This window comes from Kitasatospora sp. NPDC058032, from assembly GCF_042885845.1.
GTDB lineage: Bacteria > Actinomycetota > Actinomycetes > Streptomycetales > Streptomycetaceae > Kitasatospora.
Window position 1 is genome coordinate 1 of record NZ_JBHVRK010000027.1, and the last position, 56,826, is coordinate 56,826.

Genomic DNA, 56,826 nt, shown 5'->3' on the forward strand with positions numbered 1-56,826 from the left:
TGGCACGCTGTTGAGTTCTCAAGGAACGGACGCTTCCTTCGAGCCGCCTTCCAGCGGGCCCTCCGGGCGCTTCGTTCTTTCGTGTTTCCAGCTTACCAGATGTTTTCCGTGCCGTTCCCGGCGCTTCCTTCATCCAATTCGCTGGCGTCTTCCGCAGCTTGACGCCCCGTCCGACGTTTCAAACTCTAGCCGATCACCGCTCCGAAAAGCGAATCCGGCCGCAATTCCCGAAAATGCACACGCCGAATAGACCCCATGCCGGGGAGGCGTAGACATTTCCAAAGGATTGGCTGCTCCGGGACCGTCCGCGCCGATGCGTGTCCGGTGCTCCTTGCCGAGCGACTAGGGAACACTACGCCGGTTCTCGTCCGAAGGCAAACGCCAGGGAAACTCCCGGGCATGCCGCAGGCCGGCCCGCGCACCCACGGACCGGCCTGCGTCGCCCCCGACTCAGCTGTTGGTCGGGAAGCCGAGGTTGATACCGCCGTGCGACGGGTCCAGCCAGCGCTGGGTGACCGCCTTGCCGCGGGTGAAGAACTGCACGCCGTCCTGGCCGTACGCGTGAGTGTCGCCGAACAGCGAGGCCTTCCAGCCTCCGAAGGAGTAGTAGGCGACCGGGACCGGGATCGGCACGTTGATGCCGACCATGCCGACCTCCACCTCGTACTGGAAGCGCCGGGCCGCACCGCCGTCGTTGGTGAAGATGGCGGTGCCGTTGCCGTACGGGTTGGCGTTGATGAGGGCGAGGCCCTCGTCGTAGGAGGCGACCCGCACCACGGAGAGGACCGGACCGAAGATCTCGTCGGTGTAGACGGACATGCCGGGCTTCACGTGGTCGAACAGCGTGGGGCCGAGCCAGAAGCCGTCCGCGGTCGGCGTGCCGTCGCGGTCCTCGGCGGTGACCGGGTGCTTGCGGCCGTCGACGGCCAGCTCGGCGCCGTCGGCGAGGCCGGACTCCACGTAGGAGGTGACCTTGTCCCGGTGCTGGCCGGTGACCAGCGGGCCCATCTCCGACTCGCCGTTGCAGCCGGGGCCGACGGTGAGGGTGGCCATCCGCTGCTTGATCTTCTCCACCAGCTCGTCGCCGATCGGGTCGACGGCGACCAGGACCGAGACGGCCATGCAGCGCTCGCCGGCCGCGCCGAAGCCGGCGTTGACGGCGGCGTCGGCGCTGAGGTCGAGGTCGGCGTCAGGCAGGACCAGCATGTGGTTCTTGGCGCCGCCGAGGGCCTGCACGCGCTTGCCGTAGCGGGTGCCGGTCTCGTAGACGTAGCGGGCGATCGGGGTGGAGCCGACGAAGCTGACCGACTTGATGTCGGGGTGCTCCAGCAGGCGGTCGACCGCGACCTTGTCACCGTGCACGACGTTGAAGACGCCGTCGGGCAGACCGGCCTCCTTCCACAGCTCGGCAAGGAAGTTGGCGGCGGACGGGTCCTTCTCGGAGGGCTTGACGACCACGGTGTTGCCGGCCGCGATGGCGATCGGGAAGAACCACATCGGCACCATGGCCGGGAAGTTGAAGGGCGAGATGATCGCGACCGGGCCGAGCGGCTGGCGGATCGAGTAGACGTCGACGCCGGTCGAGGCCTGCTCGGTGTAGCCGCCCTTGAGCAGCTGCGGGATGCCGCAGGCGTACTCGACGACCTCCAGGCCGCGGGCGATCTCGCCGAGCGCGTCCGAGTGCACCTTGCCGTGCTCGGCGACGATGATCGAGGCGAGCTCGTCCTTGCGGGCGTTGAGCAGCTCGCGGAAGGAGAAGAGCACCGTGGCGCGCTTGGCGACCGAGGTGGTGCGCCACTCGGTGAAGGCCGAGGCGGCGGCGGCGACCGCCTGGTCGACCTCCACGACCTCCGCGAAGTCGACCTGGCCCGTGACCCGGCCGGTGGCCGGGTCGAAGATGTCACCGCGGCGGGGCGCGGCACCGGCGGTGGCGACCGGCCGGCCGCCGATCCAGTGGGTGATGTGCTTGCTCAAGGTCCGTCTGCCTCCGAAGTCGGGGCGGCCTGACGCCACCGGTCCCTGGTGTGGCGCCACCCGTCCGAGAACGGGCGGCGGGGTCACGGGGGCTACCGCGCTCACGTTCCAGTCTGCTGGCCGCTCCGGGCGGTCTCAACGAACAGGCTGACGGGGATCGAGGATTCAGCCTTACAGGTCGTCGGACAGAGCCGCCTTCCGGGTGACGGACGTCCGAGTTGGCCGAGTGGACGCTCAGGCCTCCTCCTGGTCCTCCAGGTAGGGATCGTGCAGGCCGTCCGCCGCCTCCTGCGTCTCCAGCAGGTCCAGCCGGAGGTCCTGCGCCCAGGCCAGTGCCCACCGCTTCAGTTCGTCGACCTCCCCGGCGGGCAGACCGCGTGCCCGGAACCGGCCGTCGGCGGCCTCGGCCAGCGTCTCCAGCCGCTCGGCGAGCGCGGTGGGCTGGAACTCGGTGTCCAGCCCGGTGGCCATGGCGAGCAGTTCGCCCTCGCGGTAGCAGGCGGTGAGCGCGTGCACGTCGATCAGGTCGCGGGGCAGGGCGCGGTCGACGAGCAGCGCGGTGGTGAGGGCGGCGGCGTCCTCCAGGGCGATGACGGTCACCGTCGGCGGGGTGTCGGACGGCCCGCCGAGGCCGATCCGGACCGGACGGTGGCCCAACGGCTCCTTGCGCAGCTCGACGGTGTGCGCCCGTCCGCCCAGGACGAGCCGCACCGAGAGCTGCTCCAGCCGGGGCGTGCCGGGACGCTCCGCGACCCCGCCGCCCGCCGCGCGGTAGGCGGCGGCCAGGTCGGCGGCGGTCTGCGGCAGATCGGTGGCACCGGCGGCCACCAGGGTGAGTCCGTCCTGGTCGCAGGCCAGGACGCCGTGGGCGCGCAGCGCGTGGCCGCCGGCCAGGGCGAGCCCGTGCCGGTCGCACACCGGCCGGGCCAGCTCGGCGAGGCGCAGCTGGGCCGGGCCCGGGTGGAGGGACGCGCCGACGGCGTCCGGGGCGGTGGTCACCCCTCCAGTCTGGCGCGCCGCGCGCGGCGGCGCGGCCGGACGGTCACCGGTCGCCGAGTGCGGCGGCGGCCTCGTGCAGGGCGAGTTCCAGGAGGACCGGGTCGCTGAGCCGTCCGGTGCCGTCGGGCGGGACGAGCCAGCGCACGCCCCCGCCGCGGCGGTAGGGGTGGGGGACGACGACCCAGGTGCCCTCCCCCGCGCAGCGCACGCCGGTGCCGATCCACCGGGCGGCGGTGCCGACGGGCACCAGGAAGCCGATGTGCTCGTCGCCGAAGTCGGCGAGGACCGGCCCGCAGGCGCCGGCGCCGAGGAGGTCGGCGGCCGGCCGGCCGAGTCGGGCGGGGACGGAGAGGACGTCCCAGTGCCGCCCGGCCGGGAGCAGCACCAGCCCGAGGCCGGTGCGCTCCCACTGCTCCCGGAAGGCCGCCGGGTCGGGTGCGGCCTGGGCCAGCCAGTCCAGTCCGGTGATCTCCATGTGCTGTCCCCGCTCTGCGCGTCGGTGCGTTCGGTGGCGGCGGAACGCGTGGAGACCCGCCGTCACCAACGAGAGGGGGACGGCGGGTCTCTCTTACACGCTTCGCGCCGCCGTCGACCCGTTCGGGGCAGCGGCCCGGGAAGTGGCGGGAATCAGCTGTCGAAGCCGAGCCCCATCCGGTCCAGGGTGCGCAGCCAGAGGTTGCGCCGCCCGCCGGTTCGGTCGGAGTGTTCCAGCGAGCGGGTGGTGATCCCGATGCCGGCCCAGCGGACCGGCTCGGGCGGGAACGGCAGCGGCTTGCGGCGGACCATCTCCAGTTCGGTGCGCTCGGTGCGCTCCCCCGCGAGCAGGTCGAGCATGACCTCGGCACCGAACCGGGTGGCGCCGACGCCGAGGCCGGTGAAGCCGGCGGCGTAGGCGACCTTGCCGCGGTGGGCGGTGTCGAAGAAGGCGGAGAACCTGCTGCAGGTGTCGATCGCGCCGCCCCAGGCGTTGGTGAAGCGCAGGCCCTCCAGCTGCGGGAAGCAGTGGAAGAAGTTCCGTGCCAGGGTGCGGAAGGTCTCCGGCCGCAGGTCGTACTCGTGCCGGAGGTGTCCGCCGAAGTGGTAGACGGCGTCGTAGCCGCCCCAGAGGATCCGGTTGTCGGCGGAGAGCCGGAAGTAGTGGAACTTGTTGGCGCTGTCGCTGAGTCCCTGGCGGCCCTGCCAGCCGATGGCCGCGAGCTGCTCGGCGGTGAGCGGCTCGGTCATCAGCGCGTAGTCGTACACCGGGACGATGTACGGGCGGACGCGCTTGAGCAGGGACGGGAAGGCGTTGGTGCCGAGCGCCACCTTGCCGGCCAGGACCCGGCCGTAGGGGGTGCGCACGGCCATGCCGGCGCCGTGCTCGCGCAGGGCGGTGGCCGGGGTGTGCTCGAAGATCCGCACGCCCTGGGCCAGGCAGGCCTGCTTGAGGCCCCAGGCGAGCTTGGCGGGGTGGACCATGGCCACGCCGTCCTTGTCCCAGATCCCGCCGAGGAAGGTCGGCGAGTCGACCTGGGCGCGCAGTTCGTCGCGGTCGAGCACGGTGATGTCGAGGCCGTAGCGGGCGACGGCCTCGGCCACCTCGTGCAGTTCGTCGAGCTGGTGCGGTTGGGTGGCGATGTCGATCTCGCCGGTGCGCTCCCACTCGGCGTCGATGCCGTGGCGCTCCAGGGTGCTCTCGATGCCGTCCAGGTTGGCGGCGCCGAGGCGTTCCAGCTGTCCGAGTTCGGAGGGCCAGCGCTGCAGGCCGTTGCCGAAGCCGTGGGTCAGGCTGGCCGCGCAGAATCCGCCGTTGCGCCCCGACGCGGCCCACCCCGCCTCCTTGCCCTCGACCAGGACGACGTCCAGTGCGGGGTCGCGCTCCTTGGCGATGAGCGCGGTCCAGAGGCCGGAGTAGCCACCGCCGACGACCAGCAGGTCGCAGGTGGTGTCGCCGACCAGGGCGGGCAGTGCCGCCGGCCGGCCCGGGTCCTCCAGCCAGAAGGGGGTGGGCCTGGCGTCACTGAGTGCGCGGGCGGAATCCATGCATTATCAGCCACTCTCTACACATTGGTGATGGTGATCGACCGCCTCCCGACGGTACGCCGGGCGGGCGGCCGGGCGGGTCAGGCGGTGGCCTTGCGGCGGTTCCCGAGCCACTGGCCGCCGACGGTGAGCGCGACGGCGGCGATGAACATCGCGGTGCCGATGACGTTGACCTGGACCGGGATGCCGCGCTGCGAGGCGCCCCAGACGAACATCGGGAAGGTGACCGTGGTCGGGCCCGAGTTGAACTGGGTGATGATGAAGTCGTCGAAGGAGAGCGCGAAGCTGAGCAGCGCGCCGGCCGCGATGCCGGGGGCGGCGAGCGGCAGGGTGACCCGCAGGAAGGTCTGCACGGGGGTGGCGTAGAGGTCCTGGGCGGCCTGTTCGAGCCTCGGGTCCATGCTCATCACGCGGGCCTTGACCGCCGTCACCACGAAGCTGAGGCAGAACATGATGTGCGCGATGAGGATGGTGGTGAAGCCGAACGGGATGCGCATGTTGAGGAAGAGGGTGCCCAGCGAGGCGGCCATCACGACCTCGGGCATCGCCATCGGCAGGAAGATCATCGCACTGGTGGCGGCCTTGCCGCGGAAGCGGTAGCGGGCCAGGGCGAAGGCGACCATGGTGCCGAGCACGGTGGCGCCGATGGTGGCGGAGACCGCGATCCGCAGGCTGAGCGAGAGCGACTGGCACATGTCGGCCACGCCGCAGGGATCGGTCCAGGCGTCGGTGGAGAACTCGTTCCACTCGTAGTTGAACTTGCCGACCGGCTTGTTGAACGAGAAGGCCAGCACGACGAGGTTGGGCAGCACCAGGTAGGCGAGGGCCAGCAGGCCGGCCAGTACCACCAGGTTGCGGCGGATCCAGGCGATCACTCGGGACATCAGACCAGTTCCTCCGTCCCGGCCTTGCGCATGTAGACCGTCACGATGCCCAGGATCAGGGCCATCAGGATGAAGCTCAGCGCGGCCGCGGTGGGGTAGTCGAGCACGTTCAGGAACTGCTTCTGGATGCCGTTGCCGACCATCTGCTCGCTCGGCGAGCCCAGCAGCTGGGCGTTGATGTAGTCGCCGGAGGCGGGGATGAAGGTGAGCAGGGTGCCGGCGACCACGCCGGGCAGCGAGATCGGAAAGGTCACCTTGCGGAAGGTGGTGAACGGGCGGGCGTAGAGGTCGCCGGCGGCCTCGTGCAGGCGCGGGTCGATCCGCTCCAGCGAGGTGTACAGCGGCAGGATCATGAACGGCAGGAAGTTGTAGGTGAGGCCGCAGACCACGGCGAGCGGGGTGGCGAGCACCCGGTCCCCCTCGGTGAGACCGAGGGCGGAGGTGACGTCGAGGACGTGCAGGGCGTCGAGCGCGCCGACCACCGGGCCGCCGTCCGAGAGGATGGTCTTCCAGGCGAGGGTGCGGATCAGGAAGCTGGTGAAGAACGGCGCGATGACCAGGATCAGCATGACATTGCGCCAGCGCCGGCTCACCTTGAAGGCGATGGTGTAGGCGAGCGGGTAGCCGATGGCGAGGCAGAGCACGGTGGCGGTGGCGGCGTAGCCGAACGAGCGCACGAAGTGCCACTTGTACTCGACCAGGGCGTCCCAGTAGGTGGCGAGGTGCCAGGTGACGCGGAAGCCGTCCTCCAGCGAGCCGGTCTGCAGCGAGGTGGAGCCCTGGTAGACCAGCGGCACCGCGAAGAAGACGACCAGCCAGGCTATGCCGGGCAGCAGCAGCCAGTACGGGGTGAGCCGGCGCCGGGGCTTGGGCTCCGCCGCGGGGAGGGGGACGACCTGGGGTGGCGCGGCCGGGGTGGTGGCGGTCATGCGGCGGCCTCCCCGGTGCCCGCGTCGATCGCCTGGGCGGCGTCCAGGGCGAAGGAGTGGGCCGGGTTCCAGTGCAGCACGACGGGGGCGCCGGGGACGATCCGGGCGTCGCGCTCCATGTTCTGCTCGAAGACGGTGACCTCCTGGCCGCCGTCGGTGCGCACCAGGTACTGGGTGGAGACGCCGATGAAGCTGGAGTCGACGACGGTGCCGGCGAGCCGGTTGCGGCCGTCGGCGACCTCGGTGGAGCCGTGCTCGATGGTGATCTTCTCCGGCCGCACGCCGAGGTGGACCCGGGTGGCGCCGGTGGCGCAGCGGGCCCTGGGGACGGTGAGCCGGGCGCCGGCGGCGGTGAGCAGCAGGTCCTCGCCGGCGCCGCCGGTGACCTCGGCGGCCAGCAGGTTGGACTGGCCGAGGAAGTTGGCCACGAAGGTGGTGGCGGGGTTCTCGTAGAGCTCGGCGGGGGCGCCCAGCTGCTCGACCCGGCCGCCGTTCATCACCGCGATGGTGTCGGCCATGGTCATGGCCTCCTCCTGGTCGTGGGTGACGTGCACGAAGGTGATGCCGACCTCGGTCTGGATCCGCTTGAGCTCCAGCTGCATCTGGCGGCGGAGCTTGAGGTCGAGGGCGCCGAGCGGCTCGTCGAGGAGCAGCACCTGGGGGTGGTTGATGAGCGCGCGGGCGACGGCGACGCGCTGCTGCTGGCCGCCGGAGAGCTGGTGCGGCTTGCGCCGGGCGTACTGGCCGAGCTCGACCAGTTCGAGCATCTCGTCGACCTGCTTCTTGACGTCCTTCTTGCCGCGGCGGCGCAGGCCGAAGGCGACGTTCTCGAAGATGTCGAGGTGCGGGAAGAGCGCGTAGCTCTGGAAGACGGTGTTCACCGGCCGCTTGTACGGGGGGAGCGCGGTGACGTCCTGGCCGCCGATCAGGACGGTGCCGCTGGTGGGCTCCTCCAGGCCGGCGATCATCCGCAGGGTGGTGGTCTTGCCGCAGCCGGAGGCGCCGAGCAGGGCGAAGAAGGAGCCCTGCGGGACGGTCAGGTCCAGCGGGTGGACGGCGGTGAAGGAGCCGTAGGTCTTGCCGATGCCGGTGAGGCGGACGTCGCCGCCGGCGGCCGCGGAGCTCTGCTGCTCTGTCATGGGTGGTGTCTCTCTGGTTTTCTCTGCCGTCAGTGGGGGTCAGGCGCCGATGAGCTTGGAGAACTTCTCCTCGAAGTCGCTCTCCTCGGTCTCGGTGAGGGTCCGGAAGACGTGCGCCTTGGCCGCCATCTCGGGGGTGGGGACGACCAGCGGGTTGGCCGCGCTGTCCGGGGCGATGGCGGCCAGCTCCTCCTTCATGCCGGCGACGGCGGAGACGAAGCCGATGCCCGCGGTCAGCCGGGCCGCGATCTTCGGCTGGTAGTAGAAGTCGATCAGCTTCTCGGCGTTCGTCTTGTGCTGGGCCTTGGCCGGGACCAACAGGTTGTCGGTGCTGCTCACGAAGCCCTTCTCGGGGATGGCGAACTCGATGTCGGGGTTGTCGGCCCGCAGCTGGATCAGGTCGCCGCCCCAGGCGACGCAGGCCGCGATGTCGCCGGAGGAGAGCTCCTGGCCGTAGTCGTTGCCGGTGAAGCGGCGGATCTGCTTGTTGTCGACGGCCTTCTGCAGCCGGGCGACGGCGGCCCCGTAGTCGTCGGCGGTGAACTTCGCCGGGTCCTTGCCCATGTCCAGCAGGGTGATGCCGATGCTGTCGCGCATCTCGGAGAGGAAGGTCACCCGGCCCTTGAGGTCGGGGTCCTCCAGCAACTGGGCGACGCTGGTGACCTCCTTCCCCTTGGTGGCCCGCTTGTTGTAGGCGACGACCACCTGGATGCCGGCCCACGGGTAGCTGTAGAGCCGGCCCGGGTCCCAGTCCGGGGCGCGGAAGCGGGAGTCGACGGTGGTGATCGCGGTGGTGACGTTGGCCGGGTTGAGCTTCTGCGCCCAGCCGAGGCGGATCATCCGAGCGGCCATCCAGTCGGTGAGCACCATCAGGTCGCGGCCGGTGTCCTGGCCGGCCGCGAGCTGCGGCTTGACCTTGCCGAAGAACTCGACGTTGTCGTTGACGTCCTCGGTGTACTTGACCTTGATCCCGGTGGCGGCCGTGAAGGCCTCCAGGGTGCCGTGCTTCTCCTTGTCGTTCTCGTCGGCGTCGATGTAGAGCGGCCAGTTGGAGAAGTTCACCTCCCGCTCGCTCTCCGAGAGGTCCTTGGCGGCGTTCGCGGTGGAGTCGCCGGTCCCGTTGACGGTCCTGGCCGGCGGGATGCCGCAGGCGGCCAGTGAGCCCGCGCCGGCGGTGAGGGCGGCGGCGCGCAGCACGGTACGCCTGCTGAGGGCGGCCCGGCCACTGGTCAGACTGCGTTCCCAGGCCTTGCGGACCGGTTCCGACAGTCCGTCGGTGAGCTCGTTGAACGCCATGGGACGGGCCTCCTGGGGGGCGAAGGGGGTGTGGGGGACCACCCGGTCCGGTTATCTGTCTCCGAAGACGGTGCGGTGCCAGTCCTTGCGGGCGACCGCGGTGGTGTCGAACATGACGTGCTTGACCTGGGTGTACTCGTCCAGCGAGTACTGCGACATGTCCTTTCCGTAGCCGGAGGACTTGTAGCCGCCGTGCGGCATCTCGCTGATGATCGGGATGTGGTCGTTGACCCAGACGCAGCCGGCCGCGATCTCGCGGGTGGCGCGCAGCGAGCGGTGCACATTGCCGGTCCAGGCCGAGGCGGCCAGGCCGTAGGGGGTGTCGTTGGCCAGCCGCAGGCCCTCGTCGTCGCTGTCGAAGGGCAGCACGACCAGGACCGGCCCGAAGATCTCGCCCTGGACGACCTCGCTGTCCTGGGCGGCGCCGGTGATCAGGGTGGGGCGGTAGTAGGCGCCGCGGGTGAGGTCGCTGCCGTCGTGGCCCTTCGCGGGGGCGGCGCCGCCGGTGACCACGGTCGCGTAGCCGCGGGCGCGCTCGACGAAGCCGGCCACCCGGTCGCGGTGGGTGAAGGAGACCAGCGGGCCGAGGTCGGTCCGCGGGTCGAGCGGGTCGCCCAGCCGGATCGCGCCGTACAGCTCGGCCACTCCGGCCACGAAGGCGTCGTAGAGCGGCCGCTGGACGTAGGCGCGGGTGGCCGCGGTGCAGTCCTGACCGCCGTTGATCAGCGAGGCGGCGACCGCGCCGTGCACGGCGGCGTCCAGGTCGGCGTCGTCGAAGACCACGAACGGGGCCTTGCCGCCGAGCTCCAGGTGGGTGCGCTTGACGGTCGCGGTGGCGAGTTCGGCGACCCGCTTGCCCACCGCGGTGGAGCCGGTGAAGGAGACCATGGCGACGTCCGGGTGCGCGACCAGGTGCTCCCCCGCGACCCGCCCCGCGCCGGTGACGACGTTGACCACGCCGTCCGGGATGCCGGCCAGGGTGCAGGCCCGGGCGAACATCAGCGAGGTCAGCGGGGTCAGCTCGGCCGGCTTGAGGACGATGGTGTTGCCCGCCGCGATGGCCGGCAGGACCTTCCAGGCGGCCATCTGCAGCGGGTAGTTCCAGGGCGAGATCGAGCCGACCACGCCGATCGCCTCGCGCCGCACATACGAGGTGTGGTCGCCGGAGTACTCGCCCGCGGCCTTGCCCTCCAGGTTGCGGGCGGCCCCGGCGAAGAAGGCGGTGTTGTCGATGGTGCCGGGCACGTCGAACTCGGTGGAGAGCTTGATCGGCTTGCCGGTCTGCGCGGTCTCGACCCGGGCCAGGTCCCCGGCCGCGTCGGTGAGGATCGCGGCCAGCCGGGTCAGGGCCTCGGAGCGGGCGCCGGGGGTGGCACCGGCCCACCCGGGCAGGGCGGCCCGGGCGGCGGCCACGGCCTCGTCGACCTGCTCGGTGGAGGCCAGGGCGACCTCCTCGACGACGCTGCCGTCGGCCGGGTTGACGACCTGGAAGGGAGCACCGCTCCCCCGGCTCCGCCGGCCCGCGATGTACTGCGCGCCCGCGCCGAAGTCGGTCAGGTCCATAACTTCCTCCAAGTCCCGGTGGTTCGTGTGCCGCACGGACGGCCGTGCCGGCCCCGCCGTGCCGCACTCGTCGGCGGGCCGAGGGCCGCACCGGCGCCCTCCGACCGAACGGGCCGGGTGCGGGGGCGCGGGGTGCGGGGATCCGGTGCGGGGCATCAAACCGGCTGATCACCGGTGCTGTCCAGGTCTCACCATTGCCGACTCGCTGACCATGCCCGCTGCCGCGGGGGCGTGACAAGGGTCACTGCGACAACCTCGACGCGAAGCGCCTTACAAGGTGCAAGGCTTCGGGCAGGGCAACAGATCGTCGCCGCGATGGATGATTGCCTGACACTCTGAACCCTGGAGGCCGCGTTGCTCCCCACCGTCGCCCATGTGCTCGACCTGGAGGTGATGCGCCGCGGCCTGCCCCAGGTGGTGGCCGGCGCCGACCACCTGGAACGTCCGGTCCGCTGGGTGCACGTCAGCGAGCTGCCCGACGTCGCGGGCATGCTGCAGGGCGGCGAGCTGGTGCTGAGTACCGGCATCGCCCTGCCCGAGGACCGCGAGGGGCTGGCCCGGTACGTGCGCGAGCTCGCCGACATCGGCGCCGCCGGGCTGGTCATCGAGTACGGCCGGCGCTACTTCGACACCCTGCCGCGGGCCCTGGTGCACGCCGCCGAGCAGCGCGGACTGCCGCTGATCGCGCTCCGCCGCGAGCTGCGCTTCGTCGCCGTCACCGAGGCGGTGCACGCCCTGGTGGTCAACGCCCAGCTGGAGCAGCTGCGCACCTCGGAGGCGATCCACCAGGTCTTCAACGAGCTGGTCGTGGAGGGCGCCGAACCGTCCGAGGTGGTCCGGCAGGTGGCCCGGATCGCGGGCTCGCCGGTCGTCCTGGAGAACCTCGCCCACCAGGTGCTCACCCACGACCCCGCCGGGCGGCCCGAGGCCGAGCTGCTGGAGGACTGGGAGCGCCGCTCGCGGGGCGTGCGGCCGACCGGGCGCACCGGCCACGACCCCCGCAGCGGCTGGCTGGTCACCACCGTCGGCGCCCGCGGCCAGGACTGGGGGCGGCTGGTGCTGGTGCAGGAGCCGGGACCGCTGCCGGAGGGCGGCCCGCACCCGTACACCATGCTGCTGGAGCGCGGCGCCTCCGCGCTGGCGCTCAACCGGCTGGTGGTCCGCGACCGGGAGAGCCTGGAGCGGCAGACCCACCGCACCCTGCTCTCCGGCATCCTCACGCATGCGCTGACCGTCTCCGACGTGGCGCTGCGCGCCCAGGCGCTCGGCGTCCCGCTGGAGGGACGGCGGCTGGTCGGCGCGGTGCTGCGCCAGCGACGCGGCCCGATCCCCGCCGCGCTGGAGGCACAGGCCCGGCTGCGCGACTTCACCGAACTCGCGGCGAGCGCCGTCCGCACCTGCCGGCTCTCCGCGCTGGTCGGCGCGCTGGACGACGAGGGCGTCGGCGTGCTGATCGCGCTCGGCCCGCAGCAGGACGAGCACGCCGCGCTGGACGCCTTCGCCGCGGCGCTGCGCCGGCTGGCCGCCGAGGCGGCCCGGGACCCGGCCGCGCCGGCGCCGGTGGTCGCGGTCGGCTCCTCGGTCGGCTCGGTCCGCGACGCCCGGCGCACCCTGCTGGAGGCCACCCAGGTCGCCGACGCCGCGCTGCACGACGGGCCCGGCGGCCGGGCGGCGTCGTACTACCGGCTGCCCGACGTACGGCTGCGCGGCCTGCTGCACCTGCTGCGCGACGACGCCCGGCTGCAGACCTACGTGGAACGGGAGCTGGGCCCGCTGCTCGCCTTCGACGCCGAGCACAACGGCCAGCTGGTGCAGATGCTGCGGATCTACCTGGAGCAGGGCCGGAACAAGTCCGCGGCCGCCGACGCCGCGCACCTGTCCCGGCCGTCCTTCTACGACCGGCTGCACAAGGTCGAGCGGATCCTGGGCGTCGACCTCGACCAGGTCGAGTCCTGCCTCTCCCTGCACGTCGCCCTGCTCGCGCTGGACGCCGTGCGCCGGTGACCGTGCGCCGCGACGGCGGACGCCTAGCTAGACGCCGGTGATCCGGGTCCACACCTTGTGCAGGGCGGGCCGCTCGGCGGAGGTGACGTCGCGCATGGTGTGCAGCCGGGCGCGCATCTCCTCGGTCGGGAAGACCAGCGGGTGCTCCGCCAGCTCCGCCTTCTCCCGGTCCCCGCTGGCCGCCAGCACCTCGCGGGCGGCCGGCACCGGGCAGATGTACTGCACGGCGGCGGCCAGCTCGGCGGCCACCTCGGGCCGGTAGTAGTGGTCGATCAGCAGCTCGGCGTTGCGCTTGTGCACGGCCCGGTTGGGGATCAGCAGGCTCTCCGCCCACAGCTCGCCGCCCTCCTCCGGGACCACGAAGGCGATGTCCGGGTTCTCGGCGGTGAGCTGGACGGCGTCACCCGAGTACGCCTGGCAGGCCAGCGCGGCGCCGGAGGCCAGGTCGCTGGTGTAGTCGTTGCCGGTGAAGCGGCGCACGTGCCGGCTGTCGACCATCCGCTGCACCAGGTCCATCGCCCGGTTGGCGTCGTCCTCGGTGAAGGCCGTGATGTCGGCGCCGTGCGAGAGCATCAGCAGGCCGAGCGCCTCGTCCAGCCCGGCGAACAGGGTGACCCGGCCCTTCAGGTCGGGCGCCCACAGGTCGGAGACGGACTTCAGCTCGCGGCCCAGCTCCTTGCGGTTGTAGGCGATCCCGGTGATCCCGGACTGCCAGGGCACGCTGTGCCGGCGCCCGGGGTCGACGGCCGGGTCGGCCAGCTGCGGGTCCAGCTGCGCCGTGACGTTGGGCAGGTTGGCCCGGTCGACGGCCTGCACCCAGCCGAGCCCGATGTAGCGGCCGACCATCCAGTCGCTGACCACCATCAGGTCGCGGCCGGGGTCGGTGCCCTGGGTGAGCACCGGCCCCATCTTGCCGAAGAACTCGTCGTTGTCGTTGATGTCCTCGGTGTAGGTGACCTTGATCCCGGTCCGCTCGGTGAAGTCGTCCAGGGTCGGGCGTCCGCCGTCGTCGTCGACGTCGATGTACTGGGTCCAGTTGGAGAAGCCCAGCCGCTTCTCGCCCTCCGAGCGGTCGGGGGCGGAGCGGCGGTCCTCGTCCACGTAGGCGGCCGGGATGCCGCAGCCGGTCAGGGCCGCGGTCCCGAACAGTCCGGCGGTGGCGCCGAGCATCCGGCGGCGGGTCGGACGGCGGGCCCCGCTCGGGCGGCGGGTCGGGGTGGTGCTGGGCATGGTGGGGCCTCCGGGGCGTGGAACGGCCCCGGACGCACGGGGGTGGCGCCCGGGGCCGTTCTGTCGGTGGGTCAGACGGTGTGCGCGTCGGTGAGCGACAGCACCTCGTCGAGGACGGCGAGGCCGGTCTTCGCCTCCTCCTCGGTGACGGTGCACGGCGGGACGACGTGGAAGCGGTTCATGTTGACGAACGGCCACAGCCCGCGCTGCTTGCAGGCGGCGGCCAGCTCGGCCATCGGCGCGTTGGCGGCGCCGGCCGCGTTGTACGGCACCAGCGGCTCGCGGGTCTCCCGGTCCTTCACCAGGTCGAGTGCCCAGAAGACGCCGAGGCCGCGCACCTCGCCGACGGACGGGTGGCGCTCGGCCAGCTCGCGCAGGCCGGGGCCGAGCACGGTCTCGCCGATGTGCTTGGCGTTCTCGACGATGCCCTCCTCGGCCATGGTGTTGATGGTCGCCACCGCGGAGGCGCAGGCCAGCGGGTGGCCGGAGTAGGTGAGCCCGCCGGGGAACGCGCGCTCGGCGAAGGTGGCGGCGATCTCGGCGCTGATCGCCACGCCGCCGAGCGGCACGTAGCCGGAGTTGACGCCCTTGGCGAAGGTGAGCAGGTCCGGGGTGACGCCCCAGTGGTCGGCGGCGAACCACTCACCGGTGCGGCCGAAGCCGGCCATCACCTCGTCGAGGATGAAGACGATGCCGTAGCGGTCGCAGATCTCCCGGACGCCGGCCAGGTAGCCGGGCGGCGGGACGAGGATGCCCGCGGTGCCGACCACGGTCTCCAGGATGATCGCGGCGACGGTCCCGGGACCCTCGAAGGCGAGGATCTGCTCCAGGTGGGCCAGCGCGCGCTCGCACTCCTGCGCCTCGTTCTCGGCGTGGAAGTTGGAGCGGTACGGGTACGGGCCCCAGAAGTGCACGATGCCGGAGACGCCGGTCTCGTTGGCCCACCGGCGCGGGTCGCCGGTCAGGGCGATCGCGTTGGCGGTGGCGCCGTGGTACGAGCGGTAGGTGGAGAGCACCTTCTGCCGGCCGGTGTGCAGCCGGGCCAGCCGGATGGCGTTCTCGTTGGCCTCGGCGCCGCCGTTGGTGAAGAAGATCTTGTCGAGGTCGCCCGGGGTGCGCTCGGCGATCAGCCGGGCGGCCTCGCTGCGCGACTCGACCGCGAAGCCGGGGGCGATGGTGCAGAGCTTCGCCGCCTGCTCCTGGATCGCCGCGACCACCTTCGGGTGCTGGTGCCCGATGTTGGTGTTGACCAGCTGGGAGGAGAAGTCCAGGTAGCGGTTGCCGTCGTAGTCCCAGAAGTACGAGCCCTCGGCGCCGGCCACCGCGAGGGGGTCGATCAGCGCCTGGGCGGACCACGAGTGGAAGACGTGCGCGCGGTCGGCGGCCTTGACGGCCTGGCCGGCGGCTGAGTCAGCGGTGGGGATGCTCATGCGGCAAGGCTAGAGAGTCGTCGGACCGAAATGGAGGTCCATCCTGTCAGCCGGTCGTGCCGCCCACCGACAGGGTGCAAAGGCAGAGGGCCCGGGTCACGAAGACCCGGGCCCTACGTCCGACCACGCGATCAATGTCTCATCAGATCGCGGTCATACAGCGCCGACGGTCATGACCCGCTAGATCGCGGTCATGACGTGCTTCACGCGGGTGTAGTCCTCGAAGCCGTAGGAGGAGAGGTCCTTGCCGTAGCCGGACTTCTTGAAGCCACCGTGCGGCATCTCGGCGACCAGCGGGATGTGGGTGTTGATCCAGACGCAGCCGAAGTCCAGGCGGCGCGACATCCGCATGGCACGGGCGTGGTCCTTGGTCCACACCGAGGAGGCCAGCGCGAACTCGACACCGTTGGCGTAGCCGACGGCCTGCTCCTCGTCGTTGAACTTCTGCACGGTGATGACCGGGCCGAAGACCTCGTTCTGGATGATCTCGTCGTCCTGCTGCAGGCCGGAGACGACGGTCGGGGCGTAGAAGTAGCCCTTGTCGCCGACCCGGTGGCCGCCGGCCTCGACCTTGGCGTGCTCCGGCAGGCGCTCGATGAAGCCGGAGACCTGCTTCAGCTGGTTGGCGTTGTTCAGCGGGCCGTACAGCACGTCCTCGTCGTCCACGCCACCGGTCTTGGTCTCGGCGGCGGCCTTGGCCAGCGCCTCGACGAAGGCGTCGTGGATCGACTCGTGCACCAGCACGCGGGTGGCGGCGGTGCAGTCCTGGCCGGCGTTGAAGAAGCCCGCCACCGAGATGCCCTCGACGGCCTCGGCGATGTCGGCGTCCTCGAAGACCACGACCGGGGCCTTGCCGCCCAGCTCCAGGTGGACGCGCTTGACGTCCTTGGAGGCGGACTCGGCGACCTGGATGCCGGCGCGCACCGAGCCGGTGATGGAGGCCATCGCCGGGGTGCTGTGCTCGACCATCAGACGGCCGGTCTCGCGGTCGCCGCAGATCACGTTGAAGACGCCGGCCGGCAGCTCCAGCTCCTTGAGCACGCCGCCGATGATCTCGGCCAGCAGCACGGTGGAGGCCGGGGTGGTGTCGGAGGGCTTCAGCACCACGGTGTTGCCGGCGGCGATGGCCGGGGCGAACTTCCAGACGGCCATCATCATCGGGTAGTTCCACGGCGCGACCTGGGCGCAGACGCCGACCGGCTCGCGGCGGACGATCGAGGTCATGCCGTCCATGTACTCACCGGCGGCCTTGCCCTCCAGCAGGCGGGCGGCACCGGCGAAGAACCGGATCTGGTCGACCATCGGGCCGATCTCCTCGGAGAGGGTCAGCGCCCGCGGCTTGCCGGTGTTGCGACACTCGGCGTCCACCAGCTCGTCGGCCCGGTCCTCGACCCGGTCGGCGATCTTGAGCAGCACCTTCTGCCGGGTGCTCGGGGTGGTGTCCCGCCAGACCGGGAACGCGGCCGCGGCGGACTCCATGGCGGCGTCCACGTCGGAGGCACCGGACAGCGGGGACGTCGCGTAGACCTCGCCGGTGGTGGGGTCGACGATGTCGAGCGTGCGGCCGTCGGCCGCATCGACGAACTCACCGTTGATGTAGTTGCGCAGCGTGCGAAGGTCGCTCACGGGTCTCTCCTCGGTCTCGGCCTGCGGCGTTGCAGAATCCGGCGCCATGGTACGTCGGTCGGACCGGCCGACGAAGGGCGCCGAGTGGCCGCGCCGCAAGTGCCGCGGTCCACTGGTTTGGCGGAATGCGCACGGCGCTGCGGGGCCGCGCGCGTACCGTAGCCAGGGTAGCCCGACGACTGCCGGTATCGACAGGCCGACGGCGCGCGAACGATGAAATCCGCATGCGTTTTCCAAGATCGCGACGAAATCAGCAGTTTCCTCGCTTGCGAACACGGGAACGATCGGGCACAGTGGCGGCGTGGCCAACCGCGACCGGAACGCCAGCGTTCCCCTCGACGCCGCCTCCAAGGCGATCATCGAGCAGCTCCAGGAGGACGGGCGCCGCCCGTACGCCGCCATCGGCAAGGCCGTCGGCCTGTCCGAGGCAGCCGTGCGGCAGCGCGTCCAGAAGCTGCTCGACCAGGGCGTGATGCAGATCGTCGCCGTCACGGACCCGCTCACCGTCGGCTTCACCCGCCAGGCGATGGTCGGAATCCGGGTCGAGGGCGACATCGAACCCGTCGCCGACGCGTTGGCCGCCCTCGACGAGGTCGATTACGTCGTCTGCACCGCGGGCTCGTTCGACCTCCTGGCCGAACTGGTCTGCGAGGACGACGAGCACCTGCTCGAAATGATCAACAAGCGCATCCGCGCGCTTCCCGGCGTGCGGAGCACCGAGAGCTTCGTTTACCTGAAGCTCCGGAAACAGACCTACACCTGGGGCACCCGATGACAGCCGACCCGGCGCAGAAGGACCTTTCCAAGACCGCCTACGACCACCTGTGGATGCACTTCACCCGCATGTCGTCGTACGAGAACTCTCCCGTGCCGACCATCGTCAAGGGCGAGGGCACCTACGTCTGGGACGACAAGGGGCGCAAGTACCTCGACGGCCTCGCCGGCCTGTTCGTCGTCCAGGCCGGCCACGGCCGTGAGGAGCTCGCCGAGGCCGCCGCCAAGCAGGCCAAGGAGCTCGCCTTCTTCCCGGTGTGGAGCTACGCCCACCCGAAGGCCGTCGAGCTGGCCGAGCGCCTGGCCAACTACGCCCCGGGCGACCTGAACAAGGTCTTCTTCTCCACCGGTGGCGGCGAGGCCGTCGAGACCGCCTGGAAGCTCGCCAAGCAGTACTTCAAGCTGACCGGCAAGCCGACCAAGTACAAGGTCATCTCGCGCGCCGTCGCCTACCACGGCACCCCGCAGGGCGCCCTGTCGATCACCGGCCTGCCGGGCCTGAAGGCCCCGTTCGAGCCGCTGGTGCCGGGCACCCACAAGGCGCCGAACACCAACATCTACCGCGCCCCGGCCTTCCTCGAGGGCCCCGACGGCACGGTCGACCCCGAGGCCTACGGCCGCTGGTGCGCCGACGAGATCGAGGTGGCCATCCTCAACGAGGGCGCCGAGACCGTCGCGGCCGTCTTCGTCGAGCCGGTGCAGAACGCCGGTGGCTGCTTCCCGCCGCCGCCCGGGTACTTCCAGCGCCTGCGCGAGATCTGCGACCGCCACGACGTGCTGCTGGTCTCGGACGAGGTCATCTGCGCCTTCGGCCGCCTGGGCACCATGTTCGGCGCCGACAAGTTTGGCTACCAGCCCGACATGATCACCTGCGCCAAGGGCATGACCTCGGGCTACTCCCCGATCGGCGCCACGATCATCTCGGACCGCCTGGCCGAGCCGTTCTACAAGGGCGACAACACCTTCCTGCACGGCTACACCTTCGGTGGCCACCCGGTCTCCTCCGCGGTGGCGCTGGCCAACCTCGACATCTTCGAGCGCGAGGGCCTGAACCAGCACGTGCTCGACAACGAGTCGGCCTTCCTGAACACCCTGGGCAAGCTGCGCGACCTGCCGATCGTCGGCGACGTCCGCGGCAACGGCTACTTCTACGGCATCGAGCTCGTGAAGGACAAGGTCACCAAGGAGTCGTTCAACGACGAAGAGGTCGAGCGCGTCCTCTACGGCTTCCTGTCGAAGGCCCTCTTCGACAACGGCCTGTACTGCCGCGCCGACGACCGTGGCGACCCGGTCATCCAGCTGGCCCCGCCGCTGATCTCGAACCAGTCGACCTTCGACGAGATCGAGCAGATCCTGCGGACCAGCCTCACCGACGCGTGGGCGAAGCTCTAACCCTTCGGCTTTCTTCCCCACCCTCAGTCACAGGGCGGTCCCGCTTCGGCGGGGCCGCCCTGCGGCGTTCCGTCGAACGGCGGCGGGGCAGTGCGTTCATCGGACCGCACTTCGGATCAAACACGCCTGATTAAGGGCGATTTGCCCCGGATGGAGCAGTGTGCCGCGCCCGCGCCCAGGCCCGATCGTTCTAATCTGACGACTGTCATATCCCTGCGGCCCCCCAGGACGGAACCTCATGGCAGCGGCCCCTCCTGACAATGACGTGCTGTGGGCCCGGGGGATCGTCAAGTCCCATCACGGCACCCCCGCGCTGCGCGGCGTCTCGCTCGGGGTCCGGGAGGGCGAGGTCCTCGCCGTCACCGGCCCGCGCGGCTCCGGCAAGAGCACCCTGCTCGGCTGCCTCTCCGCGCTGCTCCCCGTCGACGAGGGCGAGGTCTGGTTCAACAGTGCCCCCGTGCACACGCTCGGCCGGGCCGGCCGGGAACGGCTGCGCCGCGACCGCTTCGGCTTCGTCGGCTCCGAGCCGCACCTGGTTCCCGAACTGACCGCCCGGGAGAACGTCGCCCTGCCGCTGCTGCTGGCCGGCGCCGGTGGCAAGGCCGCCCACACCGCCGCCGACGAGTGGCTGGAGCGCCTGGACATCGGCGAACTCGCCAAGGTCCGGCCCGACCGGCTGCAGCAGAGCCAGCGCCAGCGGATCGCCGTCGCCCGGGCCCTCGCCCCGCTCCCGCCGGTCGTCTTCGCCGACGACCCCACCGCTCCGCTGCACCGCGACACCGCCGAGCAGGTCCTGCGGATACTGACCAGCGCGGCCCGCTCCCACCAGCTCACCCTCGTGCTGGCCACCCACGACCCGGAACTCGTCCGGTACGCGGACCGCGCCGTCGCCCTCGTCGACGGACGCCTCACCGGCCCCGTCACGCCCGTGCCGCGCACCGCCGTCACCGGGACCGCCGCAGGCACCGCCGGGGTCACCACCGTCCCGGCCGCCGGCCGCTGAGGGGGCCGAGGTGTTCTATCTCCGTCTGGTCCGCGGCTACCGGGCCCTGGACCTCGGCCGCTGGCTGGTGACCGCCCTGGCCGGCGCGATCGTCGCGGCCTTCCTGCTGCGCGCCCTCGGCCGGGCGATGAGCGACCCGGCCGCCGGCCCCGACGCCCTCGTCCGGCTGCTCTGGTGCCTGCCGCCGCTGGCCGCGGTCGCCTGGTTCGCCGCCGTCGCCGCCCGGGCGCTGCCCGCCCGGCGGGCCGAACGGATCACCGGCCTCGCCACCGCCGGAGCCGGCGCCGGCCGGATCCGCGCCCTGATCGCCGGTGAGGTCGCGTTCGCCTGCGGCACCGGCGCCGGCCTCACCCTGCTGCTCTTCCTGGTCCTGCGCAACGACATCGCCGGGCCCGCGCTGGCCGACGAACTCGGCATGGGTGTGGCCCTCCCGGCGGCTGCGCCGATCGTCCTGCTCGCGCTCGTCCCGCTCACCGCCGGCCTCGCCGCGGCCGGCGCCGTCCCGCACGCCGAGACCCTGCCCGGTCGCTCCCGCCCCGAGCCGACCGGCTTCGGTCCGTGGCGGCTCGCGCTGCCGATCGGCCTGGTCGTCATCGGCCTCGCCCTGGAACTCATCGCACTGCGCCCCGGCGCCGCGGCCGACGGCCGTCCGGTCCACCTGCCGGCCGGGCTCGGCACCACCAGCACCGCCGCGCTCGGCGGGTGGGCGGCCTCCGCGCTCGGCCTCGCCATGCTCACCGGCCCGCTGCTCGGCTGGGCCGGCCGGCTGCTGGCGCTCGGCCGGCCGACCCCGCTGCGGCTGCTCGCCGGACGCGGCCTCACCGCGCAGGCCCGCCGGCTCGGGGCGCCGCTGGCCGTGCTGACCCTGGCGCTCGCGCTGGTGCTCACCACTGTCCGCTACTGGCTGGGCGAGCCCGGCAGCGCCGACCTGCTGCCCGCGATCGAGGCCGGGCTGGTACTGGGATGCACGGCGGGCGCGGTGGCCGTCCGGCTGGCCGAGCTGCGCGCCGACCGCCGGGGCGTCGGCGAGGCGCTGCTGCGGCTCGGCGCGGCGCCGCGGCTGCTGTTCGGCGCCGTCGTGCTGCGGACCCTGATGGCCGGCACCGTGCTGCTGGTTACCGGTGGGGCGACCGCGGCCCTGGCCGCCGCCGGGCTGCGCTGACCCGGCCGGCGGTCCGCAGATCGCGGACCGCGGGCCGTCGCTACGATCAGCCGGCCGCCGCGAGCTGGCCGCAGGCGCCGTCGATCTCCTGCCCCCGGGTGTCGCGAACAGTGGTCGGCACGCCGTGCGCCTGCAGCCGCCGGACGAACTCGCGCTCGTCCTCCGGCCGGGAGGCCGTCCACTTGGAACCCGGGGTGGGGTTCAGCGGGATGAGGTTCACGTGCACCCGCTGGTTCCTGATCAGCCGGCCGAGCAGGTCCGCCCGCCACGCCTGGTCGTTGATGTCCTTGATCAGCGCGTACTCGATGGAGATCCGGCGGCCGGACTTCTCGGCGTAGTTCCACGCCGCGTCCAGCACCTCGGCGACCTTCCAGCGGGTGTTGACCGGCACCAGCTCGTCGCGCAGCTCGTCGTCCGGGGCGTGCAGCGACAGTGCCAGGCGACAGCTGAGCCCCTCGTCGGCGAACCGGTGCATGGCCGGGACCAGGCCGACGGTGGAGACGGTGATGCCGCGCTGGGAGAGCCCGAAGCCGTCCGGCGCCGGGTCGGTCAGCCGACGGATCGAGGCCAGTACCCGGTTGTAGTTGGCCAGCGGCTCACCCATGCCCATGAAGACCACATTGGAGAGCCGGGCCTCGCCGCCCGGGATCTCGCCGGACTTGAGCGCGCGCATCCCGGCGGCGATCTGCTCGACGATCTCGCCGGTGGACAGGTTGCGGGTCAGTCCCGCCTGGCCGGTGGCGCAGAACGGGCAGTTCATGCCGCAGCCGGCCTGCGAGCTGATGCACATGGTGACCCGGTCCGGGTAACGCATCAGCACCGACTCGACGAGCGTGCCGTCGAACAGCTTCCAGAGCGTCTTGCGGGTGGCGTCGTCGTCGCAGGAGACGTGCCGGACCACCGACATCAGCTCGGGCAGCAGGCTCCCGGTGAGCTTCTCCCGGCTGGCGGCGGGGATGTCCGTCCAGCTCGCCGGGTCGTTCGACATCCGGCCGAAGTAGTGGTTGGAGAGCTGCTTGGCGCGGAACGGCTGCTCGCCCAGCTCGGCGACGGCCTCCTTGCGCTCGGCGGGGCTCAGGTCGGCGAGGTGTCGCGGGGGCTTGGCGCCGCGCGGCGCGACAAAGGTGAGTTCTCCGGGCTTAGGCATGGTTGTTCCAGTGTCGCAGACGCGCGGAGGCCCCGGACGCCGTGCGTCCGGGGCCCCTGTGCGCGGGTGCCGTCGGCTCAGCTGCCGACGAAGGCCGCCAGCAGCAGCCAGACCACCGGGGCGGTCGGCAGCAGCGAGTCCAGCCGGTCCATGATGCCGCCGTGGCCGGGCAGCAGCGTGCCCATGTCCTTGATGCCCAGGTCGCGCTTGATCATCGACTCGCCCAGGTCGCCCAGGGTCGCGGTGACCGCCGCGCAGCCGCCCAGGATCAGGCCCTGCCACCAGCTGCCGCCGTCGATGATCAGTTCCATCAGCAGCGCGCCCGCCAGCATCGACAGGCCGATGCCGCCGGCCAGGCCCTCGCGGGTCTTGCCCGGGCTGATGGTCGGCGCCAGCTTGTTCTTGCCGAACTTGTAACCCACCGCGTACGCCCCGGTGTCGCTGCACACCGTGACGATGAGGAAGAGCACGATCCGCTGCGGACCGTCGTCGGCCGCCAGCATCATCGCCACGAAGGTGGCGAGGAAGGGGACGTAGAAGGCGGTGAAGATGCCCGCCGTTATGTCCCGCAGGTAGTTCTCGGGCGGCTCGGTCATCCGCCAGACCATCACCGCGAGCCCGGTGAGCGCGAGCGAGGCCGCCGCCCACTGGATCCCCGACCAGTAGCCGGTGGCGACCATCGCGATGCCGCCCGCGACCAGCGGGATCAGCGGCGCCTTGATCTCCTTGCGCTCGGCCAGCCGGCTGGTCAGCTCCCAGACACCGACCGACACCGCGGCGATCACCACGACCAGGAACAGGGCCTTGACGACGAACAGCGAGGCGACGATCACCGCGCCGAGGCCGACGCCCACGCCTATCGCGGCCTGGAGGTTGCGGCCACCGCGCTGTTTGCGCTGCGGCGGCTGAGGCTGCGGATCGGCCTGGGCCACGGGTGTCTCCTGCCCTGGGTGGGACGACGGCACGAGGAAGGGCTGCCCCGCCGCCGGTCCGCCCGGCGTGCCGGGGTACGGCCCGCCCGCGGGAGCGGGGGGCGGGGTGTCATCGGTGATCGCGCGCAGCACGACCGTCTCCGACGCACCCGGCTCCCCCGTTCCGGGCTGCTCGTCGCGGAACAGCGGTCCGCTCAGCCGGCCCGTCTCCCGGGCCGGCCCCTCGGCGGGGTCGGCTCCGGGCGGGGGCACGGGCTGCGGGCCCGGGTCGGCCGGTACGGGAGGCATGACCTGAGTCTCCTCCGCGTCCGGGTCCCAGTACACCGGAGGCTGCTGGGAGTGACCCGTTCGGTGGCCGGGGTCGCCGGCGCCGTACGGCCCGTACGGCGCCGGATGACCGGCGGGCTGCGCCGGGTGTCCGGGTATGCCGCGAGCCTGCGCAGGTGCGACGGGCGCCTGCGCAGGCTGGTACGGCCGGAACGGCTGGTACTGCTGGTCGGACGGGCCCCAGTAGCCAGGGGCGTCAGGGGCGTCGTTCATCAGACCTCGAGCAGCTCGGATTCCTTGTGCTTCAGCAGCTCGTCGATCTGGGCCACGTACTTGGCCGTGGTGTCGTCGAGCTCCTTCTCGGAACGGCGGCCGTCGTCCTCGCCGACCTCGCCGTCCTTGACCAGCTTGTCGATGGCGTCCTTGGCCTTGCGGCGCACCGAACGGATCGAGACCTTGGCGTCCTCGCCCTTGGTACGGGCGATCTTGATGAACTCCCGGCGGCGCTCCTCGGTGAGCTCCGGCAGCACCACGCGGATGATGGAGCCGTCGTTCGACGGGTTGACGCCCAGGTCGGAGTCGCGGATCGCCTGCTCGATCGCCTTCAGCGCGGTCTTGTCGAACGGCGAGACGACCGCCATCCGCGGTTCCGGCACCGAGAACGAGGCCAGCTGGTTGATCGGCGTCTTGGCACCGTAGTACTCGGCCACGATCTTGGCGAACATCGCCGGGTGCGCACGGCCGGTGCGGATGGCCGCGAAGTCGTCCTTGGCGTGGGCGACGGCCTTCTCCATCTTCTCCTCGGCCTCGAGGAGGGTCTCTTCGATCACTGTGATCTCCCTGTCCGGTTCATCTGCGGTTGTTCCGTCCGGTGTCTGGCGGTGGCCGGTCGCGGCCCCCGCGCCGTTCCGTACGGCTGGTTGCTGCTCAGGCCCGGACAGAATCCTGGCTGATGAGTGTGCCGATCTTCTCACTCTTCACTGCCCGCGCGATATTGCCCTCCGCGAGCAGCTCGAAGACCAGCATCGGCAGGTTGTTGTCCTTGCACAGCGTGATCGCGGTGAGGTCGGCGACCTTGAGGTCGCGCGCGATGACCTCGGAGTACTCCAGCGCGTCGAACTTCACCGCGTCCGGGTTGGTCCGCGGGTCGGAGTCGTAGACGCCGTCCACGCCGTTCTTGCCCATCAGCAGGATGTCGGCGTGGATCTCCAGGGCCCGCTGCACGGCCGTGGTGTCGGTGGAGAAGTAGGGCATGCCCATGCCGGCGCCGAAGATCACCACACGGCCCTTCTCCAGGTGCCGGACGGCGCGCAGCGGCAGGTACGGCTCGGCGACCTGGCCCATCGTGATGGCGGTCTGGACCCGGGTCTCGATGCCCTCCTTGACCAGGAAGTCCTGGAGCGCCAGGCAGTTCATGACCGTGCCGAGCATGCCCATGTAGTCCGAGCGGGCCCGGTCCATTCCGCGGACCTGGAGTTCGGCGCCCCGGAAGAAGTTCCCGCCGCCGATCACGATGGCGACCTCGGTGCCCGCGCGGACGACCGTGGCGATCTCGCGGGCGATCGCGTGCACGACGTCCGGATCGACGCCGAGCCCGCCGCCGCCGGCGAAGGCCTCACCGGACAGCTTCAGCAGCACCCGGCGGCGCGTGCCGTCGTGGGTGTCCTGCGCGGTCTCCTGCGTCTCCTGCATGGACTTCTCCTTCTACACCTACTGGTTCACAGGCGCGGACGTGCGGATCCCCGGCCTGCGCGTACACGAGAGGAGGCCACTGCCGCGGGAACCGGTTCGGTGTCCTGCACGGCAATGGCCTCCTCGTCGTTCATGCTGCCGACGCGGCTCGCCCATGGACGGATGGCGCTGGGTGAGCCCGTACGGCGCGTTCCCTGCCGCCCTGGTCAGCGGGCGGGGGCGGCTTCCAGCCTACGGCCGGAAGCGCGGGTGGAACGTGGCTCAGGCGCCGACGCGGAAGCGGGCGAAGCGCTTGAGGGCGACGCCGTTCTCCTCGAGAACCTTGGCGACGGACTTCTTGTTGTCCTTCGCGAAGGCCTGCTCCAGGACGGAGTTCTCCTTGACGAAGCCGGTGACGCGGCCCTCGACGATCTTCGGCAGGGCGGCCTCCGGCTTGCCCTCCTCGCGAGCGGTGGCCTCGGCGACGCGGCGCTCGTTCTCGATGTCCTCGGCCGGGATGTCCTCGCGGGACAGGTACTTCGGCGCGAAGGCGGCGATGTGCTGCGCGACGTCCTTGGCGACCTCGGCGTTCTCCTTGTCCAGCTCGACCAGGACGCCGACGGCCGGCGGCAGGTCGGGGCTGGTCTTGTGCAGGTAGACCGCGACGAAGCCGTCGCCGTCGAACTGCGCGAAGCGACGGAAGACGATCTTCTCGCCGAGGGTCGCGTTGGCCTCGTCGACGAACTGCTGGACGGTCTTGCCGGCCTCGATCTCGGAGGCGAGGGCGGCGTCCAGGTCGGCCGGGGCGGTGGCGGCGACGTGGGCGGCGATCGCGTCGGCGACCTGGACGAAGTTGTCACCCTTGGCGACGAAGTCGGTCTCGCAGTTCAGCTCGACCAGGACGCCGGACTTCTTGTCCTCGGCGATGAGCGCGGCGACGGCACCGTTGGAGGCGTCGCGGCCCTCGCGCTTGGCAACGCCCTTCTGGCCCTTGATGCGAAGGATCTCGACGGCCTTCTCGACGTTGCCCTCGGCCTCGTCCAGGGCCTTCTTGCAGTCCATCATGCCGGCGCCGGTCAGCTCACGGAGCTTCTTGACGTCCGCGGCGGTGAAGTTCGCCATGGTGTGAATCTCTTCTCGCGTCTCGCGTGTCTGCGTGGGGTAGCACCGGGGCCGGTGATTCGGCCCAGGCACGGGAGAGAGGGGCACCGACCGGCGTCGTACCGGCGGGTGCCCCTCACCCTTGGTACGTCAGGCCTGCTCGGCCGGAGCCTCGGTGGCCGGAGCCTCGGCGGCGGGCGCCTCAGCAGCGGGCGCCTCAGCGGCGGGGGCCTCGGCGGCGGGGGCCTCGTCGGCCTTCTTCTCACCCTCCAGGAGGTCCTTCTCCCAGTCGGCGAGCGGCTGGTCGGCGCCCGGCTCGGCCTTGACGTCGCCCTTGGCGACACCCGCGCGGGCCTTGAGGCCCTCGGCGACGGCGTCGGCGATCACACGGGTCAGCAGGGTGACGGAGCGGATCGCGTCGTCGTTGCCCGGGATCTTGTAGTCGACCTCGTCGGGGTCGCAGTTGGTGTCGAGGATGGCGACGACCGGGATGTTGAGCTTCCGGGCCTCGCCGACCGCGATGTGCTCCTTCTTGGTGTCCACGATCCAGACGGCGCTGGGAACGCGCTGCATGTCGCGGATACCGCCGAGGGTCTTCTCCAGCTTGTCGTGCTCGCGCTGGAGGACCAGGAGCTCCTTCTTGGTGAGGCCGGAGCCGGCCACGTCCGAGAAGTCCAGCTCGCCCAGCTCCTTGAGGCGCTGCAGGCGCTTGTAGACGGTCGAGAAGTTGGTCAGCATGCCGCCGAGCCAGCGCTGGTTCACGTAGGGCATGCCCACGCGGGTGGCCTGCTCGGCGATGGCCTCCTGGGCCTGCTTCTTCGTGCCGACGAAGAGGACGCTGCCGCCGTGGGCAACGGTCTCCTTGATGAACTCGAAGGCGCGGTCGATGTAGTTCAGCGACTGCAGGAGGTCGATGATGTAGATGCCGTTGCGCTCGGTGATGATGAAGCGCTTCATCTTCGGGTTCCAGCGGCGGGTCTGGTGACCGAAGTGGACGCCGCTCTCCAGCAGCTCCCGCATCGTGACGACGGCCATAGCCGTGCTCCTCAGGTGTTACGCCCGGCTCCGGCGCAGCGGCGTCACGGTCGGCGCACGGTGGCGCTTCCCGCTCGGCGCGTGCGAACGGCCGGGTCAGGCTCGGTTTGTCCGTGGCGGCCAGGTGACAGCCACGCCTGACGCCCCGAACGTGCCGAGCCGCTTCCACCCGGCGGTCCGGGGACCGGCCGGGCTCGGCGGACCGAGCGGCACTCGCACCTGGCGGAGGTGGCGGCGGAGCCGCTTCCGTCCACCGGTGGCGGGGCGTGCGAAGTCGACCCGGCGGACCGGGTCGCGTGTGAAGTGTACGGGAAGCGCCGCGCGCCGGGCGACTCCGCAGCGGGCGGGCGGCCGGGGACTCACCTGGTCCGGGCCGCCCGGGCGGCCCTGCCGGGCCCGCCTGAACCCGGCGGGGTACACCCGTTGGAGGGACGGCCACGGTCCACAGGGGCCGGTTGTCCACAGGAATCGGGGCGGGGGTGGCCGGGCCGGTGCGGGCCGGGGAACCTCGGCGGCATGACTGCTGCTGACGGGGTTCCGGACGGTGCTGTGGTGGCGGGTGGGGCGGGCGGTGTGAGCAGTGTGGGCCTTGTGGGCCGGGTGGGCGGTCGCGGCGCTGCGGGCGGTCGGGGCGGTGCGCCGGTCGGGCCGCGGTCCGGTCGGCGGGTGCTGGTGATCGTGCTGGTGGTGCTGGGCGCGCTGCTTCCGTCCGGGTGGCCCGGAGCCCTCGGTCATGCGGCGGGCGGTGGAGCCGCCGGTAGCGGCAGTGGTGGCGGAGGAGGTGGAGGCAGCGGCTTCGACGGTGGGCGGGCGTGGCCGGCGGACGGGCCGGGTGGTCGCCCGGCCGTCGTGGTGCACCGCTTCGAGGCGCCAGCGCAGCCGTGGGGCGCGGGGCACCGGGGTGTCGACCTGGCTGCCGGCCCCGGGGCGGAGGTGAGGGCGGCGGCTCCCGGTGTGGTCACGTTCGCCGGCCCGGTGGGCGGGCGGCCGGTGGTCACGGTCACCCATACGATCGTCGCCCGTGCGAGCGCCGCCGCTCCCCCGGCGCCCCCGCTGCGAACCACCTATCTACCGGTCGCCGGGACCCTGCCGGTGGGCACCGCGGTGGCAGCGGGCCAGGTGATCGGACGGCTCGCCGACGGGACCGGCCACTGCGCCGACGGTGTCTGCCTGCACTGGGGCCTGCTGCGCGGGCGGCGCTACCTCGACCCGCCGTCCCTGTTCGGGACCGGCCGGGCCAGACTGCTGCCGCTCGCTGACCCGCCCTCCGAGGACCCGGCGCGGCCGGTCAGCTCGGACCGAGTCCGTGCAGGGCGAGGGAGACGGCAGCGTCGGCGATCACCTCGGGGCTCTCGGCCCGACCGCCCGCCGCCCGCTGCTCCGACTGCCGGACGGCCGCCTCGACGATGCCCTGGAGCAGCGCGGCCGCCAGCCGGGGCTGTTCGTGGCCGAGGTCCTCCAGTGCCTGGACCACGAGCCCGACCAGCGTCCCGTGCGCCGCCCTGATGCGCTCGCGGGCCGCGTCGTCCAGTTCCAGCGCGGAGATCGCGGCGACGGCCCGGTGGCGGGGATCGGCGGCCAGCGCGAGCTGGCCCCGCACATAGGCCTCGATCCGCTCGGCCGCGGTGTCGCGGCTCGCCATCCCGGCCTCGATCTCGGCGGCCCAGAGCGGGAAGTCGGTCTCGCAGAGCGCCTCGACCACGGCCGCCCGCGAGCGGAAGTACTCGTACACCGAGGAGCGCGCGAGTCCCGTGCGCGCCGCGAGCGCGGGGAAGGTCAGGGCCTCCATGCCTCCCTCGGTGAGGAGACTGCGGGCAGCGTCGAGGAGGGCTGCCCGCTGCATCTGACGGTGCTCGGCCACACTGGCCGCTCGGATCTTCGGCACACACTCCACTGTACGGAGCCCTACATCCCACCGGTACGGTGCCGCACATCGGCGCGATGCGGAGGGTTGCGTACCGGGGCGCAGAGTGCCGGCCGGGCGTACGCGGCGCACCCCACCGGGTTCCGACCGCCCTGCCGCTACCGGATGTCCGACAGCTTGGCGCGCAGCTGGAGCACCGACTTGGTGTGGATCTGGCTGACCCGGCTCTCCGTCACCCCGAGCACCTGGCCGATCTCGGCCAGGGTCAGGCCCTCGTAGTAGTAGAGCGTCACCACGGTCTTCTCCCGCTCGGGGAGCGTGTTCACGGCCTGCGCCAGCAGCCGGCGCAGTTCGCGGTCCTCGGCCACCTCGACCGGGTCGTCGGCGCCGTGGTCCTCCAGGGTGTCCATCAGGCTGAGCCGGTCGCCGCCCTCGCCGACGGGGTGCAGCAGTTCGTCGAGCGCCACCACGTTGGCGAGCGAGAGCTGGCTGAAGATGGCGTGCAGGTCCTCGATGGCGATACCCATCTCGGCCGCGACCTCGGGCTCGTTCGGCGTCCGCCGCAACCGGGCCTCCAGCGTCGCGTACGTCCGCTCGACCGCCTTCGCCTTCTGCCGCACCGAGCGCGGGATCCAGTCCAGTGCCCGCAGTTCGTCGATGATCGCGCCGCGGATCCGGCTGATGGCGTAGGTCTCGAACTTGATGGCGCGTTCGATGTCGAACTTCTCGATCGCGTCGATCAGCCCGAAGACCCCGGACGAAACGAAGTCGGCCTGCTCGACGTTGGAGGGCAGGCCGACCCCGACCCGGCCCGCCACGTATTTGACCAGCGGCGAGTAGTGCAGGATCAGCTGCTCCCGCAGCCGCTGGTCGGCCGTCTCCTTGTAGGCGCGCCAGAGCTCTTCGAGCGCCGTGCGCTCCCGGCCGGCCGCCTCCCGGCGGGGCCCAGGCGCCTCGGGCGGCGCGGGGGCGGCCGGGTCGACGGAAGCGCCGGGCGCGTCCGAACGGTCGTCGTGCGCCCCGGAGTGCGCCGTACGGCCGCCCTGTCGCGCGAGGGCCCCCATCCCACCCGCGGCCTTGGGCGGGAACTCGGTCACGGTGCGCCGCTCGGTGCGCGGCCCTCCCGAGGACCGGGCGCCACCGGTCACTCGGTGTCCGGGAATGTGTGTGGGCATACGTTGGTCTGCGCCGTTCTGCCGAGTCATGTGCTGATAGGGAAGGCATGGCGAGCGTAGCGTGACCGACTCGCTGCACAGTGCTACCGCCACTCGGTCGTCCCCCGATCCGGTGGCTTCGTGTCACCGCCTCGGGGTACCGGAGGCAGACGGACCGGAGGCCGCACCCCGCCGCGCCGGGCCGCTCCGTCAAGCCCCGTCCTCCTTCCACTCGTCCGTGTGGCCCGCTCCCCGGTTGTCGGCCTTCCGGACCTGCCGTCACCTCCTGCGCACCAGGCGCCAGTGCGCCCCGTGCCGTTCGACGTGGCCGAGCGAGCCCAGCTCGTAGAGCCGCTGGAGCACCTCGTCCGGCGGGAGCCCGGACTGCCGGGCCAGCTGCTCCACCGGCGCGCCGTCCGGCGTGGCGGGCACCGCCTCCAGGACCCGGGCCGCCGCCGGCTCCAGGAGATCCCTGGGCAGCACCGGTCCGCTGCGCTGCGGCGCGAGGTCGTCACCGATCGCGCCGATCAGCTCGACGACCTCGGCGGCGTCGGTGACCACGGTGGCGGCGCCACTGCGGATCAGGGCGTGCACCCCGGCGGACAGCTCCGAGGTCACCGGGCCGGGCACGGCCATGGTGTGCCGGTTGAGGTCGCGGGCACGTCTGGCAGTGCTGAGCGCCCCGCTGCGCAGCGCCGCCTCGACCACCACGGTTCCGCGGGTCAGCGCCGCGATCACCCGGTTGCGCAGCACGAACCGGAACCTGGTCGGGTGCTCCCCCGGCGGGAGTTCGCTCAGCAGCAGCCCCTGTTCGGCGATCCGGCGGATCAGCCCGGTGTTGCCCCTCGGGTAGGCCACGTCCACCCCACAGGCGAGGACACCGACGGTCGGGCCGCCGACCGCCAGCGCGCCCCGGTGGGCGGCCGCGTCGATGCCGTAGGCGCCTCCGGAGACGACCACCCAGCCGCGTTCTGCGAGCTGGGCGGCGAGGTCCCCGGCGACGTGCGCGCCGTACGCCGTGCAGGCCCGGGCACCCACCACCGAGACCGAGCGCAGCGCGAGCAGACGCAGCGAGCCGGTGCCGATCACCCAGAGGCCGGTGGGCCTGGTCTCCGCGAGGTCGTCCAGCTGGCTGGGCCACTCCGTGTCGCCCGGAATGATGAAGCGTCCACCGGCCGCCCGTACCCGTTCCAGGTCGGCGACCGGGTCGAGGCCGGTCAGCCTGGCCCGGTAGGCCGCCAGCCGGGCGTCGTCCGGGCCCTGTCGGCCGGGCACCCTGCCGTCCCGGATCGCCCGGACCACGTCGAGGGCGTCGGTGCGGGCGAGCCAGCGGCCGAGCGCGGCGTCCCCGGGTTCGCCGAGCCGGCAGAGCGCCGCGCGGGCCAGACGCTCGGGCTCGTATTCGTGTTCGGGCTCGTTCTTGGGCTCGGGCCTGGGCACCGGCTCGGGCGGCACCCCGGGCCGAGGGGCGGCTCCCGGTTCGGCGGGCGTGCCCTGGACGAGATCGTTCGCGGTGCGGTTCACGGGGCGGCCTCCTCGGGCTCGGGCTGCGGATCGGCGGTGCGCCGGGCGGAACGGGTGCGCGCCGGGCGGCGCTCGGCCTTGCCGCCCGTCCGGTCCGGGGCGGGGTCCGCCCGCCCGAAGAAGCGCTCCGTCAGCGGAATCCCCTGCTCCACGCCGGTGCGCAGGACGAGGGCCGTCCGAACGTCACGCTGTTCCGGGCGGTCCCGGCCGGCCAGGTCCGCGACCGTCCAGGCGACCCGCAGCACCCGGTCCAGGCCCCGGGCGGTCAGCAGGCCCCGCTCCAGCTGACGCGCGGCGTCGTTCAGCGCGCTCGGTGCCAGCTGCCAGCGGGTGCGCAGCTCATGGCCGGGGACCTCGGCGTTGGTCCGCCACGGTGTGCCGGCCAACCTGGCCGCCGCACGCTCGCGGGCCGCCAGCACCCGGGCCGCGACGACCTCGGTGGTCTCCGCCGAGGTGTCGCGCTGCATCAGCTCGACCCTGGTCACCGGAGCGACCTGGACCTGGAGGTCGACCCGGTCGAGCAGCGGTCCGGAGAGCCGGCCCTGGTACCGGCCGACCATGGCGGGCGTGCACTCGCAGCCCTCGCCCCGCCGCGAGTGGCGCCCGCACGGGCAGGGGTTGGCGGCCAGGCAGAGCAGGAACCGGGCCGGCAGCCGCATCGATCCGGCGGACCGGGCGATCACCACCTCGCCCGATTCGAGCGGCTGGCGCAGCGCGTCCAACACCCGGACGGGGAATTCCGGTGCCTCGTCGAGGAACAGGACGCCCCGGTGGGCCAGCGAGACCGCGCCCGGTCTCGGCAGCCCGCTGCCGCCGCCGACGATCGCCGGCATGGTGGTCGAGTGGTGCGGGGCGCAGTAGGGCGCCCGGTCGACCAGCGGCCGCCCGGCCGGCAGCAGCCCCGCCACCGAGTGGACCGCGGTGACCTCCAGGGCCTCCTTCTGGGTGAGCGGCGGGAGCAGCGCGGGCAGCCGCTCCGCCAGCATGGTCTTGCCCGCGCCGGGCGGCCCCTTGAGGTAGAGGTGGTGACCGCCGGCGGCGGCGATCTCCAGGGCCCGGCGGGCCTCGTACTGGCCGGCCACGTCGGCGAGGTCCATCCGGGCGGCCGCCTCGTCGGGCAGGCCCCGCACCCCGGCGCTGGGAAGCATCAGGCCGGCCATCAACGGGTCGGGGTGCCCGCCGGGGCGGTCGGCGGGCTCCTCCGGTTCGGGAGCTCCGGTGAGCAGCGCCACGAGCTGGCGCAGGCTGCGCACGCCGAGGACGGTCACCCCGGGGACCAGCTCGGCCTCGGCGGCGGTCTGGTCGGCGACCACCACGCGCCGGTAGCCGGCGTCCGCGGCGGCCAGCACCGACGGGAGCACCCCGCGCACCGGGCGCACCCGCCCGTCCAGCCCGAGTTCGCCGATCAGCAGCAGGTCGGCGATCGCGGCCGGGTCGAGCCGTTCGGCGGCGGCCAGCACGGCGCAGGCCACGGCGAGGTCGAAGCCACTGCCGCTCTTGGGCACCGAGGCCGGGCTCAGCCCGACGGTCAGCTTCCGCTGCGGCCAGGCCTCGCCGCTGTTGACGACCGCCGCGCGCACCCGGTCGCGGGCCTCGGAGAGCGCCTTGTCGGGCAGGCCGACCAGGGTGAACGCCGCCACCCCGGGCTCCAGATCGGCCTGGACCTCGACGATCACCCCGTCGACGCCGACCAGGGCCACGGAACACGTCCGGGCGAAGGCCATCTCAGACCACCCCCCGCAGGTGGTCGACCGAGGCGGCGCCGCGGGACCGGTTGATGACGGCGACCAGGTCGATCCGGACGCCGCCGGGCGGCACGGGCGCCCACGGCGGGTCGTCGGCGCCGGGTCGGTACTCGGGACCTGCCAACCGGGCGAAGTGGCCGGGCCAGCGCTCGGCCATCCAGCGCTCGGCCAGTCGGCGCAAGCGGTCCGCCTTGGTCGGACCGATGGCCTCGCTGGGCTGCTGGAAGCCCCGCTCGGAGCGGGTCTTGACCTCGCAGACCGCCACGGTGTCGCCGTCGAGGGCAACGATGTCCAGCTCGCCCTCGACGCAGCGCCAGTTGCGGTCGAGGATGCGCAGCCCGTCCTCGGTGAGCCGACGGGCTGCGACCTGCTCGCCGTAGCGGCCGAGGCCGGTGTTGGTCGGCCGCGACGGTCCCGGCGCGGCCGACGGGGGCGACACGGCCGACGGGGGCGGACCGCCCGCCGGGGCCCGCGTCGTCCTCCGGCGCGGCTGCCCGTCCTGCCGGGCCTTCGCGGTCCTCTTGCGCGTGGCGCGCTCGATCTCCTGCACGGTGACCACCTCCGCCGGGGAGGTTGCCGTGCGGTCCGGGATCGGACCAGAGAGTTGTCCTTTCCTGTGGACAACTCGGGCCTGTGGATAACTCCTGTCACCTACGGGAGTGATTATCCCGGAATACCCGGAATTCCCCTGGACATCCGGGGTCCGGGCGGTCCACCGTCAGTTCCCGAAGCCGGACTCGTCCGAGGGCAGCTCCAGGTCGCTCTTCGCGAGTTCCTCGATGTTCACGTCCTTGAAGGTCAGCACCCGGACCTTGCGGACGAACCGGGCCGGCCGGTACATGTCCCAGACCCACGCATCCGCCATCGACACCTCGAAGAACACCTCGCCCTGCACCGAGTGCACCTGCAGCTCGTAGTCATTGGTGAGGTAGAACCGTCGCTCGGTCTCGATCACGTACTTGAACAGGCCGACGACGTCCCGGTACTCCCGGTAGAGCTTGAGCTCCATCTCGGTCTCGTACTTTTCGAGATCTTCGGCACTCATCCAGGCGTCCCCTCAACTTGTCACGTCCACCCATTGTGGACCACCGCACTCACCCTCAGAGCCTTACCGGAGCTGCCGGCGGCCCCTCGGTCAACAGCCGCTGCAGAAAGTCCACCAGCCCGACCGGATAGACGGTCTCGGCGGTGGCCCGCAATTCCCCGACCGTCCACCAGCGTGCCGCGAGCAGTTGGGCGTGCTCGTCCTCTCCCATGCCCGAGTGGTCCAGCACCGTGTCCGTCGTGCGGGCCAGGTGGAACCACTGCTCCTGCTCGTAGCGCCGTCCCCGATAGGAGAACGAAGCCTTGCCGTACGCCACCACCGGCCCCAGCTCCACGCCGCGCAGTCCGGTCTCCTCCAGGAGCTCGCGCTCGGCGGCGTCCCGGAAGTCCTCCCCCGGTTCCAAGCCGCCGCCGGGGGTGAACCACCAGGTGACGCCGGGGACCGCCGGGTCCGAGCCGTGGAACAGCAGCACCCGGTCCTGCCCGTCGAACAGCAGGATCCGCGAGGCCCTGCGCCGCTGTGCCGCCATGACGAGCCTCCACGTTCCCTTCGTCCGCCCCGGTCGCTCCCCCGATCCTGCCACCCGGCGCGGTCGTCCGGGGCGAGGTTGGGCAGAGCGGCCCCGGCGCGAACCGTGCCGGCCGGGGTCAGGTCGTGCGGCGGCGACGGCGCGCCAGCCCTGCCACCCCGCTCACCGCCGTGGTCACGAGGATCGTCGCCGCGCCTACAACGCTCGCCCAGAACGCGGGTTCCAGCGGTCCCGGGCCTGCCGGGCCCTCCCCGCCGACCACCTCGAACGCCGAGGTGCCGGCCAGCAGGCCGGCCCGGCCGAGCGGAAGCACGGTGGCCTCGACCCGGGCCTCCACCCCGGTGGCCGGGACGGTCCCGCCGTCGACCTCCAGGTGGACGCGGGAGTCGAGCGAGCCGAGCCGGTTGTCGCCGAGCAGGAAGAGACGGCCGGGCGGCACCTCCACGCTGAAGGCGGTTCCCTGGGCACCCTGCGCCGCGAGGTACGGCTCGTCCACCGGCTTGCCGTTGACGGTCAGCCGCTGGTCACCGGTGGCGACGGCGACCGTGTCGCCACCGATCGCGACCACGCGCTTGACCATGAGCGGGCCACCCCAGGCCTGGTCGCGGAAGACCACCACGTCACCGCGCCGGACGTCCGCGCCGTCGGTCTTCCGCGCCAGGACGGTGTCCCCGGCCCTGAGGGTCGGCTCCATCGAACCGGTCGGGATGTTGTACGGCCGGTAGCTCACGGCGATCACCGCGAAGCCGCCGATCAGCAGGACCAGGCCGACGGCGAGCAGCACGCCCTGGACCACGGCCCCGGGGGCGCGCCGGGGGCGGGCCGTGGCCAGGGGATCACCGGTCGTCCGTTCCGCGACACTGCTCATCGACACCGTCCAACCCCTGACCGACCCGGAAACGCTCACGGCGGCGCACCGGGGCCACGGGCGGAAAACCCGGCGGGCCGTGGCACGTCCGAGCAGATTACTCGTCGGTACCACGGCCCGCGCAAGACCCGGGAGCCCCCGGTCGGGATCAGGACCGCCGGTCGCGGTCCGGCCGGTTCCGCAGCCTGCGGACCAGCGGCAGCAGGGCGACGGCGCCCACGGCACCGGCTGCGGCCGGCACCGCCGGCGCGGCCGCCGCCAGGCCCTTCTGGTCGAAGGTGTCCGGCACCGGCAGCGTCGACCAGTGGTTCACCGGCCAGGCCACCACGAAGGCGCGCCCGATCACGTCGTCCACCGGGACGGTCCCGCCACCCGGCTGGTCCATGTGGAAGCGTGAGTCGAGCGAGTCCGCGCGGTGGTCGCCCATCACCCAGATCCGGCCGTCGGGGACCTTCACCGGACCGAACGGCTTCGTCCCGCACGGGGTGTTGCCGGCGTAGACATACGGCTCGTTGAGCGCGACGCCGTTGACCTTCACCGGACCCTCGCCCTCGCACTCGACGGTGTCCCCGCCGACCGCGATGACCCGCTTGATGAGGTCCTTCTCGTTGTCGGAGGGCATCAGACCGACGAAGCTCAGCACGTTCTGGACGCCCCGGACGAAGGCGTTGCTGCTCTCCTTGGTGGGCTCGTCGGCCAGCCAGCCGCCCGGATCGTGGAACACCACGACCTCGCCGCGCTCCGGCTCGGCGCCGAACCACGGGGTGAGCTTGTCCACCAGGACCCGGTCACCGACCTGCAGCGTGTTCTGCATCGACTCCGACGGAATGGAGAACGCCTGGACGAAGAAGGTCTTGATCACCAGCGCCAGGACGAGGGCGATGCCGATGAGGATCGGCAGCTCCTTCCAGAACGACCGCTGCTTGCGCTCGTTCCGCGGCGGCTGCTCCTCGGTACCGTCCGCCGGACCGGAGTCGCCCGGGAGGGGCGGCGGGGTGTCACCCGTGCCGTCGCCGTGCCCGTCCGCGGACTGGGCCGCCGTGTCCTCGGCCGAGGACGAGGGCGCCGCGGCCTCCGCGGACCGGGCCGCCGGGCCGCCGGAGCCCTCGGGCTCGCCGGCGCCTGAGCGGGCGCCGATCACCAAATCCCCCACAACGTCTCCTCCCTGCTGTGCGGACGCCCGTGCGCCCGCGCTCACAGTGCCGCACAGCGGGCACCACGCTCCACCACCGACCGCGCCCCCGCCAGGACCGGCCCCCGACGGGCCTCCTGACACCGGCACAGCCTTCGGGTGCGACCCCTCGACACCGAGTCGGCCGCACCCAGCACTTCTCTATCACTCCCGGGCATCCGGCTCGCGGTCCCACACGCCCGGCCCGATCACGACGGGCCTGTCCGGACCTACGCCCGGGGCCGCCCCATCCGGCGGCCGATGAGCGGAAGGATGCCCAACACACCCATAACGAGCGGAGGTTCCTCAGGAACCGGCCCGCCGCCCATCGAGTCCGTTGCGGTCGTGCCATCCGCCGGAACCCGCGCCACCGAGGAGAGTGAAACCGGCACCTCAAGTTGATGAACCCGACCCACCGGCCAGGCGATCATGAACGCCCGCCCCACCACACCGCTCACCGGAACGGTGCCCTGCCCCGGATTGCCCATGTGGAAACGGGAGTCGGCGGACACGTCCCGGTGGTCGCCCATCACCCAGAGCCTGCCCTGCGGCACCTTCACCTTGAACGGCTGCCGGGAGGGCGGGTTGCCCGGAGCGAGGTAGGGCTCGTCCAACGGCCTGCCGTTGAGACTGATCCTGCCCTGCTCGTCACAGCACTCGACGGTGTCCCCGCCGACCCCGATCACCCGCTTGATGAGGTCCTGCTCGCTGTCGGACGGCAGCAGTCCGACAAAGGTCAGCACCTGCTTGGCCACCCGCAGAACCGGCCCGTCCTTCGACGACCCGTGCTCGTTCTCCAGCCAGCCGCCCGGGTCCCTGAACACCACCACCTCGCCGCGCTCCGGCTCGGCGCCGAACCAGGGGGTGAACTTGTCCACCAGCACCCGGTCCCCGACCTGGATGGTCTGCTCCATCGAGCCGGAGGGGATCACGAAGACCTGCACCAGGAAGGTCTTCATCACCAGCGCCACGACCAAGGCCACCACGACGACCAGCGGGATCTCGCGCAGACGGGAGCTTCTACGGCGGCGGGCCGCCCGGCGGGCGGTACGACGGCGCTCGGCGCGCCCACGTACCACGGGGGCGGCGGCGGGGGCCGCGTCCTCCTCCAGCCCGGTCACGGCACCGGTGACAGCACCCGTTTCAGGGCCGGACGCGGGGCCGGTCGGGGAGCCGGGGTCGGTTCCGGCGGCCGGGCGGTCGGCGAGCCGTCCCCTACCTCTGGTCCCCATGGCCACCGGTCCCCCCTGCCGCGGCAAAGGCCGTCGGCCGGTCGACCGAGGCCCAGTGCCCGACCGGGTAGACCACCCAGGCCGCCCGGCCGATCACCTTGGACTCGGGGACGAACCCGCCGCCGGGGTCACCGAGGTGGTCGCGGGAGTCCCGGGAGGCGCTGCGGTGGTCGCCCAGCACGAAGAGCTTGCCGGACGGCACCACCACGTCGAAGGCCACGGCGGACGGCTCGTCCCCGGGGTACAGGTAGCCGGACTCGTCGACCGGAACACCGTTGACGGTGAGCGGGCGGCCCGGTCCCGCGCTGGTCACACGGTCGCCGCCGACGCCGATGACCCGCTTCACGTAGACCGAGTCACCGGCCGGGACCAGCCCGACATCACGGCCGAAGGAGCGCAGCGAGGTCCAGGCGCCGTCGCGTTCCAGCGGCCTGCGCAGAAAGGAGCCCGTACCGTCGAACACCACCACGTCACCGCGCTGCGGGTGGCCGCCGAAGGCGTAGGACAGCTGGTTCACGATCAGGCGGTCGCCCGGTCGCAGGGTGTTCTCCATCGACCCGGAGGGCACCGAGAACGGGCGCGCCACGAAGGCGTTCACCAGCAGCAGCACGAGCAGGCAGACTCCGGCGAGCAGCAGCAGGTCACGCGCGCCCGAGCGCCCACGCGCAGGCTCCGCACCGTCGCTCTCCTCGGAAGCGCCTTCCTCGGAACCGCTCTCCCCCGAGTCGGCGCCGCTCTCCTCGGCGGGGGCCGCGGAAACGACCGCGGACCGCGCCGGCGAGTCCGCACCGGTGGGTGCGGGACTGCCGTCGCGGTCCGCGGGTGGTTCGTGCGTGCTCATCGGGGGCTGAGCTTACCGTGCGGCAGCCCGGCCCCCCAGAGCGATCCGATCCCCCGGCGGTGCCGGGGGCCGGTGGATCAGCGGTCGCGCTTCTCCTTGATCTTCGCGGCCTTGCCGCGGAGGTCACGCAGGTAGTACAGCTTGGCGCGGCGAACCGCACCGCGGGTCACGACCTCGATCTTCTCGACGACCGGGGTGTGCACCGGGAAGGTGCGCTCGACACCGACGTTGAAGCTGACCTTGCGAACGGTGAAGGTCTCACCGACGCCGGCGCCGTGGCGGCGGATGACGACGCCCTGGAAGACCTGGACACGGGAGCGGTTGCCCTCGATGACCCGGACGTGCACCTTCAGGGTGTCACCGGCGCGGAACGCCGGGATGTCGCTACGCAGCGAGGCCGCGTCGACAGCAGCGAGCTTGTTGCTCATGTTGCTCTCCATCGCAGGCGCCACGGGCCGCCCACGGAAGTCGTCACAAATGGGGTTTGCCGCGGGCCGCACCGGCTACCGGCGGTCCCCCCGTGGCGGGGGCGCCGAACCACGTGACCCCTGCGGGAGGAGCCCAGCGACAGACAGCAGCGGCCTATTCTTCCACACCACCGGCCGCGGACCGAAATCGGCCGAGCCCCTCGTCCCAGGCAAGGCCGAGCACATCGAGCGCCGCACGGTCCTTCTTGTCGAAGTCGGCGTGCCGCCAGCGCGCCACCAGGTCCGGCCGGTTGGCCAGAGTGCGGGCGAAGGCCTGCTCGCGGCGCCAGCGGGCGATCTTGCCGTGGTTCCCGCTCAACAGGATGTCCGGCACCGTACGGCCGCGCCACTCGGCGGGCTTGGTGTAGACCGGGCCCTCCAGCAGGTCGGCCATCGCGCCGGGCGCGAAGGAGTCGTCGCGGTGGGACTCGGCGTTGCCGAGCACGCCGGGCAGCAGCCGGGCGATCGCCTCGACCATGACCAGCACCGCGACCTCGCCGCCGGCCAGCACGTAGTCGCCGATCGACGCCTCGACCACCGGCATCCGGGTGGCCGCCTCCTCGATCACCCGCCGGTCGATGCCCTCGTACCGGGCCGGGGTGAACGCCAGCCACGGCCGGCCGGCCAGCTCCTGCGCGAGTTCCTGGGTGAACGGCCGGCCGCTGGGGGTGGGCACCACCAGGGTCGGCAGCTCCCCTTCGGGACCCCGGGCGAGCACCGCGTCGAGGGCCTCGCCCCACGGCTCGGGCTTCATCACCATGCCCGGGCCGCCGCCGTACGGGCTGTCGTCGACGGTCCGGTGCACGTCGTACGTCCAGTCGCGCAGGTCGTGGACGTGCACGTCGAGCTGGCCGCGGGCGCGTGCCTTGCCGACCAGCGAGATGTTCAGCGGTTCCAGGTACTCGGGGAAGATCGACACGACGTCGATCCGCATCCCGTGCCGCACGACCGGCGCCGAGGCCTCCGCAGGCTCCGGGGACCCCACGGCCTGCACGGACTCCTCGGAGCTCACTGCGACTCCTCCGCCGAATCCGCCGAATCCGCCGAGTTCGCGGAGTCCGCCGACTTCTCCGCGGACTCCGCACCCGGCGCGGACTCGCCGAGCGCGACCTCGGCGCTCTCCGGGTCGATCAGCCCGGGCGGCGGGTCGATGACCGCGCGCTGGTTCTCCAGGTCGATGGTCGGCACGATCCTGCTGACGAAGGGCACCAGCGCCTCCGTCCCGTCAGGCTTCTTCACGGTGAGCAGGTCCTGGTACGGCAGGTGGACCACCTCGGTGAGCTCGCCCACCAGGGTGCCGTCGAGCAGGACCACGTCCAGACCGATCAGCTGGTGGTCGTAGTACTCCTCCGGGTCGTCCGGACGCTCCTCCGGGTCGACCTCGGCGATCAGGATCGTGCCGCGCAGCGCCTCGGCGCCGTTGCGGTCCTTGACGCCGGCGAACCGCAGCAGCAGCCGCCCGCTGTGCACCTTGCCGGACTCGACGGTCAGCGGACCGGCCGAGGCCGGGTCGGTGAGCAGGACGGCACCGGGGCCGAGCCGGAGCTCCGGCTCGTCGGTGCGGACCTCGACACTGACGTCCCCCCTGATGCCGTGGGCGCGGCCGATCTTGCCGACGACGAGCTGCACGGTGATCGTTCTCCTGGATGAGTGCTGCTGAGTGCTGCTGCTTGCGTGAGTGCTTGGGGCTGAGGAGTACTGCGGAACCGCCGCGGGGAAGCCGCCGAGAACGGCGAAGGCCGGCCGGGACGACATGCGTCCCGGCCGGCCTCGAAACCCTGACGGCTGAACGAGCAGCCGGGTCAGCGAATGTTGTCCACGTCGACCAGGTCGACCCGGACGTTGCGACCGCCGAGGGCGCCGACCACGGTGCGCAGGGCGCGCGCCGTGCGGCCACCCCGGCCGATCACCTTGCCGAGGTCATCGGGGTGCACCCGCACCTCGATGGTGTTGCCCCGACGCAGGTTGCGCGAGCGCACCTGCACCTCGTCGGGGTGCTCGACGATGCCCTTCACCAGGTGGTCGAGGGCGTCCTCGATCACGATCAGGCCTCGGCGGCGGCGTCGGCCTCAGCCTCGGCCTTGTCCGACTTCTTGGCCTTCGGGGTGATGGCGACACCGGTGGTGGCGTCCTCGAAGCCGGCGACGGCCTTGGCGAACAGGTGCGAGAAGTCCTCGACCTTCGGCTCGGCGACCTTCAGCGGCTCCGGAGCCGGCAGGCCCTTGAACTTCTGCCAGTCGCCGGTCAGCTTGAGGATGGCGAGCACCGGCTCGGTCGGCTGGGCGCCGACGGACAGCCAGTACTGGGCGCGGTCGCCGTCGACCTCGATCTTCGAGGGGTTGTAGGTCGGCTGGTAGATGCCGATCTCCTCGATCGCACGGCCGTCACGCTTGGTGCGGGCGTCGGCGACGATGATGCGGTAGTGCGGGGAGCGAATCTTACCGAGACGCTTCAGCTTGATCTTGACTGCCACGGGAGTGGAATCTCCTGGTGTTGACGTGGGTGAGCGGCCCCGCCCTCGCGTGGGGTTGCGCGGTGGGCCGTTCAAGGGACACGCCAGCCGAAGGAGAGAGGGGTCCTGCCCGGCTGCCGAGTACTCAGCGGTCCATTCTGCCACACAGGGCGCCGACCCCCGAAAACAGGTCGACCGGGAGCCCCCGCTCCCGGTCAGCCCAACGCGCGCACCTGCCCGGTGCACCTCACTGGCGAATCATCGCTCGATCATCGTGGTCCATCGTGGTCCTGCGGTGGATCTTGGCGCCCTCGGTTCCCCGAGCCGTGAGGCTCCCCGGGTCGCCCGACGGACCGCGCGCCGAGCTACGGACTGCGAACTACGGACTGCGAACTGCGGACTTCGAGCGCAGGCTACGAGCCGCGAGCCACCAGCCGAACTACGCGATCTTGAACGGCTGCTGGCAGGCACCGCAGACGATGGACGCCTGCGCGAGCACCGACGGCACGACACGGACGTTGCGCCCGCACCCGCAGACCGCCTTGACCCGGACGCCGCCCCCGGAGGAGCCGTGCCGGGCCGCCGGACCGCGGAAGGCGCGCGAGGCCCCCTCACCGGCCACCGCTTCCTGGTGCGCGCCGAGGGCGCGGTCCAGGCGCTCGATGGTCTCGGCGTACCGCTCGCGGGTCTCCTTGAGCATGGTCACCTGGGAGAAGCCGCTGCTGGCGTGCGGCTCGACCGGGTGTGCCAGGCCCAGCTCGGAGGCCAGGAGCAGGAAGCGCCGGTTGTGGTAGCGGCCGGCCCGCGAGGTGTCCCGGATGTCCCGGGCCGCGGCCAGACCATGGGCAGCCTCGTGGAGGAGCCGCTCGAAACCGAGCCGGGTACCACAGGCCGAGGAGGACTCGCCGATCAGCGCCTCGGGCGAGGCGAGGTCGGGGAGGTCCTGATGGTAGGCCTGGATGTCACTCCAGGCGGCGGCCAGTTCGGCCGCGAGAACGAGGGGCTGTGTCGTGCTCACGCTAGACCAACGATGGAGTAGGAGCCGATGTTCCGCGTGTTCCGCTTCCCCTGGAATTCCCAGGAAACTCTCAGGAATGTGCGACCACGCGCGAAATGCGCGTTCCGGATCTGACGCAAGACCAACCCCCTGCAGGTTTGGGGCCGCCGGCTCGGCGGCGGCTCGTCATTTCCGTCCGGGGGCGGGCTGTCGCCCCCAGGACGTACGGCCCGTGTCCTGTCGAGTTGACAGGGCCACGGGCCGTACACCGTACCGCTATTCCGTTAATACCGGCAGTTGACCGACCAGTAGGGATGTCGGCATGTGAGACATGCACGCAACAAGGCCGGTCACCGGGCATCCGAATTCCTCACCGAACAGGTCGGCGGCCGTCGGAACGGGTCGCCCGACGCGGTTTTACGGCGAGATCCTTCGTGGTCGTCCGCAGCTCGGAGGGGCGACCGAACGGTCAGTAGGCGCGCGCGACGAGCGCGACGTTGCCCTCCTGGTCGTCCGTCTGCGGCACCGAGCCGTCGGCGGCGACGATGCAGCGCACCGAGACGCCCTGCTCGGCCAGCTTGGCCTCGCCCTCCGGGCCGAGCTCGGCCCAGGAGATCCGGCCCCAGCCGGTGGTGGCGGCCTCGACGGCCTCTTCGATGGTCTTCACGTCGACCGTGCGGGACTCGCGGCGCTCACGCGACTGACGCAGCAGCAGGGCCTGGTCCTCCTCCAGGATGCCCGGGAGGGTCGCCGCCAGGGAGTCGATCGAGACCGGCTCCTTGCCGCCCGGGATCCGGCGCGCCAGCATCGCGGTGCCGTTCTCCAGGTCGCGCGGGCCGACCTCGATCCGCAGCGGCACGCCCTTGAGCTCCCAGTCGACGGCCCGGCGGCCGAACGGGGTGTCGGTGCGGTCGTCGACGACCACGCGGATGCCGGCGGCCTCCAGCGCCGCGCCGATCTCACGGACCTTGGCGATCACCGCGTCGTCGCCCTTGATGGCCAGGACGACGGCCTGGACGGCGGCCAGCCGCGGCGGGACGCGCAGGCCGCTGTCGTCGCCGTGCGACATGATCAGGCCGCCGACCATGCGGGTCGAGACGCCCCAGGAGGTCTGCCAGACGTACTCGCGCTCGGCGCCCTGCAGCTGGTAGGTGGTGTTGAACGCCTTGGCGAAGTTCTGGCCCAGCTCGTGGCTGGTGCCCATCTGCAGCGCCTTGCCGTCACCCATCATGCCTTCGAGGGTGAGGGTGTTGATGGCGCCGGCGAAGCGCTCCTTGGCGGTCTTGCGGCCGAGCACGACGTCGATGCCGAGCACGTTGGTCATGAAGTCGCCGTAGACCTGGGTGTGGATCATCGACGCGTAGTCACGGGCGTCCTCGTACGTGGCGTGGGCGGTGTGGCCCTCCTGCCAGAGGAACTCGGTGGTGCGCAGGAAGACGCGCGGGCGCAGCTCCCAGCGGACGACGTTGGCCCACTGGTTGATCAGCAGGGGCAGGTCGCGGTGGCTCTGCACCCACTTCGAGAAGTACTCGTTGATGATCGTCTCGGAGGTCGGCCGGACGACGACCGGCTCGTCCAGCTGCTTGCCGCCACCGTGCGTGACCACCGCGAGCTCGGGGGCGAAGCCCTCGACGTGCTCCGCCTCCTTGGTCAGGTAGGACTGCGGGATGAACATCGGGAAGTAGGCGTTCTGGGCGCCGGCCTTCTTGATCCGGGCGTCCATCTCCTGCTGCATCCGCTCCCACAGGCCGTAGCCGTACGGTCGGATGACCATGGTGCCGCGCACCGGACCGTTGTCGGCCAGCTCGGCCTTGTTGATGAGGTCCTGGTACCAGCGCGGGAAGTCTTCCGCCTGAGGGGTGAGAACGGGTGCCTTAGCCATGGGCGAATCGTACGGGGAGCGGGCCCCCGACTTCGAATCCGTTTCGGGCAACGGGACGCCCGGGGCGCACGCCCCCGACCCGCGCGCACCACCCCGCACCCCTCTGGACGCCGTGCCCGAGCCGCTGTTCGCTGGAGTGGGGGCGGGACGTCGAGGGGGGCCGGAGCAGCACACCGAAGGACCGGATGGGAGGCCGCGATGGCTTCAGCGCGGGTGACCGGCACGACCGCAGCACCCCCCGGCGCAGGGCGGCCCGCCGCCCGGGCCCGGGACTGGGCGGAGATCCAGGAGCGGATGCTGGTTCCGCTCTACGAGGCCGTCCACGACCGCCTGGAGGTCGGTCCGGCGACGAGCCTGCTGGGCCTGGGCTGCCGCTCCGGCCTCGCCCTGCTGCTGGCCGCCGGCCGGGGCGCGCAGGTGGCCGGACTGGAGGCCGACGACGAGCTGCGCGGGCTGGCCCGGAAGCGCCGCCTGCGGGTCGACCCGGACGGCCGGACGGCGGCGGACGGCCGGCCCGGGACGGACGGCCGAACGGAGGCGGACGTCGCCCGCTCGGCCTATTCGCTGGTGACCGTTTTCGAGCAGCCCCCGCCGGGCACCGAACCACGCCGGACGGTGGCCGGGGCGGCCCGGCTGGTCCTGCCCGGCGGGCACGTGGTGCTGGCCGCCTGGGGGCCTCGGGAGCGCTGCGAGAGCGCGGCCGTACTGGACGTGGCCCGGCGGATGGCCCGGCGCAGCGGCGCGCCCGACCCGTTCGAGCTGAGCCCGCCCGGCGCGCTGGAGGACCTGCTCGCCGGGACCGGTCTGCGCCCGGCCGGCGGCGGCCGGGTCGGCTGCCCGTTCGCCTACGCGGATCCGGAGAGCGCGCTGCGCGGGCTGCTCTCCACCGGGCTCTACGACGCGGCGGCGGAGTTCTCCGGGCCGGCGCTGGTCGCCAAGGAGCTGGAGGAGGCGCTGCAGCCGTACCTGCGGCCGGACGGCACCGTGCGGATGACGAACGTCTTCCGCTACCTGATCGCCGAACGGCCCCGCTGAGCCTCGGGGAACGACCGGTTCGGGCCGCAGCACGGAACGCCGGAGGGGCGCGCGCCACCACGGCACGCGCCCCTCGTCGCAGACCCTCGTCGCCGGCCCTCGTCGGGGCCCGTCGTCGCGGACCCCCACCCCGTACCGCGAGCCCCCACCGCGAGCCCGCACCGCGAGCCCGCCGGCCCTCAGGCCTGGTCGAGCGCCTTCCGGGGCACCCCCGCCGCCCGGTAGGCCTCCTCCTCGTCCAGCGTCTCCGCCTCCAGCAGCGCCGCCGCCAGCGCGTCCAGCCGGGGCCGCTGCTCGGTCAGCAGCCGCACCGCCTCCTCGTAGCACTCCGCGACGATCCGCCGGGCCTCCTCGTCCACCGCGTCCAGCGTGGTCGGTGCCGCGGAGAGCCCGTACGCGCCCTGCGGGTCGGACGGGACGGCGGTGAGCCGGCCGACCCGCTCGCTCATGCCCCACCGCCCGGCCATGCCGCGGGCGATGTTGGTGACCTGCTCCAGGTCGCTCTCCGCTCCGGTGGTGATGACCCCGTAGACCACCTGCTCGGCGGCCATCCCGCCGAGCGCGCCGATGATCCGGCCGCGCAGGTAGGGCTCGGTGTAGGAGTACCGGTCGGCCTCCGGGGTGGAGAGGGTGACGCCGAGGGCACGGCCGCGCGGCACGATGGTGATCTTGCGGACCGGGTCGGCACCCGGCTGGAGCATGCCGAGCAGGGCGTGGCCGCTCTCGTGGTACGCGGTCCGCTCCCGTTCGGCCTGCGGCATCACCAGCGGCCGGACGGCGCCGAGCTGGACCTTCTCCAGCGCGTCGGAGAGGTCCCGGTCGTTGACCGCGTCCTGGCGGCGCTTGACCGCGAGCAGGGCGGCCTCGTTGACCAGGTTGGCCAGTTCGGCGCCGGTCATCCCGGGGGTGACCTTGGCGAGCCGGGTCAGGTCGGCGTCGCCGGCCAGCGGGACGTCCCGGGAGTGGATGCGCAGGATGGCCGCGCGGCCGTCGCGGTCCGGAGGGCTGACGGTGATCCGCCGGTCGAACCGGCCGGGGCGCAGCAGCGCCGGGTCGAGCACGTCGGCCCGGTTGGTGGCGGCGATGACGATGACGCCCTCGGAGCCGGTGAAGCCGTCCATCTCGGTGAGGATCTGGTTGAGCGTCTGCTCGCGCTCGTCGTGGCCGCCCATGCCGCCGCCGCTGCCGCGCTGGCGGCCGATGGTGTCGATCTCGTCGATGAAGATGATCGCCGGGGCGACCTTGCGGGCCTCGGCGAACAGTTCGCGCACCCGGCTGGCGCCGACGCCGACGATCATCTCGATGAACTCGGAGGCGGAGGCGGAGAAGAACGGCACGTCCGCCTCGCCGGCGACGGCCCGGGCCAGCAGGGTCTTGCCGGTGCCGGGCGGGCCGCTGAGCAGCACGCCGCGCGGCATCTTGGCGCCGAGCCGGCGGTAGTGCTGCGGGTTCTTCAGGAAGTCGACCACCTCGGTGAGCTCGGCCTCGACCTCGTCGATGCCGGCCACGTCGGCGAAGGTGGTGCGCCGGCCGGACTCGGCGGTGACCGGCTTGGGCGGGGCCTTGCGGCCGAGTGCCCCGGCGCCGAGCCCGCCGGCCATCCGCCGGGCGAGCAGTACCCAGATCAGGATCAGCAGCAGCATCGGGGCCAGTGAGATGAGCAGGTTGGCGAGGAAGCTGCGCTGCTGGACGACCGGCTCGGCGGTGACCTCGACGCCCTGCTGCTGGAGGGTGGTCCAGAGGTTGTCCCCGGCGAAGACCGGCCGCTGGGTGCGGAAGTCGGTGTAGGTCCCCTTGTCGCCGTCCGGCTTCGGCTCGGCGTTCTTGAGGGTGCCCTCGATCGCGTCGCCCTTGGAGTAGATCTTGGTGATGTTGCCCTTGTTCAGCTGGTTGTTGAACTCGGTGTAGGAGATCGTGGTGGCGCCGCCGGGGCCGAAGAAGGACAGCAGCACGTCGCTGATCAGGAACACCACGAGGGCGGTGAGGACGAGGCCCAGCCAGCCGCCGGGCATCTTGCGCCGCGGGGGCGGCGGGGGTGGGGCACCCTCGGATCGCCACGGCTGGTCGGGGGTCTGGCGCGGTGGCACGGGATCAGTCACTCATCGGACAATACGGACATCCGCTCGGCTCCTCCAACCGCAACGCCGCGCCCCGCGCCGCGCCCGGTCAGCCCTGCCCCTCCGCACCGGCCGACCCCGGCCACTCCTCGGCGGTCAGCGCGAACCGCTCGTGGTCCCGCCACGCCCCCTGGAGGAACAGCATCCGCGGGGTGAACCCCTCGTGCCGGAAGCCCAGCCGCTTGGCCAGCGCGATCGAGCGGTCGTTGTCCGGCTGGACGTTGATCTCCAGCCGGTGCAGGCCGAGCCCGCCCTCCGACTGCGCGGCGAAGCAGCGGTCCAGCACCAGCCGCAGGCCCTCGGTCATCCGCCCGGTGCCGGCGAACGGCAGGAACGAGTCGTAGCCGAGCGCGCCGTTGCAGAACCGGCCCATCACGATGTTGGCCACGTTGACCTTGCCGACCAGCCCGTCCGTCTCCCCGTCGACCACCAGGAAGGTCCGCAGGCCCGGCCCCTGGCGCTCCATCAGGTCCGGCAGGGCGTCCGGCTCCACCGGGTTCCACCGGCCGATGTGCTCGGCGGACCGTCGGACCGCCTCGGCGTACGCCACCTCGTCCCCGGCCCGCGGGGCCCTGATCGTCACTCGCATCGGACCATCATCTCGGATGACCATCGGGCATGCGAACGGCCCGCCGTCCGGTCGCAACCGGTCGGCGGGCCGTTCATCGCACGTCCCAGGAACCCTTGGGCCCCGGGGAGATCCGAGGAGGGAGGACCTACAGCAGGTCCTTGAACTCCTTCGGCAGCTCGAAGTCGGCCGGACCCTTGCCCGCGCCGAGGCCGAACGCGCCGCCCTCGGCGGGCGCCTGGCCGCCGCCGGCACCGAGCGCGCGGCGCTCGGCGGCCGCGGCCTCCTCCTGCGCCCGCTTCAGCGGGTTGCCGCTCTTGCGCTTGCCCTTGGCGACCGGGGCCTTCTTGGCGGACTTCTTGCCGCCGCCGCCCATGCCCGGGATGCCCGGCATACCGGGGACGCCCTTGCCGGAGGCCATCGCCGACATCATCTTGCGGGCCTCGAAGAACCGCTCGACCAGGTTCTTCACCTCGCCGACCTGGACGCCCGAGCCCTTGGCGATGCGGGCCCGGCGGGAGCCGTTGATCAGCTCCGGCTCGGCACGCTCGGTCGGGGTCATCGACTTGATGATCGCGCCGACGCGGTTGACGTCCTTGTCGTCGATGTTGTTGATCTGCTCGCGGATCTGGCCCATCCCCGGCAGCATGCCCAGCAGCTTGGAGATCGAGCCCATCTTCTGGACCTGCTCCAGCTGGGACAGGAAGTCGTCCAGCGTGAACTGCTTCGGACCGCCGCGCAGCTTGGCGGCGATCTTCTCGGCCTCGGCCTGCGAGAAGGTCTGCTCGGCCTTCTCGATCAGCGAGAGGACGTCACCCATGCCCAGGATGCGCGAGGCCATCCGGTCCGGGTGGAAGGCGTCGAAGTCGTCGACCTTCTCGCCGTTGGAGGCGAACATGATCTGCCGGCCGGTGACGTGCGCGACCGAGAGCGCGGCACCGCCGCGGGCGTCGCCGTCGAGCTTGGAGAGCACCACACCGGTGAAGTCGACGCCCTCGAGGAAGGCCTGCGCGGTGGTGACCGCGTCCTGGCCGATCATCGCGTCGACGACGAACAGGACCTCGTCCGGGTTGACGGCGGCCCGGATGTCGGCGGCCTGCTGCATCAGCTCGGCGTCGATGCCGAGGCGGCCGGCGGTGTCGACGATGACGACGTCGTGCTGCTTCTGCTTGGCGTACTCGATCGAGTCCCGGGCCACCTGGACCGGGTCGCCGACGCCGTTGCCCGGCTGGGGGCCGTAGAACGCCACACCGGCGCGGTCGGCGACGACCTGCAGCTGGTTGACGGCGTTGGGGCGCTGGAGGTCGCAGGCGACCAGCAGCGGGGTGTGCTTCTGCGTCTTCAGCCAGTGGCCGAGCTTGCCGGCGAGGGTGGTCTTACCCGCACCCTGCAGACCGGCGAGCATGATCACCGTCGGGCCGTTCTTGGCGAACCGCACCCGGCGGGTCTCGCCACCGAGGATGGCGATGAGCTCCTCGTTGACGATCTTGATGATCTGCTGCGCCGGGTTCAGCGCGCCGGAGACCTCGACGCCGAGCGCGCGCTCCTTGACCTGCTTGATGAAGGCCCGGACGACCGGCAGCGCGACGTCCGCCTCCAGCAGCGCGATGCGGATCTCGCGGGCGGTGGCGTCGATGTCCGCCTCGCTCAGGCGGCCCTTGCCCCGAAGGTTCTTGAACGTCGCTGCGAGGCGATCGGAAAGGGTGTCGAACACGTCGTCGCGGGTCCTCTGCGGCATCGGTCTGAGTACGGTCGTCGCTCCCAAGGGTATCCGGCCGCCCCGGGGACGGTCTCCACCCGGGTTCGACCGAACCTTCGCCGGGCCTCCCCGGGGCCTCGGCCTGGTCCCGGGGCAGGCCTCCGCCGGGCCTCAGCCCAGCGCCGCCCGGACCGCCGCCGCCACCTCCCCGGCCCGCCGGGCATCGAGCGGACGGCCCGCCGCATCGGTCAGGTAGAAGGCGTCCACGGCCTCCGCGCCGAGCGTCGAGACGTGCGCGGTCCGCACCCGCACCCCGGCTCCGTCCAGCGCCCGGCCGATCCGGTGCAGCAGCCCCGGGGCGTCGTGCGCGCGCACCTCCAGCACCGTCGCGCTCGCCGAGGCCGCCGGCGGCGCCACCGCGACCACCGGCGGCGGAACGGGGACGCCGCGCCGGCGCGGGGCCGCCGCGTCCCGCTCGGCCAGCCGGCGGGCGACGTCCAGCGAGCCGTCCAGCGCTCGGCGCAGGTCCGTCCGGAGCCTGGCCGCCTCGGGCAGCTCGCCGAACTGCGCGGTCACCGTCCAGGAGAGCAGCAGGACCGGCCCGGCGCCGATCGGGTCCAGCTCGCGCAGCCCCGCCGAGCGGACCGCCAGCCGGTGCAGGGCCAGCACTCCGGCGACGGTGCCCAGCAGGCCCGGCCGGTCCGGGACGGCCAGCAGCAGCCGCACGCCCATCGGCCCGGTGCCGTCGCCGTCGACGCCCGCAGACGCCTCGGCGAGCGACCCGGCCCGCATCGGCGCGGCCGGCAACGACGAGGCCGACAGCGACAGCGCCGGCCCGCCGGTGCGGGCAGCCTCCACCGCCAGCCGCTCCTGCTCGGCGGTCGGCTCGGCCTCGACGGGGCCCGGCCGCCCGCCGTGCTCCCCGGCCAGCCGGGCAGCGGCCCGGGCGGTCAGACCGTCCACCAGCGCGGCCCGCCAGGCACTCCACGCGGCCGGGCCGGTGGCCAGCGCGTCCGCCTCGGTCAGCGCCCGCAGCAGCTCCAGCCGCGGCACCGAGCCGACCGCCTTGGTGACGGCCTCCACGGTCGCCGGATCGTCCGGGTCCCGCCGGGTCGCGGTGTCCACCAGGGTCAGGTGGTGGCGGACCAGCACCGCCAGGGTCTCCACCGACTCCGGGTCGAAGCCCATCCGGGCGGCCAGGGCGCGGACGAGCACCTCGCCCGCCTCACTGTGGTCGCCCGGTCCGCCCTTGCCGAGATCGTGCAGCAGCGCGGCGACCAGCAGCAGGTCCGGCCGGGCCACCCGGCGGGTCATCGCGGCGGCCCGCACCGCGGTCTCCACCAGGTGCCGGTCCACCGTCCAGCGGTGCACCGCGTTGCGCTGCGGCCGGCAGCGCACCCGCTCCCAGTCCGGCAGCAGCCGGGTGACCAGCCCGCGCGCCTCCAGCGCCTCCCAGACCGGCAGGCAGGCCTCCCCCGCCCCCAGCAGGGTGACCAGTTGCTCGCGCGCCTCGGCCGGCCAGGGCACCGGCAGCGGACGGCACTCCGCCGCCAGCCGACGCACCGTCGCGTGGGAGAGGGGCAGGCCGGCCTGCGCGGCGGCGGCCGCGGCGCGCAGCGGCAGCACCGGGTCCGTGGCCGGGCGGGCGCCGCGGGCGAGCACCGCCTCGCCGTCCTGCTCGACCACGCCCTCGGCGAGCGGCCGGCGCTCCACCGCGCCCCGGACCACCGCGCCCCGTCCGGACCCGCCGAACGCACCGCCGAACGCACCGCCGACCGGGCCGGTGAACGGAAAGCGCCGTTGCGGACGGCGGCCCCGGCCCGAGCGGGCGGCGAGCACCCGCTCCACCGACCGCCAGGCGACGTCGGAGGCGTACCCGACGGTCCGCGCCGCCTCGTAGACCCCGCGCAGCAGGGCGTCCGCGTCCGGCACGCCCAGCCGCTCGGCGATCCGGTCCTGCTCCTGCAGGGCGAGCCGCTCGGTGGCCCGGCCGGTCACCAGGTGCAGGGCGTCGCGGACGTCCGCCAGCCGGAGCGCGGCGGCCTCCAGCCCCTCCCGGGGTGCGTCGGCCAGCCAGCTCGCGGCGATCGCGCGGAGCGCGACGACGTCCCGCAGGCCGCCGCGGGCCTCCTTCAGATCGGGCTCCAGCAGGAAGGACAGCTCGCCGTGCCGCTCGGCCCGCTCCCGGCCCAGCTCGCGCAGCTCCGGCAGCCGCCGAGGAGCGGCCGCCCGCCAGTCGGCGAGGACGGCGGAGCGCAGCGCGGCGGTGAGCGCCGGGTCGCCGGCCACGTGCCGGGCGTCCAGCAGGCCGAGCTGCGCCTTCAGGTCGGCGGCGGCCACCGCCCGGGCCTCGGCCGGGGTGCGGACCGCGTGGTCGAGCTGGACGCCGGAGTCCCACACCGGGTACCAGAGGCGCTCGGGCAGGGCGCGGTCCAGCCGGCCCTCGTGCAGCAGCAGGACGTCGAGGTCGCTGCGCGGGGAGAGTTCGCCGCGCCCGTAGCCGCCGACCGCGACCAGGGCGGTCCGGGCGGGCGCGCCGGCCCCGGCGAACAGGGCGGCCAGCCAGTCGTCGGTGAGCGCGGACAGCGCGGTGCGCCGCTCCCGGCCGCCGGGGCCGGGAGCCGCGAGCAGCCGGGCCCGCGCGGCGGCGGGCCCGGCAGGACCGTCGGAACCGGTGGAACCGGGCCCGGGGGCGTCGGGGGCGGTGGCCATCCGGTCGGGCCCTCAGAGGGCGTCGGGGCCGCGCTCGCCGGTGCGGACCCGGACGGCGGTGTCGACCGGGATCGCCCACACCTTGCCGTCGCCGATCTTGCCGGTCCGGGCCGCGTTGACCAGGACCTCGATCAGCGGCTCGGCGTCCTCGTCCTCGACCAGCACCTCGACCCTGACCTTGGGAACCAGGTCCACGGTGTACTCCGCGCCCCGGTAGACCTCGGTGTGGCCGCGCTGCCGGCCGTAGCCGCTGGCCTCGGAGACGGTCAGGCCGTGCACGCCGAAGGCCTGCAGGGCGGCCTTCACCTCGTCCAGGCGGTAGGGCTTGATGACGGCGGTGATGAGCTTCATCGGGCGTCCACCTCGGTCTTCTCGGTGCCGTGCGCCGACGCCGGCGCGGGTGCGGGTGCGGAGGCCGCGGCGACCAGGGCCGCCGCCGGGGCGGCCGTCCGGCCGAGGGCCGAGCCCAGCGCGCTGAAGTCGTAGGCGGACTCGGCGTGCTCGGCCTGGTCGATGCCGGCCAGCTCGACCTCCTCGGCGACCCGGAACCCGATCACCCGGTCGACCGCCTTGGCCAGCAGCCAGGAGAGCACGAAGGAGTAGACGGCGACCACCGCCACGCCCATCGCCTGCTTGCCCAGCTGCCCGAACCCGCCGCCGTAGAACAGCCCCTTGGCGCTCTGGCCGACCGTCCCGGTGGCGAACAGGCCGACCAGCAGCGAGCCGATCGCCCCGCCGACGGCGTGCACACCGACCACGTCGAGCGAGTCGTCGAAGCCCCACCGGTACTTGAGGCCGATCGCGGCCGCGCAGACAGCGCCGGCGACCAGACCGATCGCCACCGCGCCGAGCGGGGAGACCGAGCCGCAGGCCGGGGTGACGGCCACCAGCCCGGCCACCGCGCCGGAGGCGGCGCCCAGCGTGGTGCACGCGCCGTGCCGCAGCCGCTCGTGGACCAGCCAGCCGACCAGCCCGGCGCCGGCGGCGACCTGGGTGTTGAGCAGGGCCGTCGCCGCGACGCCGTTGGCGGCCAGCGCCGAGCCGGCGTTGAAGCCGAACCAGCCGAACCAGAGCAGCCCGGAGCCGAGCATCACCAGCGGCAGCGAGTGCGGGCGCATCGGGTCCTTGCGGAAGCCGATGCGCCTGCCGAGCACCAGGCACAGCGCCAGGCCCGCGACCCCGGCGTTGATGTGGACGGCCGTCCCGCCGGCGAAGTCGATCACGCCGTTGCGGTCGCCGAGCCAGCCGCCGTGGCCGCCGTCGAAGAAGAACACCCAGTGGGCGACCGGGAAGTAGACCACGGTCACCCAGAGCGCCACGAACAGGCCCCAGGCCGTGAATCTCGCGCGGTCCGCGACCGCCCCGCTGATCAGCGCCGGGGTGATGACCGCGAACATCAGCTGGAAGGCGGAGAAGGCGGTCACCGGGATCGTCCCGGTGAGGTCGGCGAGCCCGACGCCGTGCATCCCCAGGAAGTCCAGGTTGCCGATCAGGCCGGCGCCCGCGTCGGGTCCGAAGGCGAGCGAGTAGCCGTAGAGGACCCACAGCACGCTGACGATGCCCAGCGACAGGAAGCTCATCGCCAGCATGTTCAGCGTGCTCTTGGCCCGGACCATCCCCCCGTAGAAGAAGGCCAGCCCCGGGGTCATCACCATGACCAGGGCCGCACTGACGAGTACGAAGGCGGTGTCGCCCGCGCTGAAGGCGTCCGGCATCGGCGTCTCCTCCTGACTGGAAGGCCGATCCGCGCCCGGGTCGCTGTTCCGTGCGCCCGGGGTGTCGGCGTTGTCCAGGAGCGTGCCGAAGGCCGGTTTCAACCGATGCGACCGGGTGTTTCACCACCGTGACGGGGGCGACCGCGGGGTTACACCCACGTGAACGCAACACCGACCGTGCCGTCGGCGGCCGGCACGGTCGGTGGGGGTGTCGCGGTGGCGGCTCAGACCACCGAGACGTACTCGGGGATGTCCTGGACCACCCGCTCCTTGAGCCGGCTGACCGCGTCCACGCCCTTGAACCGGGAGGCGGCGGCCTCGGTGGTCTTGCGGACCCGCGAGTTGAGCCGCTCGGAGCGGACCTTGGTGGCGATGTCCACCGCCTGCTCGGCGAAGACCGCCGCCTCCTCCGGCTCGTTCTGCAGCAGGTGCACGCTGGCCATGCCGACCAGGTTGAAGGCGTAGGAGCGGACGTGGTCGCCGTCCTGCCGGAACAGGTCGACCGCGCGCTCCATCACCGGCGCCGACATCGAGGCGTACAGCTCGGAGTTGTCCGAGTGGTAGGCGAGGTCGCGGAAGGAGTGCGCGTTCTCCGCGTTCAGCTCGGCCGGTGAGAAGAACTTCAGCCAGTCCGGGTCGGCGTCGCCCTCGCGGATGTCGGTGAAGGTGTCCTCGGCCAGCCGGATCGCCCGGGCGCACCGGTTCACCTCGCCGATCGTGGCGTACGCGCGTGCCTCCATCGCGTACAGCAGGGACTGCTGGCGCGGGGTGGCGGTGTCCCGGCTGCCGTACTGGGCGAGGTGGATCAGCTCCAGCGCGTCCTCGCCGCGGTTGAGGTGGATCATCTGCCGGCTCATGTCGGTGAGGATCAGCGCGCCGAACGGGCGGTCGCCGGCCTCCTTGGCGGCGTGCAGCGCCAGCACGTAGTACTTCTGCGCGCTGGGGTGCATGCCGACGTCGTAGGACATCCAGCCGGCCAGGTGGGCCAGCTCGGCGGTGAGCCGGAACAGCCGCTTGGTGGTCTGCTCCGGGTAGGTCTCCTGGAGCAGGTCGGTGACCTCGTGGAGCTGGCCGACCACGGCCTTGCGGCGCAGCCCGCCGCCGTTCTGCGCGTCCCACTGCCGGAACATGACGGTGGTCTGCTCCAGCAGTTCCAGCTCGGGCTCGGAGAGCCGGCCGGTGAACGGCTCCCCGCCGTTGGCCGCGGTCAGGATCGGGGTGGGCGCGCCGGTCGGGCCGGGCGCCAGCCAGCGCTGCATCGGCTCGATCAGCGCGGCACCGGCGGTCAGGGCGAGCGAGGTGCCCAGGAAGCCGCGCCGGTTGAGCATGAGGTCGCTGCGCGAGTAGTCGCTGATCAGCTGGACGGTCTGCGGCGCGCTCCACGGCAGGTCGACGCCGCCGCCGACGGTGGAGACCGGCACGGCGGCGCGCAGGCCGAGGTCCTCGATGGAGACCACCGAGCCGAACCGCTCGGAGAACAGCTCGGACATGATCTTCGGAATGGGCTCGCGCGGCTGTTCGCCGTCGAGCCATCGCCGCACCCGCGAGGTGTCCGTGGAGACGTGGTGGGCCCCGATCTGCCGGGCCCGACGGTTGACCTGACGGGCCAACTCTCCCTTGGACCAGCCG

The 56,826-nt window shown here is 72.5% G+C and carries 49 protein-coding genes and 1 pseudogene (1 of these 50 only partly in view); 7 read left to right on the forward strand and 43 right to left on the reverse strand.

What is annotated here, in order from left to right:
• Positions 1–450: 450 nt before the first annotated feature.
• From ACFVUH_RS30950 to ACFVUH_RS30990, 9 genes are all read right to left on the reverse strand, one after another.
• On the reverse strand, positions 451–1,974 hold the full coding sequence (locus ACFVUH_RS30950; RefSeq protein ID WP_387916675.1) for a CoA-acylating methylmalonate-semialdehyde dehydrogenase: 1,524 nt from the start codon (positions 1,972–1,974) through the stop codon (positions 451–453).
• 234 nt (positions 1,975–2,208) lie between these two features.
• Positions 2,209–2,973, reverse strand: coding sequence for a hypothetical protein (locus ACFVUH_RS30955; RefSeq protein WP_387916676.1), 765 nt, complete (start codon positions 2,971–2,973; stop codon positions 2,209–2,211).
• Between the two features lie 43 nt (positions 2,974–3,016).
• The gene (locus tag ACFVUH_RS30960; protein ID WP_387916678.1) at positions 3,017–3,448 is read right to left on the reverse strand and encodes a hypothetical protein; all 432 of its coding nucleotides are present in this window, start codon (positions 3,446–3,448) and stop codon (positions 3,017–3,019) included.
• Positions 3,449–3,600: 152 nt separating this feature from the next.
• A complete protein-coding gene (locus ACFVUH_RS30965; protein WP_387916679.1) occupies positions 3,601–4,995 on the reverse strand; it encodes an NAD(P)/FAD-dependent oxidoreductase in 1,395 nt (464 codons plus the stop codon).
• An 80-nt stretch (positions 4,996–5,075) separates the two neighbouring features.
• Entirely contained in the window at positions 5,076–5,879 is an 804-nt protein-coding gene (locus ACFVUH_RS30970) for an ABC transporter permease (protein WP_355369578.1), read from the reverse strand.
• Positions 5,879–6,808, reverse strand: coding sequence for an ABC transporter permease (locus ACFVUH_RS30975; RefSeq protein WP_355369580.1), 930 nt, complete (start codon positions 6,806–6,808; stop codon positions 5,879–5,881). The genes ACFVUH_RS30970 and ACFVUH_RS30975 overlap by 1 nt, the downstream gene beginning before the upstream one ends.
• On the reverse strand, positions 6,805–7,947 hold the full coding sequence (locus ACFVUH_RS30980) for an ABC transporter ATP-binding protein (protein ID WP_387916682.1): 1,143 nt from the start codon (positions 7,945–7,947) through the stop codon (positions 6,805–6,807). The genes ACFVUH_RS30975 and ACFVUH_RS30980 overlap by 4 nt, the downstream gene beginning before the upstream one ends.
• Positions 7,948–7,986: 39 nt before the next feature.
• Positions 7,987–9,243, reverse strand: a complete 1,257-nt coding sequence (locus ACFVUH_RS30985; protein ID WP_355369585.1) for a spermidine/putrescine ABC transporter substrate-binding protein — start codon at positions 9,241–9,243, stop codon at positions 7,987–7,989.
• 51 nt (positions 9,244–9,294) lie between these two features.
• On the reverse strand, positions 9,295–10,806 hold the full coding sequence (locus tag ACFVUH_RS30990; RefSeq protein WP_355369587.1) for a gamma-aminobutyraldehyde dehydrogenase: 1,512 nt from the start codon (positions 10,804–10,806) through the stop codon (positions 9,295–9,297).
• A gap of 354 nt (positions 10,807–11,160) precedes the next feature.
• On the opposite strand from ACFVUH_RS30990, the gene ACFVUH_RS30995 reads away from it, so the two are divergent.
• A complete protein-coding gene (locus tag ACFVUH_RS30995; RefSeq protein WP_355369589.1) occupies positions 11,161–12,810 on the forward strand; it encodes a PucR family transcriptional regulator in 1,650 nt (549 codons plus the stop codon).
• A 27-nt stretch (positions 12,811–12,837) separates the two neighbouring features.
• Here ACFVUH_RS30995 and ACFVUH_RS31000 read toward each other — a convergent pair whose 3' ends face one another.
• From ACFVUH_RS31000 to ACFVUH_RS31010, 3 genes are all read right to left on the reverse strand, one after another.
• The gene (locus ACFVUH_RS31000) at positions 12,838–14,040 is read right to left on the reverse strand and encodes a spermidine/putrescine ABC transporter substrate-binding protein (RefSeq protein ID WP_387916684.1); all 1,203 of its coding nucleotides are present in this window, start codon (positions 14,038–14,040) and stop codon (positions 12,838–12,840) included.
• A gap of 71 nt (positions 14,041–14,111) precedes the next feature.
• Positions 14,112–15,470, reverse strand: coding sequence for an aspartate aminotransferase family protein (locus tag ACFVUH_RS31005; protein WP_387916686.1), 1,359 nt, complete (start codon positions 15,468–15,470; stop codon positions 14,112–14,114).
• A 180-nt stretch (positions 15,471–15,650) separates the two neighbouring features.
• Complete coding sequence (locus ACFVUH_RS31010; RefSeq protein WP_355369593.1) at positions 15,651–17,144, reverse strand: gamma-aminobutyraldehyde dehydrogenase; 1,494 nt, start codon at positions 17,142–17,144, stop codon at positions 15,651–15,653.
• Between the two features lie 253 nt (positions 17,145–17,397).
• On the opposite strand from ACFVUH_RS31010, the gene ACFVUH_RS31015 reads away from it, so the two are divergent.
• The 4 genes from ACFVUH_RS31015 to ACFVUH_RS31030 all read left to right on the forward strand — a co-directional run bounded on the left by ACFVUH_RS31015 (position 17,398) and on the right by ACFVUH_RS31030 (position 21,427).
• A complete protein-coding gene (locus ACFVUH_RS31015) occupies positions 17,398–17,871 on the forward strand; it encodes an Lrp/AsnC family transcriptional regulator (protein ID WP_030306695.1) in 474 nt (157 codons plus the stop codon).
• Positions 17,868–19,262, forward strand: coding sequence for an aspartate aminotransferase family protein (locus ACFVUH_RS31020; protein ID WP_355369595.1), 1,395 nt, complete (start codon positions 17,868–17,870; stop codon positions 19,260–19,262). Before ACFVUH_RS31015 ends, ACFVUH_RS31020 begins: the two co-directional genes overlap by 4 nt.
• A gap of 238 nt (positions 19,263–19,500) precedes the next feature.
• Positions 19,501–20,265: an ABC transporter ATP-binding protein gene (locus ACFVUH_RS31025; protein WP_387916688.1), complete on the forward strand. Its 765-nt coding sequence runs from the start codon at positions 19,501–19,503 to the stop codon at positions 20,263–20,265.
• A gap of 10 nt (positions 20,266–20,275) precedes the next feature.
• Positions 20,276–21,427 (forward strand): hypothetical protein, encoded by a 1,152-nt coding sequence (locus tag ACFVUH_RS31030; RefSeq protein ID WP_387916690.1) that lies wholly within the window; start codon positions 20,276–20,278, stop codon positions 21,425–21,427.
• Between the two features lie 46 nt (positions 21,428–21,473).
• On the opposite strand, the gene rlmN is transcribed toward ACFVUH_RS31030, so the two are convergent.
• The 6 genes from rlmN to rpsB form a co-directional block, all read right to left on the reverse strand.
• The gene (gene rlmN / locus ACFVUH_RS31035; RefSeq protein ID WP_355369601.1) at positions 21,474–22,574 is read right to left on the reverse strand and encodes a 23S rRNA (adenine(2503)-C(2))-methyltransferase RlmN; all 1,101 of its coding nucleotides are present in this window, start codon (positions 22,572–22,574) and stop codon (positions 21,474–21,476) included.
• A 77-nt stretch (positions 22,575–22,651) separates the two neighbouring features.
• A complete protein-coding gene (locus tag ACFVUH_RS31040) occupies positions 22,652–23,794 on the reverse strand; it encodes a phosphatidate cytidylyltransferase (protein WP_355369603.1) in 1,143 nt (380 codons plus the stop codon).
• A gap of 251 nt (positions 23,795–24,045) precedes the next feature.
• Positions 24,046–24,603: a ribosome recycling factor gene (gene frr, locus ACFVUH_RS31045; protein ID WP_355369605.1), complete on the reverse strand. Its 558-nt coding sequence runs from the start codon at positions 24,601–24,603 to the stop codon at positions 24,046–24,048.
• A gap of 97 nt (positions 24,604–24,700) precedes the next feature.
• Positions 24,701–25,465 carry a UMP kinase gene (gene pyrH, locus ACFVUH_RS31050; RefSeq protein WP_355369607.1) on the reverse strand — a complete coding sequence of 255 codons (765 nt, stop codon included), beginning with the start codon at positions 25,463–25,465 and terminating at the stop codon, positions 24,701–24,703.
• Positions 25,466–25,726: 261 nt separating this feature from the next.
• Complete coding sequence (gene tsf / locus ACFVUH_RS31055; protein ID WP_355369609.1) at positions 25,727–26,566, reverse strand: translation elongation factor Ts; 840 nt, start codon at positions 26,564–26,566, stop codon at positions 25,727–25,729.
• 129 nt (positions 26,567–26,695) lie between these two features.
• On the reverse strand, positions 26,696–27,580 hold the full coding sequence (gene rpsB, locus ACFVUH_RS31060; RefSeq protein ID WP_387916693.1) for a 30S ribosomal protein S2: 885 nt from the start codon (positions 27,578–27,580) through the stop codon (positions 26,696–26,698).
• Positions 27,581–28,096: 516 nt separating this feature from the next.
• On the opposite strand from rpsB, the pseudogene ACFVUH_RS31065 reads away from it, so the two are divergent.
• Positions 28,097–28,732 (forward strand): annotated as a pseudogene (locus ACFVUH_RS31065) (peptidoglycan DD-metalloendopeptidase family protein); the annotation flags it as partial.
• 136 nt (positions 28,733–28,868) lie between these two features.
• On the opposite strand, the gene ACFVUH_RS31070 reads toward ACFVUH_RS31065, so the two are convergent.
• The 18 genes from ACFVUH_RS31070 to proS form a co-directional block, all read right to left on the reverse strand.
• Positions 28,869–29,441, reverse strand: coding sequence for a TetR/AcrR family transcriptional regulator (locus ACFVUH_RS31070; protein ID WP_387916749.1), 573 nt, complete (start codon positions 29,439–29,441; stop codon positions 28,869–28,871).
• A gap of 161 nt (positions 29,442–29,602) precedes the next feature.
• On the reverse strand, positions 29,603–30,508 hold the full coding sequence (whiG, locus tag ACFVUH_RS31075) for an RNA polymerase sigma factor WhiG (RefSeq protein WP_355369713.1): 906 nt from the start codon (positions 30,506–30,508) through the stop codon (positions 29,603–29,605).
• A 369-nt stretch (positions 30,509–30,877) separates the two neighbouring features.
• On the reverse strand, positions 30,878–32,122 hold the full coding sequence (dprA, locus tag ACFVUH_RS31080) for a DNA-processing protein DprA (protein WP_387916695.1): 1,245 nt from the start codon (positions 32,120–32,122) through the stop codon (positions 30,878–30,880).
• Positions 32,119–33,846, reverse strand: a complete 1,728-nt coding sequence (locus ACFVUH_RS31085) for a YifB family Mg chelatase-like AAA ATPase (protein ID WP_387916697.1) — start codon at positions 33,844–33,846, stop codon at positions 32,119–32,121. Before ACFVUH_RS31085 ends, dprA begins: the two co-directional genes overlap by 4 nt.
• Before the next feature lies 1 nt (position 33,847).
• Positions 33,848–34,306, reverse strand: a complete 459-nt coding sequence (locus ACFVUH_RS31090) for a YraN family protein (protein WP_355369717.1) — start codon at positions 34,304–34,306, stop codon at positions 33,848–33,850.
• A 279-nt stretch (positions 34,307–34,585) separates the two neighbouring features.
• A complete protein-coding gene (locus ACFVUH_RS31095) occupies positions 34,586–34,912 on the reverse strand; it encodes a DUF2469 domain-containing protein (protein WP_030056781.1) in 327 nt (108 codons plus the stop codon).
• 55 nt (positions 34,913–34,967) lie between these two features.
• On the reverse strand, positions 34,968–35,441 hold the full coding sequence (locus tag ACFVUH_RS31100; RefSeq protein ID WP_387916699.1) for an NUDIX hydrolase: 474 nt from the start codon (positions 35,439–35,441) through the stop codon (positions 34,968–34,970).
• 118 nt (positions 35,442–35,559) lie between these two features.
• On the reverse strand, positions 35,560–36,309 hold the full coding sequence (gene lepB, locus ACFVUH_RS31105; RefSeq protein WP_387916701.1) for a signal peptidase I: 750 nt from the start codon (positions 36,307–36,309) through the stop codon (positions 35,560–35,562).
• Between the two features lie 148 nt (positions 36,310–36,457).
• Complete coding sequence (lepB, locus tag ACFVUH_RS31110; protein WP_387916703.1) at positions 36,458–37,462, reverse strand: signal peptidase I; 1,005 nt, start codon at positions 37,460–37,462, stop codon at positions 36,458–36,460.
• A 248-nt stretch (positions 37,463–37,710) separates the two neighbouring features.
• Positions 37,711–38,601, reverse strand: coding sequence for a signal peptidase I (gene lepB, locus ACFVUH_RS31115; protein WP_387916705.1), 891 nt, complete (start codon positions 38,599–38,601; stop codon positions 37,711–37,713).
• 94 nt (positions 38,602–38,695) lie between these two features.
• Positions 38,696–39,553: a signal peptidase I gene (gene lepB, locus ACFVUH_RS31120; RefSeq protein ID WP_387916707.1), complete on the reverse strand. Its 858-nt coding sequence runs from the start codon at positions 39,551–39,553 to the stop codon at positions 38,696–38,698.
• 77 nt (positions 39,554–39,630) lie between these two features.
• Positions 39,631–39,981, reverse strand: coding sequence for a 50S ribosomal protein L19 (gene rplS, locus ACFVUH_RS31125; protein WP_063347674.1), 351 nt, complete (start codon positions 39,979–39,981; stop codon positions 39,631–39,633).
• A 154-nt stretch (positions 39,982–40,135) separates the two neighbouring features.
• Positions 40,136–40,954, reverse strand: coding sequence for a tRNA (guanosine(37)-N1)-methyltransferase TrmD (trmD, locus tag ACFVUH_RS31130; RefSeq protein ID WP_380682010.1), 819 nt, complete (start codon positions 40,952–40,954; stop codon positions 40,136–40,138).
• Positions 40,955–41,028: 74 nt separating this feature from the next.
• Positions 41,029–41,649 (reverse strand): ribosome maturation factor RimM, encoded by a 621-nt coding sequence (gene rimM / locus ACFVUH_RS31135; protein ID WP_387916709.1) that lies wholly within the window; start codon positions 41,647–41,649, stop codon positions 41,029–41,031.
• A gap of 173 nt (positions 41,650–41,822) precedes the next feature.
• Positions 41,823–42,062 (reverse strand): RNA-binding protein, encoded by a 240-nt coding sequence (locus ACFVUH_RS31140; protein WP_030056773.1) that lies wholly within the window; start codon positions 42,060–42,062, stop codon positions 41,823–41,825.
• A gap of 2 nt (positions 42,063–42,064) precedes the next feature.
• Positions 42,065–42,493 (reverse strand): 30S ribosomal protein S16, encoded by a 429-nt coding sequence (rpsP, locus tag ACFVUH_RS31145; protein WP_344337896.1) that lies wholly within the window; start codon positions 42,491–42,493, stop codon positions 42,065–42,067.
• Positions 42,494–42,911: 418 nt separating this feature from the next.
• The gene (locus ACFVUH_RS31150) at positions 42,912–43,490 is read right to left on the reverse strand and encodes a hypothetical protein (protein ID WP_030306744.1); all 579 of its coding nucleotides are present in this window, start codon (positions 43,488–43,490) and stop codon (positions 42,912–42,914) included.
• Positions 43,491–43,938: 448 nt separating this feature from the next.
• Entirely contained in the window at positions 43,939–45,351 is a 1,413-nt protein-coding gene (gene proS, locus ACFVUH_RS31155) for a proline--tRNA ligase (RefSeq protein WP_387916711.1), read from the reverse strand.
• A gap of 198 nt (positions 45,352–45,549) precedes the next feature.
• Between proS and ACFVUH_RS31160 the strand changes: the two genes are divergently transcribed.
• On the forward strand, positions 45,550–46,386 hold the full coding sequence (locus ACFVUH_RS31160; protein WP_355369631.1) for an SAM-dependent methyltransferase: 837 nt from the start codon (positions 45,550–45,552) through the stop codon (positions 46,384–46,386).
• A gap of 179 nt (positions 46,387–46,565) precedes the next feature.
• Here the strand turns inward: ACFVUH_RS31160 and ftsH are convergent, their stop codons facing one another.
• From ftsH to ACFVUH_RS31195, 7 genes are all read right to left on the reverse strand, one after another.
• Entirely contained in the window at positions 46,566–48,485 is a 1,920-nt protein-coding gene (ftsH, locus tag ACFVUH_RS31165) for an ATP-dependent zinc metalloprotease FtsH (RefSeq protein ID WP_355369633.1), read from the reverse strand.
• Between the two features lie 67 nt (positions 48,486–48,552).
• Positions 48,553–49,092, reverse strand: a complete 540-nt coding sequence (locus ACFVUH_RS31170; protein ID WP_355369635.1) for a GNAT family protein — start codon at positions 49,090–49,092, stop codon at positions 48,553–48,555.
• Between the two features lie 127 nt (positions 49,093–49,219).
• Complete coding sequence (gene ffh, locus ACFVUH_RS31175) at positions 49,220–50,785, reverse strand: signal recognition particle protein (protein WP_355369721.1); 1,566 nt, start codon at positions 50,783–50,785, stop codon at positions 49,220–49,222.
• 156 nt (positions 50,786–50,941) lie between these two features.
• Complete coding sequence (locus ACFVUH_RS31180) at positions 50,942–53,482, reverse strand: [protein-PII] uridylyltransferase (RefSeq protein ID WP_387916713.1); 2,541 nt, start codon at positions 53,480–53,482, stop codon at positions 50,942–50,944.
• A gap of 12 nt (positions 53,483–53,494) precedes the next feature.
• On the reverse strand, positions 53,495–53,833 hold the full coding sequence (locus ACFVUH_RS31185) for a P-II family nitrogen regulator (RefSeq protein WP_355369639.1): 339 nt from the start codon (positions 53,831–53,833) through the stop codon (positions 53,495–53,497).
• A complete protein-coding gene (locus ACFVUH_RS31190) occupies positions 53,830–55,197 on the reverse strand; it encodes an ammonium transporter (RefSeq protein ID WP_387916715.1) in 1,368 nt (455 codons plus the stop codon). Before ACFVUH_RS31190 ends, ACFVUH_RS31185 begins: the two co-directional genes overlap by 4 nt.
• Before the next feature lie 224 nt (positions 55,198–55,421).
• On the reverse strand, positions 55,422–56,826 hold the 3' portion of the coding sequence (locus tag ACFVUH_RS31195) for a hypothetical protein (RefSeq protein WP_355369643.1). The gene runs 50 nt beyond the window's last position; 1,405 of the gene's 1,455 nt are visible here — the last part of the coding sequence; its start codon lies beyond the right edge, outside the window — the gene reads right to left on this strand; it ends in the stop codon at positions 55,422–55,424.

Bases quoted from the DNA above. Each gene is read 5' to 3' on its own strand.
- ACFVUH_RS30960 (WP_387916678.1), bottom strand. From the start codon at position 3,448: ATGGAGATCACCGGACTGGACTGGCTGGCCCAGGCCGCACCCGACCCG.
- ACFVUH_RS30965 (WP_387916679.1), bottom strand. From the start codon at position 4,995: ATGGATTCCGCCCGCGCACTCAGTGACGCCAGGCCCACCCCCTTCTGG.
- ACFVUH_RS30970 (WP_355369578.1), bottom strand. From the start codon at position 5,879: ATGTCCCGAGTGATCGCCTGGATCCGCCGCAACCTGGTGGTACTGGCC.
- ACFVUH_RS30975 (WP_355369580.1), bottom strand. From the start codon at position 6,808: ATGACCGCCACCACCCCGGCCGCGCCACCCCAGGTCGTCCCCCTCCCC.
- ACFVUH_RS30980 (WP_387916682.1), bottom strand. From the start codon at position 7,947: ATGACAGAGCAGCAGAGCTCCGCGGCCGCCGGCGGCGACGTCCGCCTC.
- ACFVUH_RS30985 (WP_355369585.1), bottom strand. From the start codon at position 9,243: ATGGCGTTCAACGAGCTCACCGACGGACTGTCGGAACCGGTCCGCAAG.
- ACFVUH_RS30990 (WP_355369587.1), bottom strand. From the start codon at position 10,806: ATGGACCTGACCGACTTCGGCGCGGGCGCGCAGTACATCGCGGGCCGG.
- ACFVUH_RS31000 (WP_387916684.1), bottom strand. From the start codon at position 14,040: ATGCCCAGCACCACCCCGACCCGCCGCCCGAGCGGGGCCCGCCGTCCG.
- ACFVUH_RS31005 (WP_387916686.1), bottom strand. From the start codon at position 15,470: ATGAGCATCCCCACCGCTGACTCAGCCGCCGGCCAGGCCGTCAAGGCC.
- ACFVUH_RS31010 (WP_355369593.1), bottom strand. From the start codon at position 17,144: ATGGCGCCGGATTCTGCAACGCCGCAGGCCGAGACCGAGGAGAGACCC.
- ACFVUH_RS31020 (WP_355369595.1), top strand. From the start codon at position 17,868: ATGACAGCCGACCCGGCGCAGAAGGACCTTTCCAAGACCGCCTACGAC.
- ACFVUH_RS31025 (WP_387916688.1), top strand. From the start codon at position 19,501: ATGGCAGCGGCCCCTCCTGACAATGACGTGCTGTGGGCCCGGGGGATC.
- rlmN (WP_355369601.1), bottom strand. From the start codon at position 22,574: ATGCCTAAGCCCGGAGAACTCACCTTTGTCGCGCCGCGCGGCGCCAAG.
- ACFVUH_RS31040 (WP_355369603.1), bottom strand. From the start codon at position 23,794: ATGCCTCCCGTACCGGCCGACCCGGGCCCGCAGCCCGTGCCCCCGCCC.
- pyrH (WP_355369607.1), bottom strand. From the start codon at position 25,465: ATGCAGGAGACGCAGGAGACCGCGCAGGACACCCACGACGGCACGCGC.
- tsf (WP_355369609.1), bottom strand. From the start codon at position 26,566: ATGGCGAACTTCACCGCCGCGGACGTCAAGAAGCTCCGTGAGCTGACC.
- rpsB (WP_387916693.1), bottom strand. From the start codon at position 27,580: ATGGCCGTCGTCACGATGCGGGAGCTGCTGGAGAGCGGCGTCCACTTC.
- whiG (WP_355369713.1), bottom strand. From the start codon at position 30,508: ATGGGGGCCCTCGCGCGACAGGGCGGCCGTACGGCGCACTCCGGGGCG.
- ACFVUH_RS31085 (WP_387916697.1), bottom strand. From the start codon at position 33,846: ATGGCCTTCGCCCGGACGTGTTCCGTGGCCCTGGTCGGCGTCGACGGG.
- ACFVUH_RS31095 (WP_030056781.1), bottom strand. From the start codon at position 34,912: ATGAGTGCCGAAGATCTCGAAAAGTACGAGACCGAGATGGAGCTCAAG.
- ACFVUH_RS31100 (WP_387916699.1), bottom strand. From the start codon at position 35,441: ATGGCGGCACAGCGGCGCAGGGCCTCGCGGATCCTGCTGTTCGACGGG.
- lepB (WP_387916701.1), bottom strand. From the start codon at position 36,309: ATGAGCAGTGTCGCGGAACGGACGACCGGTGATCCCCTGGCCACGGCC.
- lepB (WP_387916707.1), bottom strand. From the start codon at position 39,553: ATGAGCACGCACGAACCACCCGCGGACCGCGACGGCAGTCCCGCACCC.
- rplS (WP_063347674.1), bottom strand. From the start codon at position 39,981: ATGAGCAACAAGCTCGCTGCTGTCGACGCGGCCTCGCTGCGTAGCGAC.
- trmD (WP_380682010.1), bottom strand. From the start codon at position 40,954: ATGCGGATCGACGTCGTGTCGATCTTCCCCGAGTACCTGGAACCGCTG.
- proS (WP_387916711.1), bottom strand. From the start codon at position 45,351: ATGGCTAAGGCACCCGTTCTCACCCCTCAGGCGGAAGACTTCCCGCGC.
- ACFVUH_RS31160 (WP_355369631.1), top strand. From the start codon at position 45,550: ATGGCTTCAGCGCGGGTGACCGGCACGACCGCAGCACCCCCCGGCGCA.
- ACFVUH_RS31170 (WP_355369635.1), bottom strand. From the start codon at position 49,092: ATGCGAGTGACGATCAGGGCCCCGCGGGCCGGGGACGAGGTGGCGTAC.
- ACFVUH_RS31180 (WP_387916713.1), bottom strand. From the start codon at position 53,482: ATGGCCACCGCCCCCGACGCCCCCGGGCCCGGTTCCACCGGTTCCGAC.
- ACFVUH_RS31185 (WP_355369639.1), bottom strand. From the start codon at position 53,833: ATGAAGCTCATCACCGCCGTCATCAAGCCCTACCGCCTGGACGAGGTG.
- ACFVUH_RS31190 (WP_387916715.1), bottom strand. From the start codon at position 55,197: ATGCCGGACGCCTTCAGCGCGGGCGACACCGCCTTCGTACTCGTCAGT.